Origin of the sequence: Mesorhizobium sp. B2-1-1, from assembly GCF_006442975.2 — a bacterium.
GTDB lineage: Bacteria > Pseudomonadota > Alphaproteobacteria > Rhizobiales > Rhizobiaceae > Mesorhizobium.
In genome coordinates, this window is record NZ_CP083955.1 from 393,600 (window position 1) to 450,297 (window position 56,698).

52 protein-coding genes and 6 pseudogenes (1 of these 58 running past the window's edge) are annotated in these 56,698 nt (G+C 61.3%); 22 read left to right on the forward strand and 36 right to left on the reverse strand.

Going from position 1 to position 56,698, the window contains the following annotated elements; translation table 11 throughout:
- Window positions 1–452 precede the first annotated feature (452 nt).
- Both FJ972_RS29770 and xth read left to right on the forward strand, forming a co-directional pair.
- Window positions 453–635 (forward strand): DUF3606 domain-containing protein, encoded by a 183-nt coding sequence (locus tag FJ972_RS29770; RefSeq protein ID WP_140523303.1) that lies wholly within the window; start codon window positions 453–455, stop codon window positions 633–635.
- A gap of 10 nt (window positions 636–645) precedes the next feature.
- Entirely contained in the window at window positions 646–1,422 is a 777-nt protein-coding gene (xth, locus tag FJ972_RS29775; RefSeq protein ID WP_140523301.1) for an exodeoxyribonuclease III, read from the forward strand.
- A gap of 215 nt (window positions 1,423–1,637) precedes the next feature.
- Here xth and FJ972_RS29780 read toward each other — a convergent pair whose 3' ends face one another.
- Window positions 1,638–2,513 (reverse strand): hypothetical protein, encoded by an 876-nt coding sequence (locus tag FJ972_RS29780; protein ID WP_224656195.1) that lies wholly within the window; start codon window positions 2,511–2,513, stop codon window positions 1,638–1,640.
- 430 nt (window positions 2,514–2,943) lie between these two features.
- Here FJ972_RS29780 and FJ972_RS29785 point away from each other — a divergent pair.
- Window positions 2,944–3,510: pseudogene (locus tag FJ972_RS29785) on the forward strand (transposase); the annotation flags it as partial.
- Between the two features lie 496 nt (window positions 3,511–4,006).
- On the opposite strand, the gene FJ972_RS29790 reads toward FJ972_RS29785, so the two are convergent.
- The 15 genes from FJ972_RS29790 to FJ972_RS29860 form a co-directional block, all read right to left on the reverse strand.
- Window positions 4,007–4,171, reverse strand: coding sequence for a hypothetical protein (locus FJ972_RS29790; protein ID WP_181165429.1), 165 nt, complete (start codon window positions 4,169–4,171; stop codon window positions 4,007–4,009).
- A 63-nt stretch (window positions 4,172–4,234) separates the two neighbouring features.
- Window positions 4,235–5,275 carry a CobW family GTP-binding protein gene (locus FJ972_RS29795; RefSeq protein ID WP_140523298.1) on the reverse strand — a complete coding sequence of 347 codons (1,041 nt, stop codon included), beginning with the start codon at window positions 5,273–5,275 and terminating at the stop codon, window positions 4,235–4,237.
- Window positions 5,268–5,600, reverse strand: coding sequence for a hypothetical protein (locus FJ972_RS29800; RefSeq protein WP_140523295.1), 333 nt, complete (start codon window positions 5,598–5,600; stop codon window positions 5,268–5,270). Before FJ972_RS29800 ends, FJ972_RS29795 begins: the two co-directional genes overlap by 8 nt.
- 183 nt (window positions 5,601–5,783) lie before the next feature.
- Window positions 5,784–6,998: a sugar ABC transporter substrate-binding protein gene (locus tag FJ972_RS29805; protein ID WP_140523293.1), complete on the reverse strand. Its 1,215-nt coding sequence runs from the start codon at window positions 6,996–6,998 to the stop codon at window positions 5,784–5,786.
- A gap of 30 nt (window positions 6,999–7,028) precedes the next feature.
- Window positions 7,029–8,039, reverse strand: coding sequence for an ABC transporter permease (locus FJ972_RS29810; protein WP_140523290.1), 1,011 nt, complete (start codon window positions 8,037–8,039; stop codon window positions 7,029–7,031).
- On the reverse strand, window positions 8,039–9,013 hold the full coding sequence (locus FJ972_RS29815) for an ABC transporter permease (RefSeq protein WP_140523288.1): 975 nt from the start codon (window positions 9,011–9,013) through the stop codon (window positions 8,039–8,041). Before FJ972_RS29815 ends, FJ972_RS29810 begins: the two co-directional genes overlap by 1 nt.
- 2 nt (window positions 9,014–9,015) lie before the next feature.
- On the reverse strand, window positions 9,016–10,551 hold the full coding sequence (locus tag FJ972_RS29820; protein ID WP_140523285.1) for a sugar ABC transporter ATP-binding protein: 1,536 nt from the start codon (window positions 10,549–10,551) through the stop codon (window positions 9,016–9,018).
- A gap of 318 nt (window positions 10,552–10,869) precedes the next feature.
- Complete coding sequence (locus FJ972_RS29825) at window positions 10,870–11,769, reverse strand: polysaccharide deacetylase family protein (RefSeq protein WP_140523283.1); 900 nt, start codon at window positions 11,767–11,769, stop codon at window positions 10,870–10,872.
- Between the two features lie 41 nt (window positions 11,770–11,810).
- Window positions 11,811–12,575 (reverse strand): FadR/GntR family transcriptional regulator, encoded by a 765-nt coding sequence (locus tag FJ972_RS29830; protein ID WP_224656196.1) that lies wholly within the window; start codon window positions 12,573–12,575, stop codon window positions 11,811–11,813.
- Between the two features lie 84 nt (window positions 12,576–12,659).
- Complete coding sequence (locus FJ972_RS29835) at window positions 12,660–13,409, reverse strand: SDR family NAD(P)-dependent oxidoreductase (RefSeq protein WP_140523280.1); 750 nt, start codon at window positions 13,407–13,409, stop codon at window positions 12,660–12,662.
- Window positions 13,410–13,438: 29 nt separating this feature from the next.
- The gene (locus tag FJ972_RS29840) at window positions 13,439–14,494 is read right to left on the reverse strand and encodes an ABC transporter ATP-binding protein (protein WP_140523278.1); all 1,056 of its coding nucleotides are present in this window, start codon (window positions 14,492–14,494) and stop codon (window positions 13,439–13,441) included.
- A complete protein-coding gene (locus tag FJ972_RS29845) occupies window positions 14,491–15,426 on the reverse strand; it encodes an ABC transporter ATP-binding protein (RefSeq protein ID WP_181165428.1) in 936 nt (311 codons plus the stop codon). Before FJ972_RS29845 ends, FJ972_RS29840 begins: the two co-directional genes overlap by 4 nt.
- 97 nt (window positions 15,427–15,523) lie before the next feature.
- Complete coding sequence (locus FJ972_RS29850) at window positions 15,524–16,534, reverse strand: ABC transporter permease (protein WP_210239621.1); 1,011 nt, start codon at window positions 16,532–16,534, stop codon at window positions 15,524–15,526.
- A complete protein-coding gene (locus FJ972_RS29855; RefSeq protein ID WP_140523273.1) occupies window positions 16,534–17,457 on the reverse strand; it encodes an ABC transporter permease in 924 nt (307 codons plus the stop codon). The genes FJ972_RS29850 and FJ972_RS29855 overlap by 1 nt, the downstream gene beginning before the upstream one ends.
- 63 nt (window positions 17,458–17,520) lie before the next feature.
- Entirely contained in the window at window positions 17,521–19,182 is a 1,662-nt protein-coding gene (locus FJ972_RS29860) for an ABC transporter substrate-binding protein (RefSeq protein WP_140560030.1), read from the reverse strand.
- Between the two features lie 213 nt (window positions 19,183–19,395).
- Between FJ972_RS29860 and FJ972_RS29865 the strand changes: the two genes are divergently transcribed.
- The 6 genes from FJ972_RS29865 to FJ972_RS29890 all read left to right on the forward strand — a co-directional run bounded on the left by FJ972_RS29865 (window position 19,396) and on the right by FJ972_RS29890 (window position 24,932).
- The gene (locus FJ972_RS29865; RefSeq protein WP_140523267.1) at window positions 19,396–20,373 is read left to right on the forward strand and encodes an asparaginase; all 978 of its coding nucleotides are present in this window, start codon (window positions 19,396–19,398) and stop codon (window positions 20,371–20,373) included.
- A 79-nt stretch (window positions 20,374–20,452) separates the two neighbouring features.
- Complete coding sequence (locus tag FJ972_RS29870) at window positions 20,453–21,529, forward strand: tartrate dehydrogenase (protein ID WP_140523264.1); 1,077 nt, start codon at window positions 20,453–20,455, stop codon at window positions 21,527–21,529.
- Between the two features lie 8 nt (window positions 21,530–21,537).
- On the forward strand, window positions 21,538–22,707 hold the full coding sequence (locus tag FJ972_RS29875; protein ID WP_140523261.1) for a mandelate racemase/muconate lactonizing enzyme family protein: 1,170 nt from the start codon (window positions 21,538–21,540) through the stop codon (window positions 22,705–22,707).
- Window positions 22,704–23,009, forward strand: a complete 306-nt coding sequence (locus FJ972_RS29880) for a hypothetical protein (RefSeq protein WP_140527984.1) — start codon at window positions 22,704–22,706, stop codon at window positions 23,007–23,009. Before FJ972_RS29875 ends, FJ972_RS29880 begins: the two co-directional genes overlap by 4 nt.
- A 52-nt stretch (window positions 23,010–23,061) precedes the next feature.
- The gene (locus FJ972_RS29885; protein ID WP_140523255.1) at window positions 23,062–23,820 is read left to right on the forward strand and encodes an SDR family NAD(P)-dependent oxidoreductase; all 759 of its coding nucleotides are present in this window, start codon (window positions 23,062–23,064) and stop codon (window positions 23,818–23,820) included.
- A 197-nt stretch (window positions 23,821–24,017) separates the two neighbouring features.
- Window positions 24,018–24,932, forward strand: coding sequence for a polysaccharide deacetylase family protein (locus FJ972_RS29890; protein ID WP_140523252.1), 915 nt, complete (start codon window positions 24,018–24,020; stop codon window positions 24,930–24,932).
- An 86-nt stretch (window positions 24,933–25,018) separates the two neighbouring features.
- Here FJ972_RS29890 and FJ972_RS30320 read toward each other — a convergent pair.
- From FJ972_RS30320 to FJ972_RS29915, 6 genes and pseudogenes are all read right to left on the reverse strand, one after another.
- Window positions 25,019–25,283, reverse strand: a pseudogene (locus FJ972_RS30320) (hypothetical protein); the annotation flags it as partial.
- Window positions 25,284–25,376: 93 nt separating this feature from the next.
- A complete protein-coding gene (locus FJ972_RS29895; protein WP_140523249.1) occupies window positions 25,377–26,519 on the reverse strand; it encodes a GSU2403 family nucleotidyltransferase fold protein in 1,143 nt (380 codons plus the stop codon).
- Between the two features lie 205 nt (window positions 26,520–26,724).
- Window positions 26,725–26,976: pseudogene (locus FJ972_RS29900) on the reverse strand (DDE-type integrase/transposase/recombinase); the annotation flags it as partial.
- Window positions 26,945–27,529, reverse strand: coding sequence for a DUF1403 family protein (locus tag FJ972_RS29905; protein WP_140523247.1), 585 nt, complete (start codon window positions 27,527–27,529; stop codon window positions 26,945–26,947). The gene FJ972_RS29905 and the pseudogene FJ972_RS29900, both read right to left, overlap by 32 nt.
- Window positions 27,433–28,719 carry an NAD(P)/FAD-dependent oxidoreductase gene (locus tag FJ972_RS29910; protein ID WP_140523245.1) on the reverse strand — a complete coding sequence of 429 codons (1,287 nt, stop codon included), beginning with the start codon at window positions 28,717–28,719 and terminating at the stop codon, window positions 27,433–27,435. Before FJ972_RS29910 ends, FJ972_RS29905 begins: the two co-directional genes overlap by 97 nt.
- A gap of 99 nt (window positions 28,720–28,818) precedes the next feature.
- Window positions 28,819–29,739, reverse strand: coding sequence for a LysR substrate-binding domain-containing protein (locus FJ972_RS29915; protein ID WP_181165427.1), 921 nt, complete (start codon window positions 29,737–29,739; stop codon window positions 28,819–28,821).
- Window positions 29,740–29,894: 155 nt separating this feature from the next.
- On the opposite strand from FJ972_RS29915, the gene FJ972_RS29920 reads away from it, so the two are divergent.
- The 9 genes from FJ972_RS29920 (at window position 29,895) to FJ972_RS29960 (ending at window position 40,734) form a co-directional block, all read left to right on the forward strand.
- Window positions 29,895–30,746 (forward strand): transporter substrate-binding domain-containing protein, encoded by an 852-nt coding sequence (locus FJ972_RS29920; protein WP_140523240.1) that lies wholly within the window; start codon window positions 29,895–29,897, stop codon window positions 30,744–30,746.
- 202 nt (window positions 30,747–30,948) lie between these two features.
- Entirely contained in the window at window positions 30,949–32,487 is a 1,539-nt protein-coding gene (locus FJ972_RS29925) for an FAD-dependent oxidoreductase (protein WP_140523237.1), read from the forward strand.
- Window positions 32,488–32,679: 192 nt separating this feature from the next.
- The gene (locus FJ972_RS29930) at window positions 32,680–33,630 is read left to right on the forward strand and encodes a LysR substrate-binding domain-containing protein (RefSeq protein ID WP_224656359.1); all 951 of its coding nucleotides are present in this window, start codon (window positions 32,680–32,682) and stop codon (window positions 33,628–33,630) included.
- A gap of 69 nt (window positions 33,631–33,699) precedes the next feature.
- Complete coding sequence (locus tag FJ972_RS29935; protein ID WP_140523234.1) at window positions 33,700–35,286, forward strand: FAD-dependent oxidoreductase; 1,587 nt, start codon at window positions 33,700–33,702, stop codon at window positions 35,284–35,286.
- Complete coding sequence (locus FJ972_RS29940; RefSeq protein WP_140523232.1) at window positions 35,283–36,143, forward strand: transporter substrate-binding domain-containing protein; 861 nt, start codon at window positions 35,283–35,285, stop codon at window positions 36,141–36,143. The genes FJ972_RS29935 and FJ972_RS29940 overlap by 4 nt, the downstream gene beginning before the upstream one ends.
- 48 nt (window positions 36,144–36,191) lie before the next feature.
- Entirely contained in the window at window positions 36,192–36,938 is a 747-nt protein-coding gene (locus tag FJ972_RS29945; RefSeq protein WP_140499588.1) for an amino acid ABC transporter permease, read from the forward strand.
- Window positions 36,935–37,774: an ABC transporter permease subunit gene (locus FJ972_RS29950; RefSeq protein WP_140523229.1), complete on the forward strand. Its 840-nt coding sequence runs from the start codon at window positions 36,935–36,937 to the stop codon at window positions 37,772–37,774. The genes FJ972_RS29945 and FJ972_RS29950 overlap by 4 nt, the downstream gene beginning before the upstream one ends.
- Window positions 37,758–38,549: an amino acid ABC transporter ATP-binding protein gene (locus FJ972_RS29955; protein ID WP_281405127.1), complete on the forward strand. Its 792-nt coding sequence runs from the start codon at window positions 37,758–37,760 to the stop codon at window positions 38,547–38,549. The genes FJ972_RS29950 and FJ972_RS29955 overlap by 17 nt, the downstream gene beginning before the upstream one ends.
- A gap of 142 nt (window positions 38,550–38,691) precedes the next feature.
- Complete coding sequence (locus tag FJ972_RS29960) at window positions 38,692–40,734, forward strand: NADH:flavin oxidoreductase (RefSeq protein ID WP_140523226.1); 2,043 nt, start codon at window positions 38,692–38,694, stop codon at window positions 40,732–40,734.
- 20 nt (window positions 40,735–40,754) lie between these two features.
- Here the strand turns inward: FJ972_RS29960 and FJ972_RS29965 are convergent, their stop codons facing one another.
- Window positions 40,755–42,050 (reverse strand): NAD(P)/FAD-dependent oxidoreductase, encoded by a 1,296-nt coding sequence (locus FJ972_RS29965; RefSeq protein ID WP_140523224.1) that lies wholly within the window; start codon window positions 42,048–42,050, stop codon window positions 40,755–40,757.
- Between the two features lie 31 nt (window positions 42,051–42,081).
- Complete coding sequence (locus FJ972_RS29970; RefSeq protein WP_140523221.1) at window positions 42,082–42,780, reverse strand: HAD-IA family hydrolase; 699 nt, start codon at window positions 42,778–42,780, stop codon at window positions 42,082–42,084.
- Between the two features lie 122 nt (window positions 42,781–42,902).
- Between FJ972_RS29970 and FJ972_RS29975 the strand changes: the two genes are divergently transcribed.
- On the forward strand, window positions 42,903–43,910 hold the full coding sequence (locus FJ972_RS29975; protein ID WP_140523218.1) for a LysR family transcriptional regulator: 1,008 nt from the start codon (window positions 42,903–42,905) through the stop codon (window positions 43,908–43,910).
- A gap of 85 nt (window positions 43,911–43,995) precedes the next feature.
- Here the strand turns inward: FJ972_RS29975 and FJ972_RS29980 are convergent, their stop codons facing one another.
- On the reverse strand, window positions 43,996–44,241 hold the full coding sequence (locus FJ972_RS29980) for an FCD domain-containing protein (RefSeq protein ID WP_140523216.1): 246 nt from the start codon (window positions 44,239–44,241) through the stop codon (window positions 43,996–43,998).
- Between FJ972_RS29980 and FJ972_RS29985 the strand changes: the two are divergent.
- Window positions 44,186–44,605 (forward strand): annotated as a pseudogene (locus FJ972_RS29985) (transposase); the annotation flags it as partial. The gene FJ972_RS29980 and the pseudogene FJ972_RS29985 overlap by 56 nt on opposite strands.
- Before the next feature lie 895 nt (window positions 44,606–45,500).
- On the opposite strand, the gene FJ972_RS29990 reads toward FJ972_RS29985, so the two are convergent.
- A complete protein-coding gene (locus FJ972_RS29990; RefSeq protein ID WP_140523213.1) occupies window positions 45,501–46,274 on the reverse strand; it encodes a hypothetical protein in 774 nt (257 codons plus the stop codon).
- 424 nt (window positions 46,275–46,698) lie between these two features.
- A complete protein-coding gene (locus FJ972_RS30000; protein ID WP_140499605.1) occupies window positions 46,699–47,592 on the reverse strand; it encodes a S8 family peptidase in 894 nt (297 codons plus the stop codon).
- Between the two features lie 199 nt (window positions 47,593–47,791).
- On the opposite strand from FJ972_RS30000, the pseudogene FJ972_RS30425 reads away from it, so the two are divergent.
- A pseudogene (locus FJ972_RS30425) lies at window positions 47,792–47,953 on the forward strand (helix-turn-helix domain-containing protein); the annotation flags it as partial.
- Window positions 47,954–47,982: 29 nt separating this feature from the next.
- On the opposite strand, the gene FJ972_RS30225 reads toward FJ972_RS30425, so the two are convergent.
- The 3 genes from FJ972_RS30225 to FJ972_RS30015 are packed head-to-tail and all read right to left on the reverse strand — an operon-like array spanning window position 47,983 to window position 50,119.
- Window positions 47,983–48,651: an AAA family ATPase gene (locus tag FJ972_RS30225; RefSeq protein WP_413466344.1), complete on the reverse strand. Its 669-nt coding sequence runs from the start codon at window positions 48,649–48,651 to the stop codon at window positions 47,983–47,985.
- Window positions 48,570–48,863 (reverse strand): AAA family ATPase, encoded by a 294-nt coding sequence (locus FJ972_RS30230; protein WP_246674848.1) that lies wholly within the window; start codon window positions 48,861–48,863, stop codon window positions 48,570–48,572. Before FJ972_RS30230 ends, FJ972_RS30225 begins: the two co-directional genes overlap by 82 nt.
- Complete coding sequence (locus tag FJ972_RS30015; protein WP_140523209.1) at window positions 48,860–50,119, reverse strand: metallophosphoesterase family protein; 1,260 nt, start codon at window positions 50,117–50,119, stop codon at window positions 48,860–48,862. Before FJ972_RS30015 ends, FJ972_RS30230 begins: the two co-directional genes overlap by 4 nt.
- Before the next feature lie 407 nt (window positions 50,120–50,526).
- Between FJ972_RS30015 and FJ972_RS30020 the strand changes: the two genes are divergently transcribed.
- The gene (locus tag FJ972_RS30020; RefSeq protein WP_140523464.1) at window positions 50,527–51,450 is read left to right on the forward strand and encodes a nucleotidyltransferase and HEPN domain-containing protein; all 924 of its coding nucleotides are present in this window, start codon (window positions 50,527–50,529) and stop codon (window positions 51,448–51,450) included.
- Window positions 51,451–51,507: 57 nt separating this feature from the next.
- Here the strand turns inward: FJ972_RS30020 and FJ972_RS30025 are convergent, their stop codons facing one another.
- The 6 genes and pseudogenes from FJ972_RS30025 to FJ972_RS30050 form a co-directional block, all read right to left on the reverse strand.
- Window positions 51,508–52,143, reverse strand: a complete 636-nt coding sequence (locus FJ972_RS30025) for an AAA family ATPase (RefSeq protein ID WP_140523207.1) — start codon at window positions 52,141–52,143, stop codon at window positions 51,508–51,510.
- Between the two features lie 29 nt (window positions 52,144–52,172).
- A pseudogene (locus tag FJ972_RS30030) lies at window positions 52,173–52,390 on the reverse strand (3-keto-5-aminohexanoate cleavage protein); the annotation flags it as partial.
- The gene (locus FJ972_RS30035; protein WP_140523204.1) at window positions 52,387–53,331 is read right to left on the reverse strand and encodes a 3-hydroxyacyl-CoA dehydrogenase; all 945 of its coding nucleotides are present in this window, start codon (window positions 53,329–53,331) and stop codon (window positions 52,387–52,389) included. The pseudogene FJ972_RS30030 and the gene FJ972_RS30035, both read right to left, overlap by 4 nt.
- Window positions 53,332–53,344: 13 nt before the next feature.
- A complete protein-coding gene (locus FJ972_RS30040; protein WP_140523201.1) occupies window positions 53,345–54,151 on the reverse strand; it encodes an SDR family oxidoreductase in 807 nt (268 codons plus the stop codon).
- A 453-nt stretch (window positions 54,152–54,604) separates the two neighbouring features.
- Entirely contained in the window at window positions 54,605–56,014 is a 1,410-nt protein-coding gene (locus FJ972_RS30045; RefSeq protein ID WP_140499610.1) for an amidohydrolase, read from the reverse strand.
- Window positions 56,015–56,032: 18 nt separating this feature from the next.
- On the reverse strand, window positions 56,033–56,698 hold the end of the coding sequence (locus tag FJ972_RS30050; RefSeq protein ID WP_140523199.1) for an aldehyde dehydrogenase. Its footprint extends 771 nt past the window's final position; only the last 666 of its 1,437 coding nucleotides appear in the window; the start codon falls outside the window, past its right edge; its stop codon occupies window positions 56,033–56,035.

Here is a 56,698-nt window from a genome sequence, read left to right on the forward strand (position 1 = left end):
GTGATCACTTCAATCTGATGCTTCGTCATAGGGCTACTCCTAGTGCTGGCACTAGAACTTGCAGCCCTTCAGCCTATGTCAGCAAGGCTGCTTCACCGGATGGGTACCGGATTTCCAAAGAGGACATTCGTGCTTCTCGCGGTCGCTCGCCTCGCCATGTGTATATCGAGGAGAGATCGCCGCGATCTCCTATTCATTTCACCTGCACTTCGTCATTCCCGTATGGACCGGTATGTCGTCGATCAGCGCGCAGCGCTGGAACGGACGAAACTGAGGCAGGGGGTAATGTCCGGGTAGAGGGCGGCCTCTACGGCCGGCATGCGGAACCCGAACACATAGTTCGATCCAATAGCCGGCCCTGACTTTCAGTTCCACACTACGCGCCGATGAATTGAACCGGAAGAGTCCGGCCGCGTTGTTGGGAAATCGAAACGTAATCCTTGGAGGAAGAAATGGCCGCTACTCAAACAACTCGCGGGCGCAGCCAGGACCGCGCAAAGGTCGCTGGCGGGCAGAATCATGAGGTGAAATACGAGGCGGGCAAGAGTGGGGCAAGCAAAGCCGACGTCAAATCGGCCGTGAAATCGGTCGGCAACAGTCGCAAGAAGGTCAAGGACAAACTCGGAAAGAAATGAGCCACGACAAATGGTTCGGATTGCCACCTTCAATGTGAACGGTGTCAATGGACGGCTGCCCGTGCTCCTCAAGTGGCTCTCGGCCACCAACTACGACATCGTCTGCCTCCAGGAACTAAAAACGTCCGACGAGAAATTTCCGATCGAGGCCATCCGCGAGGCGGGGTACGGCGCCATCTGGCATGGCCAGAAATCCTACAACGGAGTGGCCATTGTAACTCGAGGGATGGACCCGGTTGAACGCCGGCGCGGCTTGCCTGGCGATCCTGATGACACTCACAGCCGCTACATCGAAGCCCAGGTGGACCGGCTCGTTGTCGGCTGTCTCTACGTGCCCAATGGGAATCCAGCGCCTGGTCCCAAGTTCGACTACAAGCTGCGCTGGTTCGACCGCTTGATCAGCCACGGCCAGGACTTGCTCAAAGCGGGAGCGCCGACAGTGCTGTGTGGAGACTACAACGTCGTTCCAACTCCGATTGACGCCGTGGTGCCGCGACGATGGCTCGGCGATGCGGTTTTCTTCCCCGAGAGCCGGCAAGCCTATGCCGAGATGCTTGAGGATGGCTGGATCGATGCGGTCCGGCGCATCCGCCCGGAGAAGGGGGTCTATACTTATTGGAATCACTCCTATGGCGGCGGCTACGACAAGAGTTCTGGCCTGCGAATGGACCATCTGCTCGTCAGTCCATCGTTGTCGCCCAGGCTTCGCGATGCCGGCGTGGATGTTGGGACGCGAGGGTGGGAAAAGCCCAGCGATCATGCGCCGGCTTGGATAGAGCTCGACTAGTCGATTTTGACGGGGCCAAGTTCAGATGTCAGCAGGTTCACGCCTTTGTCCGAAACTTGTCGCATATTTCGGACATGTCCTTGGTTGAGCCTGACAGCAATTTCCGTACGCGCGTGCTTGCACGGATCGAGTCCAAACCCGACGAGGTATGGACCCGCCGACTTTGCAGACTTCGGTGGAGGCATCGAGAAGAGCCTCAACGGTGGCAAACAGGGTCACACTCGACCTCGCCGTCTTTCCAACCCACGCGCCGCCTTTCGTGCGACCCTGAGGTCATCGAGAGTTGGCTGCCACCAAAGCGCGTCACCAATCTCCGTCTTGGTTCGCGAGGGCCAGGTCTTGATGAGCTCATCGAAGGCGGCGGGACGCCACCGACCCCAGACATAGTCATGGTGGTCTGGAAAGTCGGCGTACTGGGTACCAAGAATGTCGCCATCGACGGGCTCGCCATCGCACCCGATGAAGACGATGACACCGTAGCCCCGTGTCATTACCGGCCGGCCAAGCGGCGGAAGATCGTTTGGATCCAGCGGATAGCGCCTGCGGCGGCGTTCCGTGGCATGGGCGCGAGACGCCAGTTCTTGCGGAGACCCCTGCCTCTGCGCCGCGCGCTGTTTTCGCGCTTCGGGCTCGTTGCGAAGAGCGGCAGCCTCAATTTCCGCCCAGCGTCGATGCAGTTGTTCATAGGAGCGATATGGCACTTTCCAAGCGTGCCTGTCGGGATCCCAGGACGCAAACGGCACGTCGCGCATCACCTTCACCACCGAGCGAGAATATGGTGTTTGCACCTCCAGCCGATCCTGGTGCACGAACAGGTACTTGGAAACGATAGGATCGAAGGCGTAGGCGTCGCGTCCTCTGCTGTCAGCATGCACGCTCGATCCGGCGAGTTCTTGCTCCATCCAACGATTGACGCGCCGAGCTGCGGTCTTTCCCGGGACAAACCAGGCCTTGAGTTGATCGCTCCAGCGGGCCCGGGGAAAACTCTTCCGGAAGCGTTCGACGGTGGTCCGATCAAAGGGGAAGGACGCCGGCACGCCCGTTGAGACATTGTCATTCGAACCTGATCCATCCGTTCTCTTCATGATCATGGAGCCTTCACCGCATCTCTGACAGGAGAACGCTTTACGAAGGCGCAAGTGCCCTTCGCGCCGATGTCGGCAAGAACTCCCAGATTGCAGGAGGCGAACGTACCTTTGCTTACTTCGCTAGGGCCTGGGCGATAGCGCGATCGGCGATCCAGCGCGCAATGCAACAGGATCTGCGCTTTTCGTCCGGAAGCCCGAGAGGCCGATCAAGCTGGATTTGCACCAGCTTTCTTAATTCGAGACCGAAATCGAAATTCAACAGTGCCAATTATGTGGACCTTCTCGAGCACAGACACCTGACCGTTTCCATTCATCGCCCAAGGCCAGTTTATCGCTGGAAAGCCAAAGTGCGGGAATTCAGGAGAAATGGCCGCTGGATGCGTTTTTTCTGAAGGGGGTTGTCGAGGGGAGATACCCATGGCTGCACCAGTCTGTCGGCGCTGCCAAATTTGCAGATCGCATCCAGGACCTTTCCAACGACATTCCGGAGCTATGTGACATTATGGAGGCGTTGCTTGCCGCCCGACAGAAACTTCGCGAGCAGTTCACGGTGCTGCATGAAAGGTTGTTGTCGATCGTGAAGGATGACACGGTTCTGCAGGCGGTTGATGACCGTGCCTGGTATCGGCCCTGTCGTTGCGCTGGCTTTCAATGCCACGGTCGACGTTCCTGCACGCTTCAAGAACTCGAAAGCCGTAGGTCCGGCTCTCGGGTTGACGCCGCGGTTGCATCAATCAGGCGAGGACAATCGCGTCGGACGTGTTTCCCTGTGCGGTGACGCCATGATGCGGACGCTGCTTTATGAAGCCGCGCAAGTCTTGCTGACGGTGGTGAAAAAGTGGTCATGGCTGAAAACTTGGGGATGAACATCGCCAAACGTCGAGGCCGGCAAAGGGCGACCGTTGCCCTTGCTCGCAGAATGGCTGTCATCATGCACAGAATATGGTCCGACGGCGGTGAGTTCCGCTGGGCGCGAGAGGAAGCGACGGGGGTGATATAGCCGGGTCCACCAAACGAAAGGGAGAAGATCCGATAACGGGATCCGCCAAGGGCGGATACATGTCCTTCGCGGGACGGAGGATGAAGAGAGGACGTGCCGGGACTCGTTTCCACCGCGGCAACGTGGTGAGAACGCTGTTTAGATTGTCCCCTTCATTCCAACTGATCCCATGCTGGGAGGGCCAAAGCGCCGATCCCGAAGAGAAGCAGGGCCTCGCGAAAGACATCAAATGCCCATGGTAGAGGAAGCTTGAAAGCGATTGACTTCAACACACCGAATAGAGAAGTCCCGGCATTTGCTGGAGCGGATTGAGAGTGAAGCGCTCGGGCTGGGAAGCTCATGCCTTGCAGATGAACTCGTAGGGGGTGAGACTTTGAGGGTTTCGAGTCTGCGACCGAAATTGTAGGCCGCGACCAAATCGGCAAGATGCCGACGCAGTTGGGCGTGATCGTGGTTCTGGGATGCCGCACCGAGCCGCAGCGTGTATGAGAGGCGCTCAACATCGCGTCGGCCGCGCCGCGCTTGGCGGTTTGTGTCTTCTGAGCGGGGAGCGGCTTTCGCTTGGGACGAAGGCAGCGTGATGCTGATCATCGCCGCCGCGCTTCGGTCGCCGATGACGCATGATCATCAGCAGCACCAGCATCGCCACGATGATCATCATGATCGGCATGCCAATGACCATCGCCGCGGTCGGTTGGTCCGTGTGGGGTACATTGGCGCTCGGCTACGCGCCGCCGATCACCATGACTTTGGGCTGGCTGGCCAATGCGAATGCAGCGAATGAGCGCTGCACCCGTTCTAAATCGAGGCCGTCGGCAATGATGACCAGCCGCGATGTGCGGTCTTGGCTCGGCCACGCCTCCATATGTACAGGAGGATGAACGAGATGCTGCACACCGTGGACCGCGACCGGGCGGTCTTCACCTGCGATGTTCAGGATGCCCTTCACCCGAAGGACACGCTCTCCATGTCTGTTGAGCAGCATGGTGAGCCATAAGCCGAACGCGGTCCAATCGACTTGCTCGTCCCAGACCAGGACGCAGGATGCGATCGCCGCTTGATGCGCCTGTCCGTCGGCAGTCGCCAACACGGCAGCCTCCTCGCAGAAGAAGCCTGACTGCGATTGCAGCTGGCTTGCACGGGCTACAGTCTCCTGCTCGAACAGATCTCGTGCGCAGAACCCGGAGCGGACATTCAGTATCGGGGCATCCGGATTGATGCGCTCCAGCCGATCTGCAAGTCGCCCGATTTTGGCGTCGTCAGCGAGATCGGTCTTGGTCATGACCAGCCTGTCGGCAATGGCCACCTGACGATTGGATTCGATATATCGGTCGAGGTTGGCAATCCCGTTCATGACGTCGACGGTGGTCACCACATTTCCCACGATGAAATGGTGCTTCAGCATCGGATCGGATTTTAGCGTCGAAAGAATCGGAAATGGGTCAGCCAGCCCCGTACTTTCGACCACTACCTGCCGGAACGGGGATATCTGGCCTCGCTCCCGCTTCGAATATAGATCGCGGATCGCGTCGGCCAGTTCACCGCGCACGGTGCAGCACACGCAGCCGGACTGAAGCAGTACCATGGTTTCGTCAATTCGTTCCACCAAGTGGTGGTCGAGCCCAACCTGGCCGAATTCATTGATGAGCACGGCCGCGTCCGATAGATCAGGGTCATCAAGCAACCGTTTCAGAAGCGTCGTTTTGCCCGAGCCGAGAAAACCTGTCAGCAGGTGGACCGGGGTGAAAGGCGGTAGTTCAGCCATCGCGACCGGCTTCGAAGCTTGCGATGACATCGGCCTCCAACGGATCGCAAGTCCTGCCCGAAAGACGCTCCGCAGCCTGCCATAGGTGTCCGAGATCGTTGATGATCTCGGTCTTGCCCGTTCGCGTTGAAATGACAAAGGCCGTCCCCTGCCAGTCCGCCAGCCGCATGCCGAAGGAGGCCAGGATGAGATTAGCTATCCTGACGCGATTGGCGCGCTCACGGCGCCGGTCAACGTTTTCGACGTTGCGCGTGTAAACGCCGGGCCGGGCCACGGCATCGGTCCAATGTTCGTTGCTGCCTAGAACGCCGCATAGCGAGCACATGATCTGCTCCTTGGATGACCGTCTTCGGAGACCGTTTGACCCCGACAGGGCCTTACAGTTCCTCTGTAGGTGGTTGCCCTGCCTGGCGATGCCAAGTCCCCCCTGCCTGGTCTACCGCAGGCTTCGACCAGAAGAAGAACGCGGTCTCGGAAATGCCGAGGCCGCGTTCTTCTGTCGAGGAACTCAAGGGGCCGGGATCGGCTTAACCTTGTTTGGCTCCAGCCAGCCCTTGGTCGGCTCACATTTTCCGCAGTTGATGCCGGGCAAATTGTCGGCGTAGGTCACGTCGGGCAGATCCTTGATGGTTGCGCCCGGCGTGGGCGTACCATCTTGCACCGACTTCAAGCTGAGTTCGGGCAGCAGATCGCCGTTCAGCGAGGTGTCGATGAAGAGCGGTGGCACCTTGTCGGCAGGGAAAGTGTTGCAGCCGTCAACGAAGGTCTCACCCTGGCAGAGCTTCACATCCTGCGGCTCAACCCATGGCAGCGGATATTCGATGTTGTTAGCGGTTAGCTTCTTCTTGCCGGTCACGACTTCCATCATGAGCTTGAAGGCGTAGCCGCCAACGGCCGGACCCGCGCTCGAGGAGACGCCTTTCAGGCCCTTGGCCTGCATTGCCGGATCCGCCATCGCGAGACGATAGCCGTTGTTGGACTGGCCGGCAATCACGACCAGCTTGTCGGGACGACTGTTGATGACGGCTTGCAAAGAGCCAAAGGTGCCGTCAACCGTCCAGATACCGTCGACGTTGGGGTGCGCGGCTAGGATCTTGGCAACCTCCTCCTGCGAGGTCGCGTCGTTCCAGTTGCCATAGAAATCGCCGACGATCTTGATGTCGGGATATTTCTTGAACACGCCATAGGCCTGTTCGTCATAGGTCTTGGTCACGGTCGTGCCGGCGACGCCGTGGTTGAAGATCAGCTCTCCCTTGCCGCCCATCTGGTTCACCATCCACTGCGCCGTATTGGCGCCGTAACGGGCGGTGATGTTGGAGACGTTGTGCGCGCAGGACTCCGTAACCGTACTGTCGTATGTGAACACCACGACGCCTTGATCGCAGGCTTGCTTGATGGTGCGGTTGAGCGCAGTCGGCGAGAGCGGATACAGAAGAATGGCGTTGGCGCCTGCCGCGATCATGCTCTGGAGGTCAGATATCTGCTTCTGCACGTCGGTGCCGGAGATAATGGTCTTGAACTCTACCTGGTTGTCGTAAGGCGGGGTCGAAGCCAGTGCCTTGATGCCGTTGGCGGCGCTCGCCTGCCAGGTGTTGCCGCTGTAGCTCATGTTCAGGAACACCTTGTAGGTATCCTGGGCATTCGCGCTGGATGTCCCCAGACCAAGCAACGTGGCGGCGATGGCCGCCCGGCCGTAAGTCAGTCTACGCGAAGCGTTCTTCATGTTCTTTCTCCCATTTGAAGCGACCGCCGACTAACGGCTTCGCAGATTGAGCCGCCCACGCTGGAGCAGCAAAGCGATGATGATGATCCCGCCCTGCACCAGGTCGCGGAATCCCTGCGAGAGGCTGAGCGTGGTGATGACGGTGGACAACGTGCTGAGGAAGAGCGCGCCGGCAAGAGTTCCGAGATAGATGCCGGAGCCACCGGTGACCCGTGCGCCGCCGATGACGACGGCGGCGATGGAGGGCATCAGCAGCGCATCGCCCATGTCAAGCGTCGCGCTCGAGGAATAGCCGGCCAAGAGGATGCCGGTCATTCCGGCACAAAGGCCGCTGATGGCATAGACTGCGATGGTGAGCGCGGCGATCGGCAGGCCCAGCACGTTGGCCGCGCCAGGGCTGCTGCCAATGGCGTAGAGCTTGCGGCCTTCCGCGCTCTTGTTCTGGAACAGCCAGGCGAACACCGCAAAGACGATTATGAAATAGACGGGGTAGGGTACCCCCAGCCAGCGGGAGCTCATGAACTGCTGGATCGCAGGAGCGACCGATTGTTGCGAATTGCCCGCGGTGAAACCCAGCGCCACCCCGAAGAATGTGATGCCGGACGCCAGCGTCACGATGAAGGGCGGGATCTTGGCAATCGCCACACCGATGCCGTTGATGAGACCGATGCCAAGACAGCACAAGAGGGTAAGCGGAATGGCGTACAGCAGCGCGTCGTTGCTGCCGCGCGTAAGTTCCGCGATCATCATGCCGCCGACACCGATGACCACGCCCAGTGACAAGTCGATGCCGCCCAGAAGGATCACCAGCCCCTGCCCGAACGAAGCGACCACCAGGAAGATGGCGGTAACCAGTATGGCGGTGAGCTGGTCGAACGAACCGAAATTGGGACTGGCGATCTTCGTGCCGATGACCAGCAGCGCCGTGGCGGCGAACACGGTGATCGGCGGCACAAGGTCCGATGAGACAAGTGCGCGGCGCGCGCTCTGCGCGCCGTGCTCGGACGTCTGTGCCGGGGTCGTAATGTCCTTGTCGGTCATCAGGCTTCCCTTCTCGCGGAACGGCGCGCCAAATAGACGGAGGCTTGGCCGAAAAGGATTGCCAAGATCATGATAAGTCCGTTGAAGATGTTGGTGTAAAAGTCAGCCACGCCGAGCGCGAACAGCATCTTTTGCAACACCGTCAAAATACCTGCACCGGCCAGCGTGCCGACCACCCCGCCGCGACCGCCGAACAGGGACGTGCCGCCGATCGCGACCGCCGCGAACATGAACAGCAAGAAGGAATCGCTGATGCGTGGATCGCCCGAACCGATCTCGGCGCTGAAAACGAAGCCGGCCATGGCATAGAACAGGCCGGCGGCCACGAAAGCGAATAGCCTGGTGGCGCGGATATTGAGCCCCGAGAGCCGCGCGGCCGTCTGATCCGTGCCGACCGCGTACATTGCTATGCCCATGCGCGAATGCTTGAGCAGAAACCAGAAGACGAGCACCAGCACCAACAGGATCGCCGGCACGGGAATGCGTAGAATGTCGCCGGTGATGCCATAAGCGATGGATTCCACCACCTCGCCGCCAGGTGCCGGAAGGATGAGGAGCGCGATGCCTTGGCATGCGATCAGAGAACCGAGCGTCACGGCGAGCGACTGCAGTCCAAAATAGGCGACCAGTATGCCGTTGAGACCACCGACCACGAGGCCGACCAACAGAACCAGGCCGAAGCTGCCAAGGGCGCCCGCATCGCCGCCACTCACCGTCGCCACCACCACATTCGCGATGGCGATCACACCGGGGCCCGAAAGGTCCAGCTCGCCGCATACCACGACGAGCGTCAGTCCCGTTGCGGCGAGGGCGAGTACGATGGCGTTGTTGAGGAGGTTACCGATGCCGAACAGCGAGAGTGCCGAAGGCTCGTGGGCGGCATAGACGGCGAACATGACGATAAGCAGGCCGATGGCGGCGACCGCTCCGTTGCCTAGAATTGTCAAGCGGCCGCGAGGCGTATCGGATGCCATCGTTACGCCCCTTGGGCGGCAGGCCGCCGCGACCCGTCGCGATAACCGGATGCCAGCGACAGCATACGGTCCTGTGAGAGATGGTCGCGGCCCAGCTCGCCGGCAATCGAATTGCGGTAGAGAACGAGGCAGCGATCACAGAGCTGAACGAGTTCGTCCAGTTCAGTCGAATAGAACAGGATCGAGCCGCCATCGCGCACGAACGCGCGCATCATGGCGTATATGTTGCGCTTGGCGCCGACATCGACACCGCGCGTGGGATCGAACAACAGCAGGCACCGCGCGCCCGTTATCAGCGCCCGCGCCAGCACCGCCTTCTGCTGGTTGCCGCCCGAAAGCGCGCCGACGTTGAGGGGCAGGAGCTGCTTCGAAAGGTTCACTGCCGGGGTTACCTGCTCCACCAGCCGCAGCTCGGAAGATCTGTTTACGAGCTTGAATGGGCTCACCTTGTCTATCACCGGCAGCGAGATATTCGCCTGCGTGGTGAGATCGTGAAACAGTCCTTCGGACTTTCGTTCCTCCGGCACCAGCACCATGCCGAGCCTACGCGCCGCGCGAGGCGAGCCGACCGAAGTCGCCTTGCCTGCGATCGAGATCGTGCCCTCTCGCAGCGTCGACAAGCCCACCAGCGACTTGAAGAGACTGGACTGCCCGTGACCCTCCAGACCCGCCACACCAAGAATCTCGCCGGGAGCCAGCGAGAAGCTGATATCATTGACGCCAGGGCCGATCAGGTGACCGACCTCCAGCGCCGGCGTGGCGCCGACGCGAACCGCCGACGGCGCCTTCTCCGCGGATTCAACCACGGAGCGACCGGCCATACTGCTGAATATCGCTTCGTCGCTCATGGATTCAACATCGCTTTCCAGCACCTTGCGGCCGTTACGCAGGATAACGCAGCGCTGGCACAAGCGGCGGATCTCGTCGAGCTTGTGGCTTATGTAGAGCACTGACGTGCCGCCACGAACAGCGGCATCGACCAGCTTGAAAAGCCATTCACGGTCGGAGAGCGCGGCGGTCGCTTCGTCGAGCACCAGCACGGCCGGGCGGTGCCGCAGCGCACGCACGATCTCGACCTTCTGGCGCATGCCGAGCGGCAGATCCTCGACCAGCCGCCGGGGCGCGATATCCGCCACGTCATGGGCTTGAAGAATCTCAGCCGCCTCACGCTCGATGTTGCGCGCCGACACCAGACCAAGGCGGTTGAGTGCCGGGCGCGGCAGGAACAGGTTCGCGGCCACTGACAATGTCGGAATCAGGCTGAGTTCCTGGAAGGCGGTTGCTATGCCGGCCAAGCGGGCGTCCACAATGCCCTGCGGCTTGAAAGGAGCGCCGCGCAATTCGATGGAGCCGGTATCAGGTGTGACGACGCCACTCAGTATCTTCACGAGTGTCGACTTGCCGGCGCCATTTTCGCCGAGCAGACCGCACACTTCGCCGGAGCGCATTTCAAACGAAATATCCTCAAGCGCAATCGTGGCACCGTAGCGCTTGGACACGGATCGGAAATCAAGGACGTTGTGCGTTCTATCCTTCATTCCACCTCTTCCCAGTCTTCCCTATTTGGTCAGACCAAGATTGGAGCTAGCACGCCTTACCCGCCATGACAATTAAGAAAACTTGCAAGAAAGCTTGAATTTTCAGCACATTTGGTCTGACCGGAAATGGGTGGTCGAAAAGCAATGCGAAGGGCACCAAATCCACCATCAATTCTGCTGTTTCCAGCAGAATTGACGGGAGCTGCCATCGGCGAGATGACACAGAAAGTATAATCAATCCGATCTATCGGGTCTGACCACTCAAGCGAACCGGGCCGGAGACCGCGCGGCGATCCCGGCATAGTACGCCGAAGCCGCTCAGGATTTGGGACGTGCCTTGCCGCTGCGCGGGAAGCGCTTGCCGAAATCGGCCGCGATCTCTTCCATCTTGACGAACTTCACGCCCTCGAAGCCCTTCATATAGTCATGGAGCCGTTCGTGCATCTTCAGCACATGCGGCTTGCCCGACACGTCGGGATGGATCGTCAGCGGGAACACGGCATAGTCGTAGTTCTCGTAGACCCAGTCGAACTGGTCGCGCCACATCTGCTCGATATCGCGCGGGTTGACGAAGCCGTGACTGTTGGGCGAGGCCTTGATGAACATCATCGGCGGCAGGTCATCGAGATACCAGGATGCCGGTATCTCGATGAGATCGGTCTCCTCGCCTTGCGAATACGGCTTCATCCAGCTGGATGGATGCTTGGAATAATCGATCTTCGTCCACTGGTCGCCGACCGTCACATAGTAGGGGTGATGGTCGTTATGCATCAGCGAGTGGTCGTAGAGCAGCCCCTTCTGCTTCAAAAGCTCATTTGTTTTCGAGCCGAACTCCCACCAGGGAGCGACATAGCCGCGAGGCGCCTTGCCGCAAAGCTTGGTGATCAGGTCGACGCACTTGTTGAAGATGGCCTCTTCCTGCTCGGGCGACATGGCGATCGGGTTCTCGTGGCTGTAGCCATGCATGCCGATCTCGTGGCCAGCGTCCGCCACTTCCTTCATTTCGTCCCAAAAGCTCTCGATGGAATGACCGGGGATGAACCATGTCGTCTTGATCCCCCACTTTTCGAACATCCGAAGCAGCCGGAGGCTGCCGACCTTGCCTGCGAAGGCGCCGCGAGAGATGTCGCAAGGGCTGTCCTCACCGCCGTAGGAACCCAACCAGCCGGCGACAGCGTCAACGTCCACTCCGTAGGATACAAACATTTCTTTCGGCATCTCTCTTCCTTTCGTTGTTCATGTCCCCGGCCGAAGGGCGTCTAGGGTAGTTGCGAGGGTGGAAGACCGGCCCGGCTTCCCGCCATGCTGATATGTTTGCGCATGTAGTAGTTGGCGCCATCGGGATCGCCCATGGCAATCGCCTCCAGGATGCGATCATGCTCCTGCACCGCGAACAGCAGATTGCCCCGCCGCTCGGTGGGCAGGCGCTGGCTCTCCAGCAGCACGCTCGCGAATGTCTGGTGCATGTCCACCAGCAGCTTGTTGCGCGAGATGCGCATGATGAGGTTGTGGAAATCGAAGTCCGTCTGCGCGTAGGAATTGAGGTCCTTTTCGCGCGCCGCGTTGCGAAAGGCGATCGTGCATTCCTTCAGGTCGGCGATCTCCTGATCGGTATGGGTCAGCGCCGCGAGCTCGGCGGCGTAGGATTCGACGATGTAGCGGAACTGATAGACCTCGCTCAGCGAATAACGCGCCGCGAAGCGCCAGGACGGAGTTGCCGGTGCGCCGGAAGGGTCGGCACAAACGAAGCCCCGCCCTCCCTCGCGCGCAACGATCTCGCCGATGGTGGCGAGGATCGACAGAGCCTCGCGCAGCGTGGCGCGGCTCACATTGAGGTCGCGGGCCAGGTCGCGCTGCGGCGGCAATGTATCGCCTGGTCGCAACCTGCCGTCGCGGATCATCGACTGCAAGGCGGCCACCGTTGCCTGGGCCACACCGCCGCTGGCTTCCCGGCGCTCGCGCCGCAGGTCGGGCGGCTGTAAGGCCGCCGTCTTTCCATCATCACTAAGATTGCGTTTCATCATGGCTAGGCCCCAGCGTCAGCAGGAATTGTCGCCACATAGCTAGAACAAGATACATTTGGATGGAACCATTCAGCCCGCGGTTGATCAGAGCATGACATCGCCGCCGTTCGGATTCATGGTCGCGCCGATGTAGTAAGCGCCCTCCTCCGACGCCAGCAGCACGGCGGTGGGAGCGATTTCGTCGACATGGCCGGCGCGGCCGATCGGCAGTTCGCCGAGCTTGCGCTTCTTCCATTCCTCCGGCAGCGCCTTGAATAGCTCCGTTTCGATCGGGCCGGGACAGATGGCATTCACGGTGATGCCGTCGCGCGCCACCTCATAGGCGAGCGAGCGGGTGAAGCCGATGACACCGGCCTTGGCGGCCGCATAGTGCGCCATTTCCGGCGCGCCCTTGTGACCGAGCTGCGAGGCGATATTGATGATGCGGCCGAACTTGCGGGAAATCATCGGCTTCAGCACCGCGCGCGTGCAAAGAAAGACGCTGCGCAGGTTGACGGCCATCATCTGGTCCCACATGCCGGTGCTCATTTCGGCGACGACGGACGTCGTGTCGATGCCGGCATTGTTGACCAGTATGTCGATATGGCCGAGCGCCGCCTCCACCTTCTTGACGGCTGCCTCGACCTGCGCCTCGTCGCTGACGTCGGCCGCGACGGCGAAGGTCCTTGCACCGAAATCAGCAAGGGCGGAGATGCGCGCCTCGGCGGCCTCGAGTTTCAGGTCGAGAACGGCCACGTCGGCGCCCTCGCGCGCGAAGGCCGTGGCAATCGCGCCACCGATGCCGCGTGCGCCTCCCGTGACCAGTGCTTTCTTTCCAGCGAGACGTCCTGACATGCTTGGTTTCCCATTTCCTGGTTGATTGACTATCGTAGCGAAGACGCGAGACCACCGGGCGCCGGCCGGCCGAGGATGCGTTCGGCTTCCTTCATGAACACGTTGAAGGTGTCGGAGGCCGGCACCGAAGCGGCGACGTCCTTGTGGCGAAAGCAATGGACCGTGTGCCGTTCGCCGACCGTCTCAGCCGGCGGCATCTCACGGCGGCAGCGATCGATGACGAACGGGCAGCGCGATGCCAGGAAGCAGCCCTGGGGCAGATTGATCGGGCTCGGGATCTCGCCTTTGAGGCTGACGCTGCTTTCGATCTTGAGATGCGGATGCGGCAGCATGACCGACGACAGCAAACCACTGGAATAGGGATGTTGCGGGCGATTGAAGACCGTTTCGGCGCTGCCCTGCTCAACGATCATGCCGAGATACATCACCGCGACGCGGTGGCTGATGAAGCGCACCGTGGAGAGGTCGTGGGAGATGAACAGATAGGCGGTGTTGCGTTCGCTCTGGATGCGCCGCAGCAAATCGATGATCTCGGCGCGGGCGGTCGGGTCGAGCGCCGAGGTCGGTTCGTCGAGGACGACGAGTTCGGGCTCCGTGACCATGGCGCGCGCTATGCCGACACGCTGCTGTTGCCCGGAAGGCAGCTCGGAAGGATAGGCGTCGAGCAAGTCGGTATCCAGCCGCACCAGGCGCAAGGCGTCGGCCGTGCGGCGGCGCCTCGTTTCGCGGTCGAGCTTTAGCGGCAGGAGCGGCTCGCAGATCGTGTCGCCGATCTTCATGCGCGGGTCGAGCGACTCGTTCGGTTCCTGGAATACAAGCTGAATCTTGCCAGCCAGCTTGCTCTTGTGTTGATGGCGCTGCGCCAGGTCGGTGCCGCGGAAGCGAATGTTTCCGGCGGTCGGCTCGATCAGGCCGACGATGCAGCGGCCGACCGTGGTCTTGCCTGAGCCACTCTCGCCCACGAGCCCCAGTGTCTCACCCGGCTCGATGGTCAGGCTGACGCCGTTGATCGCCTGTACCACCTGCTTGGAGCCGGCAATGGGGAAGCGCTTGTAGAGGTTGTCGATGGTCAGGACGGCGTTCATGCGTGCCTCACGGGGAAATGGCAGCGGACGAAGTGGCCCGGACCGATCTCGGCGAAAGGTGGCCGCTGTGCGCGGCAAACCGGCTGAGAGATGGGACAGCGGTTGGCATACTGGCAGCCGGTGGGCGGTTCGCGCCGCCGGCCAGTGTCCGGCACGCTCCAGCTGTCGCGCAGCCTGGGGCTATGGGAGAAGGCTGCAAGCAGCATCAATGTGTAGGGATGCGCGGGCGCGAGGAAGAGAGCCTCGCGCGGCGCGATTTCGACGATTTCGCCCGAGAACAGCACAGCGATGCGATTGCAGAAATGCGCGGTGATGCCGACGTCGCGGGTGATGAACAGCATGGCGCTGCCATGCTCCGAGGCAAGCTTGGTCAGCAGGGCCAGGATCTGCGCCTGCACCGTGACGTCGAGTCCGCTGGTGGCGTCATCCGAGATGATAAAGGCCGGGCTGCAGATCAGCGCCATGGCGATGACGACGCGCTGCGCCATGCCGCCGGACAGTTCGTGAGGATAGGCATCCATGCGCCGTTCCGGGTCCGGTATCTGCACGTCGTGCAGGATCTTCAACGCCATGCGCCGCGCCTCCTTGCCGCCGACGCCGAGATGGATCCTCGCCATCGCGGCGATCTGGTCGCCGACCTTGAGCAGCGGATTGAGCTCAGCGCGGGGATTCGGCACCACGACCGAGAGACGGCGGCCGCGAAGACGGCGGAGTTCGGATTCGGACAGGCTGAGGATCTGGCGGCCCTCGAAGTGGACTTCGCCGCCGGCGATGCGGCCCGGCGATGGCGGCAGCCCGAGGATGGAGCGGGCGAGCGTCGTCTTGCCCGCGCCACTCTCACCGACCAGGCCAACGATCTCGCCAGGCTGTACTGCAAGGTCGATGCCCTTCAGCACCGCCTTCGGTTCGGCGCTTCCGGACGGGAACGTCACGCGCAAGTTCCTGATGTCGATCAACGGCGGCTTGTCGCCGCCGGACGCGTTGCGCGTTTTGCTTATGATTTCTGCTGCGCCCAATGACATTCTCACATTAATTGCTGATCCGCGGGTCGAGCAGGAAATAGATGAGGTCGACCGCGATGTAGACGATGAGGGAGAAGATGGCGGAGAAGAGCACAAAGCCCAGAACCGGATAGATGTCCGAATTCAGCACACCTTGCACCGCGTATTGCCCCGCCCCTCCCCACGAGAACACGATCTCGACGAGCACCGCACCGCCGATCAGGAAGCCGTAGAGCACGCTGATAATGGTGACGATCGATGGCAACGCATTGCGCAGCGCATGGCGCACGACAAGGTTCTGCGGCACCCCGCACAAAACTTCAAAGCGGCTGAAATCGGAGTCCAGCATCTTCTCCATCGTCGCCTGCGTCATCTTGAGGATGGGACCGGCATTCAGGAGCCCGAGCGTCATCACCGGCAGGACCAGATGCGCGCAGGCAGACCAGAAGGCCTGCAGGTCGCCGGCGAGAAGCGCGTCGATGGTGAGGGCTCCGGTGACCGGCGCCGGCGGTATGACGATCATGTCGATACGGCCGAGAGGCGCAGGCGCCCAGCCGAGCACGGTATAGAAGATGAAGATCAGCACGAGGGCGAACCAGAAGTCCGGTAGCGCACCGGCACTCAAGCCATAGAGATCGGACAGGCGCGCGATCCAGCCGTTTGGCTTGCGCGCCGCATAGACGCCCAGCGTTACCCCAACGATGATAGCCAGGAGCAGCGAAAGCGTGACGAGTTCGAGGGTCGCCGGGAAGCGCTGAAGCAGATCCTCGAGCACCGGCCGCGTTGTCTGCCAGGAGGTTCCCAGGTCGCCATGCAAGAGATTGCGCACATAGATCAGGAACTGCATGTAGAGAGGCTGGTCGAGCCCGAGCTGCTGGCGCAGTGAGGCGATGGCCGAAGGCGTCGCCGTGGGCCCGAGCATCAGCACAGCGGGGTCACCCGGAATGCTCTTCACCAGCAGGAAGCTCACGAGCACAATGCCCAGCAACTGCGGGATCACGAAAATCAGGCGCTTGGCGAGATAGGCCAGGATGCGCATCAGGCGCCCTCCGCCGGCCGGTCGACCCGGCGGCGATGCTCGCGTGCATCGCTCAGCAGCTGCCGGCGCTTGGACGGATCGGCCAGGACCTCGATGGACGCGCCGACCAACGAGAAGCCGAATACGGTGATCGCGAGCATCGCGCCGGGGAACATGGACGGCCACCACTGGCCGGTCACCACGTTTTGAAAGCCCATGGCGATCATGCTGCCCCATTCAGGTGTCGGCGCGCGCACGCCGGCACCAACGAAGGACAGCGCCGAGGTCAGCAGGATGCCCCAGCCGACATTGACCGATAGCTGCGCCAGCACCGGCGCCATCGCATTGGGAATGATGTGGCGCCGAATGGTCTGCATGTCCGACAGGCCATTGACCTGCGAAGCCTCGACATAGCGCATGGAGCGGATGCTGAGCACCTGCGAGCGCATGAGACGCAAGTAGATCGGCGCATTGACGAAGGCTATGGCCAGAACCACCGTCTGGATGCTCTGACCGAGGCTGGCAACCAGGGCGATGGCGAAGACGAAAATGGGAAATGCCTGCAGCACGTCGGCCGCGCGCATGACGGCGAAGGATAGCCACACGCGAATGCCGCGCCCGCTGCTGTAGAAACCAACAACAGCACCGATCGAGCCGCCAATCAGCGCCGACAGGAGCGTGCCCAGTATCGCGATCGTCAGGTCGATGCGGGGCGCGTAGATGGAACGACTGAAAATATCCATGCCGACATTGTCGGTGCCAAAGAGATGGGTGGCATCCGGCGGCTGCAGGAAGCTGGCCGAATCCGCCTCGGTCGGCGAATAGGGTGCAATGGCCGGCGCGAAGATCGCCAGCAGGGTGATCGCGATGACGATCAGATAGCCGATCGCAAATCTCGGCCGGATGACCGCCAGCCTCAGGAGAAGGCTAAGCTTCGAAGACATCTAAGATCTTTCCGATACACTAACTTGTCCCCGGAGGCGGCAGCCTCCAGGGACAAGACCTCATCAGCCGCGGCTGAAATCCTGGAACCGAAGATTATTGGACGTGTAGTAAGTGTAACCCTTGAGGTTCGCCTTACGCGCCAGCGTGTATTTCGGATAAGCAATGAAGCCCCAGGGCGCTTCGTCCATCAACGTCTTCTGCACCTCCGAGTATTTCTGCTTACGCACATTGTCATCAAGCGTGGCAAGACCGTCCTTGATCATCTGATCGACGCTCTTGTTGTCATAATTGGAATAGTTCACGTAGCTTTCGGAGTTGAAGTAGAGGTAGGTCGAGTAGCCCGGATCCGGCGTCCACGGCGAATCCAGATAGAAGATCATCGGCTTGGCGCGCTTGGTGACGTTCTCGTAAAACACGCCGGCCGGCAGCTTCTCCAACGTCAGCTCCACGCCGATCTGCTTTAGCGCGGTCTGGATCAGCAATGCGATCGGCTCCTGCGTCGGGTCGCCGGCGTTGTAGGACAAGGTGGTCGCCAGGTTCTTGGCGCCTGCCTTGTCAAGAAGCTCCTTGGCCTTGGCAAGATCATAGCCGTACGCGAAGAAGCTTTCATCCGCCATCGGGTAGATATAGGGCATCGGCGCCTTCTGCTCGTCGGCATAGCCGTAGTAGATGGTGCGGATGATCTCGTCGCGCGGGATAGCGAGGTTGATGGCACGGCGCACGTCGACATTATCGAATGGAGCGATCTTGGAGTTGAGCTCCAGCCAGATCATGTAGGACGAATTGACGGCATCCACCGCCACGTTCTGCTGCTTCTTCAGCGCCTCCAGTTCGCGCGGCTGCAGGAACTGTGCGATGTCGACCGCGCCGCCCTGCAGCAGCGAGAAACGACTGGCCGACTGCGGCACTTCGCGCATGATGACGCGCTTCATGAAGGGCTTTTCATCCCAGTAGTCTTCGCGCGCCTCGAACACGGCTTGTTGACCGCGCACGAGCTGGGCAAGGCGATATGGGCCAAAGCCAGCACTATCGTTCTTGAGGAAATTGACCGCCCACGGGTCGTCGGAGCCACCGGCTTCGGCGCATTTGGTGGCGTCGTAGATCGGGTTGGCGAGGTTACACTGCTGCTTGAGAAGCAATGGATTTGGCTGTTCGAGATTGAAGGAGACCGCATAGTCGCCTTCCACCTTGATCTGGTCAGGCGTCTTGAGACCGAGCACCGCGGTCTGGAACAGGCCTTGCCCCTTGAGGTTGAACTTGCGGTCCCAAGTCCATTTTACGTCCTTGGACGTGAACTTGTTGCCCCAGTTGGAGACGACACCCTCGCGTAGCTTGAAGGTCGCCTTGCGGCCATCGGGGGCCACTTCCCAGCTTTCCGCCAACCGGCCGCGCAAGGCGAGGTTGTTCGGCTTGTCGGTATGGACGCCGGTATCCTCCCGCAGCACGCCGGGTGCATTGGGATCATCCATCTTCTCATAGCCAAGCATGTACTCGTAGAGCGCACCGAGGGAATCGATGGAGCCCAGGCTGACGTCGAACTCGATGTCGAGGCCCTGGGGCGTCGCGGGCGCCGCGATCACCAGCGTACTGTTTGCGTCCTGCGCGAAGGCTTCCCCCAAGCGGCCGGTCGATGCAGCAAGTGCGGCACCGCCGAAGGCGGCAGTCGTTTTCAGGAACTGACGGCGCGTGGGCGCCAACCGAATTCTGGTAAAATCATCAACCATCTCTCGTTCCCCATTGGTTGCGCGAATACGCTTCGTTATCTTTCCGCTTTTGGACAGACCAAAGAGCGTAACTGACATTAATGGACAAATTGGCCTGACCGTCAATCACAAAAAATGCGAAAAATTCGTGCATTTCATGCACAAAAAAATAGCTTCTTGATTTCTTGGTCTGACCAAATTATTCAACGTCGGGTACGGCAGCGAGGAACCGAAATGCGAAAAATCTGTCTGATGACAACAGGAGGGACGATCGCATCCAAGCTGGAAGCCGAGAGCGGACATGTCACCGCAAGCGTCACAGGATCGGAGTTGCGCGCCATGCTGCACGATCCGCTCGATGGCATTGACATCGCCATCGACGAGTTCTGCAACGTCGGCAGCTATGCCATCGACCTCCCGCTCGGCTTTGCACTGGCCCAGCGGATTTCACACCACCTTCAAGGTGACTTCGATGGGGTCGTGGTGACCCACGGGACCGATACGATGGAGGAAAGCGCCTTTTTGGCTGATCTCCTTGTCGCGACTAACAAGCCGATAGTGTTCACCGGCGCACAGCACGCGGCCGATGAGGCGAACCCCGACGGCCCACGCAACCTCACGGATGCCATCCGGCTAGCCGCGTCCGAAACTGCGCGGGGCCTGGGCGCGATGATCTGCTTCGAGCAGGAATTCCATGCTGCGCGTGACGTGAGCAAGTCGCACAGTTCACGCACCGATACCTTCATCTCCTACGAGCACGGCAAGCTCGGGGAAGTGGACGGCGACCGCATCGTATTGCACCGCAAGCCGGTCCTGCGCCGCACCTACGACGCAAAAGGCATTGTCGCTGATGTCGATCTTATCAAGCTGGTCATGGGGATCGGTGACCGCTACATCCGCTTCGCCGCCCAGGATGGTGCCAAGGCCATCATTCTGGAGGGTTTCGGGCGGGGTAACGCGACGCCCGCCGTCACTGCCGCCGCGACGTCGCTTGTCGCCAATGGTACTCCCGTCATCATGACCAGTCGTTGCCAGCGCGGCCGGGTCAAGCCGATTTATGGCAATGGCGGCGGCAAGACACTCTCCGACGGGGGCGTGATCTTTGCCGGCGACTTGAGCGGCCAGAAAGCACGAGTGCTCGTGGCCGTCCTGCTCGGCATGGGCATCGAGGGCGAACGCCTGCGCCAGGAGATCGAATATTTCGGCGGCTGATGCCCGCTCTTCCACCGCCTGATTTCCGTAAGGCGGCCGTCCATCGCCGCCGTCCCATTCCTGCAGCCGAGGAACCATGATGTCAGCAAAGAAGCACAGGATCGCGGTCATTCCCGGTGACGGGATCGGCAAGGAGGTCGTCCCCGAGGGACTTCGTGTACTGGAAGTGGCGGCAAGGCGCTTCGGCATCGACCTACAGCTCGACCATTTCGACTTTGCGTCGTGCGATTACCATGCCAGGCATGGCCGCATGATGCCGGAGGACTGGAAGTCCCGGATCGGAAACCATGATGCCATCTTCTTCGGCGCGGTGGGCTGGCCGGCCATGGTTCCCGACCATATCTCGCTTTGGGGATCGCTGCTGCAGTTTCGCCGCGAGTTCGACCAATACGTCAACCTGCGCCCCGTCCGGTTGATGCCGGGCGTGCCCTCGCCGCTCGCCAACCGCAAGCCCGGCGATATTGATTTCTACGTCGTGCGCGAGAACACCGAGGGCGAATATTCATCTATCGGCGGCCGGATGTATCCGGGCACGGAGCGCGAGATCGTCATCCAGGAAACCGTGATGTCGCGCGTCGGCGTCGATCGCATCCTGCGTTATGCGTTCGATCTGGCGCAGAAGCGTCCGCGCAAGCACCTCACATCGGCCACCAAATCCAACGGCATCTCGATCACCATGCCGTATTGGGACGAGCGCGTCGAGGCGATGGCCGCCCAATACCCGGATGTCTCTTGGGACAAGTACCACATCGATATTCTGGCAGCCCATTTCGTGCTCAATCCGAACCGTTTCGACGTTGTGGTGGCATCGAACCTGTTCGGCGACATTCTCTCGGATCTCGGACCCGCCTGCACCGGCACGATCGGCATCGCCCCGTCGGCCAACATCAACCCGGAACGCCGCTTTCCGTCGCTATTCGAGCCGGTACACGGCTCGGCTCCGGACATCGCCGGGAAAGGCATCGCCAATCCGATCGGACAGATCTGGACGGCCGCCATGATGCTCGACCATCTTGGTCACGAGGAGGCTGGCCGCGCGATCGTGGAAGCCATCGAAGCCACGCTGAAGAGCGAAGCCACCCGCACCGGTGATCTCGGGGGCAAGGCCGATACCGTCACCTGCGGCAAGGCGGTGGCGGAGGCACTCGAAGGATAGGACCAAGCATGCGCATCGTCGACATCAGGGAAAAGACCGTCTCGATCGCCTCCCCCATCGCCAACGCCTATATCGACTTTTCGAAGATGACTTGCTCGGCCGTCGCCGTGATCACCGACGTGGTGCGTGATGGCAAGCCGGTGGTTGGCTACGGCTTCAACTCGAATGGCCGCTACGGGCAGGGCGCGCTGATGCGCGACCGTTTCCTCGCGCGCGTCCTCGAGGCCGATCCCGAAACACTGATCGACCATGAGAACGACAACCTTGACCCGTTCGCCATCTGGAAGACGCTGATGACCAACGAGAAGCCCGGAGGCCACGGCGAACGGTCCGTGGCGGTGGGCACCATCGACATGGCCGTCTGGGATGCCGTCGCCAAGGTCGCCGGCGTCCCGCTGTGGCGCCTGCTGGCGGACCGTTACCGGGCGGGCGTGGCGGACGAGAAAGTTTGGGTCTACGCGGCAGGCGGCTACTATTATCCCGGCAAGGATCACTCGAAGCTTCAGGCGGAGATGCGGGGCTATCTCGACCGCGGCTACAAGGTCGTGAAGATGAAGATCGGCGCGGCGCCCCTGGATGAGGATCTGCGCCGCATCGAGGCCGTGCTGGAGGTGGTCGGTGGGGGCCAGTATCTGGCTGTCGATGCCAACGGACGCTTCGACCTGAAGACCGCCGTCGCCTATGCCAAGGCGATGCAGCCATACGGCCTGTTCTGGTACGAGGAGGCCGGCGATCCGCTGGACTATGCGTTGCAGACGGAACTGGCGAACCACTACGGTGGGCCGATGGCGACAGGCGAGAACCTGTTCTCGCACCAGGATGCGCGCAACCTCTTGCGCTACGGCGGCATGCGGCCCGACCGCGACTATCTTCAGTTCGACTGTGCCCTCTCCTATGGCCTGGTGGAATACCTGCGCACGCTGGAGGTGATGAAGGCGCTTGGCTGGTCGTCACGACGCGTGGTGCCGCATGGTGGACACCAGATGTCGCTCAACATTGCCGCAGGGCTGCATCTGGGCGGCAACGAATCCTATCCCGACGTTTTCCAGCCCTTTGGCGGCTTCGCCGACGACATCGCGGTCGAAGATGGCTATGTCGGGCTACCCGATGTTCCCGGTGTCGGCTTCGAGAAGAAAGCCGAACTGTTCAAGCTGTTCCGACAATTGCACCAGCCGTGAGCGAGACGCCGGCCGTGCCGAACGACAGTTTTCAGCCTGTCAGGACGTTGCACCCGCCTATGGCGTTGCAGACTGCTTCGGTGACTTCGCGCGTCGTCGCCGCAAGATTGGGTGCGGCGACGCCGACAACCGCAACCTCCTTCGAACTCAGTGTGATATCGGCCCTCATAATGGCCATGCGGAGCAATGGCCTGATCATTCTCGGCATCTCGTGCGAGAAGCAGAAGATCATCACCGGCCTAATTCTCATCCTTGCGGTGTTTCTTTCGCTGGAACACGGCAAGATCGGCGTCATCGAGTGATGCGCCTCATGTCCACAATCGCATCGAACCACGCAGTGTCCGGGAGATCGTCATGACCAAGCCTACCGTAATCATCAGCGGCGCCGGCATCGGCATTGGCCGCGCCACGGCCCTCGCTTTCGCCAGGGTTGGCTACAGAATCTGCGTGACCGACATTCTCGAGACCGAAGGCAAGCAGGTGGCCGAAGAGATCAAGGCGGGCGGCGGGGATGCTTATTTCCGCAAACTCGATGTGACCAGATCGGATCAGGTCGACGACGTCGTGGGGGAAATCGACAAGCAGTATGGCGGCGTGGACGTCGTGGTGGCCAATGCGGGTATCGCCCACAAGGTGCCGCTGGCGCAGATGAGCGATGCCAAGTGGGACATCACAGTCGACATTGACCTAAAAGGCGTGTTCCGGATGGCACGCGCTGCCACGCCGCGCATGCGAGAGCGTCGCAAAGGCGCCATCGTGGCGGTATCGTCGATTTCAGGCATGAGCTATGGCTGGGCCGAGCATGTCCATTATTCCGCCGCCAAAGCCGGCGTTCTGGGTTTGGTGCGAGGCTTGGCCGCCGAGTTGGGCGGCGACGGGATCCGGGTCAACGGCGTCGCGCCCGGTTTCATCCGCACGGCACAATCCCTCTCCGAGGAGCACTCGATGGGTGAAGCGCGGCTGGTGGCTCAGGCTCCTTCCATTCCATTGCGTCGCATCGGCGAACCCGACGAGGTGGCGGATGTAATCCTGTTTCTGGCTTCCGACGCAGCGCGATACGTGACGGGCCAGACTTTGCTGGTAGACGGCGGGCTGACGATCAAACAAGGCTAAACATCATCATGCGTCTGCTTGCTTGTGCAACTGGTCGTCCTTTGTGCCAAGCCAAGGCGCCCCACGTTGCATCCGCTTGGCGGCGGCGTGGTGGAGGTCTATACGTATCGGCCCACTGGTGGTGCGACTGGGTTGACGGCGAGTCACCCTATGAAGCTGATCAATCCAAGTGCGTTCCAAGCCCTTAGGACCGTCGCATGCCGCTGAGCCCTCGCGAACGAATAGACTACCAGGCCATCGTCGATAGACAGCCGCTGAAATTGCCTGACGGCGTCAGGATGCCGGTGTGGCTGATCGTCAATGTCGAACATTGGGACGCGAGGCGGCCGATGCCGCGCACCGTCTTGCCGCCGCCGATGGGCATGCCGATGCTACCCGATATTCCGAATTGGTCGTGGCACGAATACGGCATGCGGGTCGGCTTCTGGCGCATCCACGAGAGCCTGACATCCCGAACAATTGTTCCGACGTTGGCCATCAATGGATCAGTGTGCGAGGTCTATCCCAGGATCGCGCATGCCGCGCACGACGCCGGATGGGAACTGATGGGTCACGGTTGGCTCCAAGGGCCGATGCACAACCTCGAAGACCAGCGCGTTGCAATTCGGCGCACAATCGGCGCGCTGTCCAAGATTTCCGGTAAGCCGCCGGTGGGATGGGAAAGCCCAGGGCTTACGGAGACCTCGGACACGGCCGACATCCTCGCTGAAGAAGGAATTCGGTACGTCGCCGATTGGGTAATGGACGACCTGCCTTGCGAACTGAAGACGACGGCCGGCCGGCTGGTGACACTCCCCTATACGGTGGAGATTAACGATGTCGCAATAATGGCTGTGGCGCAGCACTCGTCGGCGGAACTGCTCGAGCGCGGCAAGCGCCAGTTCGACCGGCTGTATCGGGAGAGCGCGACCTCGCCCCGGATCATGTCCATCAGCGTCCATCCTTATCTTAGCGGTGTTCCGCATCGGATTGGCTATCTGGAGGAATTGCTGGATTATATCTCCTCTCATCGCGACGTGGCATTCTGGACGGGCGAGCAGATCTATAATTGGTACACTTTTGCGCGGCTCCCCGCAGGGTCGGTAGAGCTGTCTGGCACGGCTATGGGTTGAAAAAAGCAAACGCTCGTCTCCACCGAAGCGCAGCATTCTCGTCGATCGGGCTGTTCGGAATGCTATTGCGGAACTGGCGGGCCCGTGGCAGCTTGGGCGAGGCGTATCCGCGCTTTGGTGAGCGCGAATTTCCGTCCGCCTTTGCGGCCGCGTGCTCTGGCGGTAGGAAGACCAGCTGGCGCATTCACGGGTCAGGTCGCGCTCCAACTCGCCAGCGTGGTGAAGACGCAAAACCACCATACGGCCGCTGCGGTCGTGGTGCGATCTACGCACTTTTCCGGCTGGTCAGGCAGGGTTCTTTACCGTATTGGCCAGGTAGGCAAGCGATCGCCCGAGGCAATCCAGCTTATAGTTCCTTAGTGCCTTGTTTTAGACGAACACGGCGAACAGACCTCAGCTACGGTATATTCCCTCGTACGCGATCCTGATCAACGAGGATATTCCTCAGTCCAAGCGACAGGGCGGCTTTCGGGTCGCACTTTTTTCTGGCGACGACTTCACGGCCGAGTTGAAGCCGTCCAACTCCTCGCCGATCTCGACAAGGGCCTTTCTGACTGTCTCCTCAACTTCCTGTCGTTTCTTCGGCGGCATCAGGCTCAGCCCCTTCAGCATCGCCTCGCGCCAGTGCTGCCCCCTGCCCCACGCTTCCGCGAGCGCTGTTGCAAGGTCGTCCTGGCGACGGGTGGCCTCCAGTGCCTCGATAAGGAGGCTGGCCTGATAGACGTCCTTTTCGCGCTTGGCGACGCCGTTTGCATCTGATTGCCTGCGAGAGGCGACGATGAGCTTGTGAACTGCATAGCGTTCCGGCGACGGCACGGTTACAGGCACCCCTGACCGATGCAGCATCACGGTCCGGATGGGCTCGTGGATGAGGAAATCAAGGAAACGCAAGGGCTGCGCCGAAGCTCTGCCCAGTGCTGGCATCGGAGTGGCATGGTCGGTGTAGTGATCGGATCCCCGGTTCGGCGTGAGGAATTCGACCTTGTATCTCGTTGCATTCTCGAATTGCGTCGCGTGTGCGGGATCCGATCTGTGCGGGATCTCCCTGAAGGTCGGGTCAATCTCTCTCAAGATTTCCAAGATCGGCGGCCGGCTGTCGTCGACTGACGAGGAGATCGAGTAGTGCTGCGCGAAATCGGCATCGCCGGTTTGCAATGAGGCACCGGGCAATCTCACGCCGAGATGTCCCGCATACGTCTGGAAGGCAACCGTACCGACGAGCACGCCTCTCAGGCGGAAGATTCCTGCTGCTCCCATTGCTCCAACGACATCGCCAGTGAACCGGTCCGGTGCAGTCAGCCCTGCTTGGCGAGTCAGCGTGGAGACGAGTTTCCGTCGCCCGCGGAGGTCTTCCTTGATCTCTTGGAAGGCTGCAACGCGTTTCGCGATCTCGGGATCATCGGACGGGCCGACATACTTCCGCGTCTTCTTGGGTTGGGTCTCCTCAAAATACCAATAATCCCGCCCCTTCACCGGAACCCGAACGAAATTTCCCGCCGTTGAGAAGTCGGTTTCGAACGATGCACCAAGGCAGCGCTGAACGAGTTCCGCATACATCGTGCGATAAACGAGATCGACCGTCTTCATGCGCCGGCTCCGTTATAAGAAAAATGAGTTTCTCTTATAACAGGATGAACTCAAGCGACGCAAGCGGTGGTTATAAGACAGTTGCAGAAATCTTATAACGCCGCCGCATCATCCAGGGTTCACGCAGACCCGTCATGCCACACATGGCGATCGATGCGCCCGGCTTTGGCCAATGCTACCGCCAACGATGCTGGAGCCGCGCCGATCAATCAGGCACCGCGTGACCGCCGCTGATCATGTGAACCATTTTGATGCCGTTTAGGATGATCGCGGCTGATCCCGGTGATTTGAAGCCGAGCATTGACCCGATGCGGCGCTTGATGCGCCGATGGTCCTGTTCGATCCGGTTACTCAGGTATTTACTCTTGCGGGTCCGGATCGGCTTCAGCCGACGCCGGGAACGATACTGCAAGCGATTTGAGTTGTCACAGGAAACGACAGCCTCCAGGGTGGGCTGGTGCTGCCAGCACCAGGTCGGCAAGCCACCAGGCCAAAAGCTCGGGGTCGGGCCGAATCGCGGCGACGCGGGCGGCGATTGCCGTTGCAGCGAACGGCACCGGCCGCTGCGATCCCGCCAGTTTTTCGATCTCCGTGCAAAGGTCGGCGAGCGCCGCGCGGTGGCAATGGAGCCCGAGCTGGTCGACGATCTTTTCGAGTCGGTCGGCGCTGCCAGCGGGCGGCTGCACGGACAGCTGCCGCCAGGCGCCAAGAACCGCGCCGGCGGGGCCGGGATCGGCGCCGGCCGGGCGCAGGTACCAGGGGTCGCGCAGGGCGTCCTCGGCGCGGCCGGCGAGCCGCATGCTGCCGGCCGCGCTTCCTATCGCGGTGAGCTCGGCTCCGGCCTGTCTGACAAGTCCGTCAAGCCCGGCTCCGCCGTTAAGTCTAAGGCGAGGCCGCGTGAACGAACACGATCTCAAAGCGCCTGTTGCGCTTTGTGAACGATGCCCTTTTCGAACCGGGAAAGAGCAAAGGCGGAAAGATTGATCGAGGGGCTGCCCTGTGTGACCCATTCGCCGAGTTGTTTGCCGATGGAAGGTCCAAGCGCAAAGCCGTGGCCGCTGAAGCCGGCCGCCACGAAGAGTTCGAGCTCTGGCTTGGGCCGATCGATGATTGGAATGACGTCGGGCGTGATATCCAGCCTGCCGGCCCAGGCGTTCTGCAGTTCGATCGTATTCAGATGCGGAAAGATCTGCCGGAAGCCAGCAAGGTTGGCCATCACCTTGCGCATATTGGGCTTCGGCTCCGGCAGCGCCTGCACGGCATTGCGGCGGCTGAAGCGCGCGGCTAATTGATGACGGAAATCGGCTCCGATGCTGAGGTGCAGTTGACGCCAGTTGTTGCGATAGGCGGGTATGAAATGGCGCATGCAGCGAAATGAGTCGACGGTGATTTCGTAATCGACTCCCATGCCGCGATAGCCGTTACCGATAATGAAATCGCCGCCCATAGAGGGGCGGAATGCAACGCGGGGACCCCACATCGCGATGCGGGTGAAGGGTGCTGCCTTCCGGGTGCGGCCGACGGAGGATTTGACGATCTGGATAGGCAGGTGCAGGCCGGCCGAAGCGGCCAGCACCGGTGCGCCGATGCCGTTTGCCAAAACGACGGTTTTTGCTTCGAAGATCCCGTTAGACGCCAGGAGCCTCGGTCTGTCCTGCCTGTCGAGGTCGAGCCGGAAAACCGGTGTATCTTCCAGGATAGTGACTCCGGCTTCGCGTGCCGCAGCCGCGATGGTCCGGGTCGAAAGAGCCGGATCGGCATGGGCGTCGTCGGCGGTGAAAAGTCCGCCGCGCCATTGCCCAGCCAATTCGGGGATTGTCTGACGAACGTCCGCGGCATCCAGCAGGCGCGTCGAAAGGCCGAAGCTGCGCGCAATATCGTGGCCGCTGCGGATCCGATCCTCATCGGCAGCGGTTTCCGCGGGGACCAGGATTCCGCTGCGGGTGAACTGCGTCGCCTGTGTGCCGTATCTCGAGGTCAAGTCCGCCCACAGTTCCAAGGCTTCGACCGCGAGCGGCAGCTCGGCTTCATGCCGTCCTTGCCGGCGGATGAAACCCCAGGCACGGCTGGATTGTTCGGAAGCGATCTTGCCGCGCTCGAAGATTGTTACCGACCTCCCTTTGCGGGCTAGGGAAAGAGCGGTCGAGCAGCCGACAATTCCTCCACCGACAATGGCCACGTCCGTTTGAAAGGTGCCCATCTATGTTCCTTGCCCGATCCTTCGCCGCGACAATAACAGGAGAAGGCAGCCGCGCGTGGCATAGGGCTATGCCGGATCGGCATAGATGCGCGCCCGGCTTCAATTGCGGTGGAAGATATCGTCGATCTGACGCAGGACATCGCGGCGCGATGCCTTGAGGCTGGAAATGAATTCGCGCGCGACGCGCGAGGGGGAACGGTGTGTCGGATAAAGCATGCCGAGACGCAGGCTGACCGCGGGCTCGAAGGGAATGGAGCGCACTCCCGGATGCTCGCGAAAATCGAACGCCGTGAAGGGGTCGATCAATCCGATTCCCAGCCCCTTGGCCACCATGTTGGCGATGGTGCTAAAAAGCTGGGCTTCAAGGACAATGCGGCGCTTAACGCCGTAGCGGTCGAAAATCTGGTCGGCGAGTTGCCTCCCCAGATGATTGTGGGTGATGGAGATATAGCGTTCGTCGCGTAAATCTTCCGGCGTCAGCCGTGCCTTCTGCGCCAGCCGATGATGGCTTGGAACCGCCATCAGATAATGCGCGGAGCAGAATTCCTCGATTTCGATGCCGGAGCGGTCGAAGGGATATTCGGCGATGCCGACATCCACAAGCTGGCTGGCGACGAGTTCTTCTATGCGCGGCGACATCTGGATACGCAGCGAAATGCGGCTCTCCGGCCGGCTTGCCGTGAAGCGGGCGATCGCCGAAGGCATGAAGTCCATTGCCAGCATCGGCAGCGACGCCGCCGAGACCATCCCGGAATTGGCGACCTGCATTTCGCGGGCGATCTCGCGGATTTTGTCGATCGACACGAAGGCACGAAGAACCTCCTCATGCAGCAGGAGGGCTTCCGGCGTGGGATTGAGGTGCCCGCCGGACCGGTCGAACAGGGTCACTGACAAAGATGTTTCCAATTGACCCAGAAGCCGGCTTACGGCCGGCTGGGAAACGCCGAGAAGCTCCGCGGCCCCGATGGTGGTCTTTGCAGTCATCGTTGCCTTGAAGGCTTCGAGTTGCCTGATGTTCAAGCCGCCTCTCCTTTGCAGCCTATAACGGAACTGCATAGCGTCCATAATTCCCCTTATTTGACAATGGGATCGGCGCGAAGTCCGATTGATGAGGCGGTGACCAATCGCCGGACCGCGACATTTGTCGCCAATAATTGCAATGGGAGGATTGGGCAATGGATTTATGGGTGAAGTTCACGTCGATCGCCGTCGTGGCTGGCGCGGTCCTTGCGGGAGTTGCCGCAAAGGCGGACGCGGCCAATGATCGCTTCAAGGAAGTCCTTGAACGCGGCACGCTGCGGGTCGGAGTGCAGGGTGCCTATCCGCCCTGGTCCTATCGTGACCCCGATGGCAGGCTCGTCGGGATCGAGCCTGATCTCGCTGCGGATGTCGCCGAAAAGCTGGGCGTCAAGCTGGAACTGGTTCAGATCGAATCCGCCAACCGCATGCAACTCCTGCAGCAGGGAAGGATCGACCTCATCCTCGGGGCGATGTCCGACCTGCCGGAGCGACGCAAGGTCGTCGGGATGGTGCAGCCAGCCTATTGGGTATCGGGCGCCAATGTCATGGCCAAGGCCGGACTGATCAAGAGTTGGGAGGATCTCAGCGGCAAGCCGCTTTGCGCCAAGCAAGGCCTTTTCTACAATACCGTGATCGCTCAGGCCTATGACGCCAAGATCATTTCCTTTTCCGGCAATACGGAAACCAAACAGGCCCTGCGCAGCGGCAAATGCGCAGCGTGGCTGTCGGACGATACGGCGATCCAGCAGTCGTTGAGAACCGAAGGCTGGGATGGTTACGAAATGCCCCTGAAATCCCGTTATCACAGCTATTGGGCGGCAGGCGTTCCACTGGAGGAGCGCGACGGCATCTGGGGAAAATTCATGACCGGCATGAGCCATGGCTGGCATGCCTCCGGCAAGCTCATCGAACTTGCCGAGAAATGGAAAGTGGTCGCGGATCCGTGGTTCGAAGCCGAACACGAAAAGCTGCTTGAGGCTGACAACACGAAAATGGACAGCCAGTAGTCTCAACGCGACAGGCGCGCCGCCAGGCCGGTTGGCGGTCGACAGACAGCCTTTGTCGAGCCGCCGGCCGGAGACGGAAAAGCTCCATTTTGAGACCGGTGGACGCGGTCCTCCGGTCGATTTTTTTCAACTCTTGGTTCGATCGGCCCGGCGCGGGCGCCTGCGCCAAGCGGATCCATAGTTGCAAACAAGCAGGGATATCATGCGCCTTTCACTCGATGAACTTTCCGGATCAGTCTTCGACGTCGCCATCGTTGGTGCCGGCATCAACGGCGCCGAAACAGCGCGTTGCCTCAGTGCTGCCGGCTATTCGGTGCTGCTCGTCGACAAGAGTGATTTCGCCGCCGGCGCCAGCGGACGGTCTTCGCGGCTCCTTCATTGTGGTCTGCGTTATCTCGCGCCCGGAAAATCCGTCTGGGAATTCGTGCGCCAGCCGCAGCGCTTCCTGACCGCGTGCCGGATGGCCCGGGCGGCGATGCAGTCACGGGCGCAATTCGTCCGCGACACGCCCGACCGTATACGCTCCATGAGGTTCTGCTTTCCCGTCTACCGTGGAGGCCCTTATAGCGGGTGGCAGATCGATGCGGCGTTCCGCATCCTGAAATCCCTGGGCGGCCGCGAGGTGCCGCTGAATTACCGCCGGTTATCGGGCGCAGAAGTCGCGCAGATGCCGCTTCTCCAGCATCTGCGCGACAAGCAGGCGCTCCAGTCGGTCGCCATGTTCGACGAATACCAGTTCGACTGGCCCGAACGGGTGGTGGTGGATGCGGTGCTGGAAGCGCAGCGTCTGGGTGCGTCGGTACGCAACTATACCGAAGTCACCCATGCGGCGCAGCAGGGCGATCTGTGGCAGCTGGAGCTCGGCGATACGCTGGATGCTGCCGCCCGGCCCGTTCACGTCGTCGCGCGCAGTGTTTTCAACATGGGCGGGATATGGATCGACCGCATTAATGCGCGCGTCGAGGCTGGGCGGATCGGTCGTCGCATCACCGGCACCAAGGGCGTGCATATCGTGGTCCGCCTGCCGCCCGAATGCAGCCGTTTCGGCATCGCAACGCTCAACCGGCTGAATGAGGGGCTGTACTGTATCCCGTGGCGTGGCCTGCATTATTTCGGACCGACCGAAACGTTGTATGACGGCGATCCCGACGACATCCATCCGACCGAGGAGGATTTCGAGTTCCTGCTCGGCGAAGCCAATCATCTCCTGCCGACGCTCGATATCAGGCGGTCCGACATTCTCTATGGCTGGGCGGGCGTGCGGCCGCTCACTTACGATCCGGCGCAGCCCATGGGCGCACGTTCGCGGCAACTGCATGACTTCGGTCCTGAAGGAGCGCCCAACCTGTTCGCCATGACGGCAGGGCCGATCATGAGCCATCGCTCGGCAGGGCAGCTCGCATTGACGGCACTGGGCAAGGGACTGGCACCGTCACGGCCGAGCCAGCAGCCGGATTTCGCTTCCAGGAGCGTTCCGCGCGAAACCGGGAACAGCTCACGCGAGGACAAGCTTTCGATCATGCAACGGGGCGTGGAGAGCGAGCATGCCGAGACCATCGACGATCTGCTGGTACGCCGCAGCGGCCTCGTCTGGAACGACGACCCGCTTGGCGAAGACGTGGACCTGGCAGCCGAGGTGCTTGCCAAGGCGCGCTCATGGTCGGCGCAGAGGAAGCGGCAGGAGGCTGCTTCCGCCCGGGAGGCTATCGCCCATCGGCTGCACATTGATCCGCCCGCTTGACCCAATATCGGGCCCACCTGCCACCAGAGGCAGTGTTTCATGCCCTCTTTGCAGGACAGTCCGCGCCTTGAAGCCGTCAAAGATAATGACAGCCTGCTGATGGATAGATGCTACACAGCCGGTACGCGATCGCGGGAATCGCGATTACGGGACGAATGGCTTTGCAGGGAGTCCGGGGAAGACCGGTGCGCCATGACAAGTACGTTGAACCTTCTGCACTACTCGGCATTTCGCGCCGTCATGCTCACCGGCACCGTCAGCGGCGCGGCCGAATTGCTGGGGCGCAGCCAGCCGGCCGTCAGCCGGCTTCTCGACAAGCTGGAATACGAGCTTGGCGTTTCGCTTTTCGAGCGCCGCAGGGGCCTGATCACGCCGACCACCGTGGCACACCTGTTACTCGACGAGATCGAGCGAGCCTATGTCTCGCTGGACGCGTTGAGCAGCTTCGCAGCACGGTTGGCAAGCGGGGAAGGCGGCGAGATCAGCCTTGCGGTCATGCCGGCGCTGGGCATCAATTTCGTGCCGCATCTGCTGGCCGATTTCAGGAAGAACTGGCCGAAGACCAAGGTCACGCTGAACGTGCGCATGTCCGTCAAGATCGAGGAATGGGCGGCCGCGCAGCAGATTGATTTCGGACTGGCGGAAACACCGTTCAAGCGCTCCGGGTTCCGGACCGAAGTCTTCAGTGACGCGCCCTATATCGCGGCTGTTCCGCGCGATCATCCGCTCGCCGGGCGCAGCCGGCTCGGCCCGGCCGACCTGCGCCAGGGGCCATTCATTTCCTGGACTTCCTTCGTCTCGGCACGGCATCTCCTCGATCAGGCGCTGCTGTCCAGTAGCGTCAAGGTGGATGCCGCCTATGAGACGACCTTTTCGGTGTCGGCCTATGAAATGGTCAAGCACGGGATCGGTATTGCGATCATCGATCCCTACACCGCGGTCGAGCAGTTGGACGACCGGGTCAGGCTGATCCCCTTCGCGCCGAAGATCCCGTTTAACGTTGCCCTGCTGCGCCCGGAGTCGCGCGGGCCCAACCCCGCCGCCGATGCCCTGCTGGAGCTGATGGCGCAAAAGCGCGATCGGATCCTGAGACAATTGCCGGACCAGGACGATATGCACACTACGCATATCAATCGCCGATAATTCTATTTTGAACATTTCGGTATCAGCGCTTTATTGGCGTGATCGACCGTCCAGGAAAACAGGCCGCCAATGTCGCCTAGAATTATCGAGATGCAGGGCCGGGACTACGATGTCGTCGTGGTCGGCGCCGGCATCAACGGTTCGAGCGCGGCGCGAGAACTGGCCGCAGCGGGTTACAGCGTCCTCCTGGTCGACAGGAGCGATTTCGCCGCCGGCGCCTCCAGCCGATCCTCGCGCATCCTGCATTGCGGCCTTCGATATTTCGAAACGCCCAACCCGATCCGCACCTTTGCGTTTCATCCGCAGCGCTTCGCCGCGGCCTTGCGCATGGCGCGGGCGGGGATGGAAGCGCGAACCGAACTTGTCGGGCGGAGCCCGCAACGGTGCAAGCCCTTCACCATGTGCTTTCCGATTTATCCGGAGAGCCCCGTCCGCGGCTGGCATTTGGATCTCGGTTTCCGCATCCTGCGCCGTCTCGGGCCACCGGAACCGGCGCTCGCCTATCGTCGGCTGAAGAGTGATTTCGAAACCCACCTGCCATTCGCAAACGACCTGCGGGACCCCGAAAGTCTGCGGTCGATTGCCACCTACCGTGAATACATCATGGACTGGCCGGACAGGCTGTGCGTGGATGCCGCCCTCGACGCCGAGCGAAACGGCGCCGAAATACGCCTGTTCTGCGAAGCTTCCGTTATACGTAGGAAGCCGGAAGGCTGGCTCGTCGAACTGCGCGACGGTAAGGGGGAAGCGGCCGAGGTTCGCGCGTCCGTCGTGCTGAACATGGCCGGCACCTGGGTGGACGCGGTGAACGCCAATCCCGTCGCCGGCAAGCCAGCGCCCTGCCTTGTTCGCGGCACCAAGGGCGCTCATATCGCGGTCAGGCTGCCGGATTCCTATCGCGGCTACGGCATCGCCACGATCAACCGCAGCGGTATGCCGTTCTATTGTCTGCCTTCGCATGACGACTGCTTTTATTTCGGGCCGACGGAGACGCCTTTCGACGGCGACGCCGCCGGTGCCGCAGCCACCAACGAAGACATCGATTTCCTGCTTGCGGAAGCCAGTCACATGCTTCCCGGCCTGCGGCTCGGCCGCCGCCACGTCGAATTCACCTGGGCCGGCGTGCGGCCGCTCACCTTCGATGCAGCCGAGCCGATGGGGCGGCGCACGCGTCAGATCCACGATCTCGCATCTGCCGGCAGGCCGGGTATCTTCGCGATGACGGCAGGGCCGGTCATGAGCCATCTGAGCGCAGGGCGCGAGATGCTGCGGATCGTCGAGAAGCAACTGAAGCCGACGCGCAAGTCCGTGGCGAGGCGGATCCCGGAGACAGGCGACAGCGGTGCGGAGTTCGCAATTTCGAGGCCGCTTTCGCAAGGCAGGCGCGCCGCTTTCCGCACAGCGGTTTCGGTCGAGCATGCCCGCGACCTGAAAGGTATTCTCTATACGAGGACAGGCCTCGCCTGGCGCCGCCATCTCGACCGCGCCGAGGTTGAGGAGGCTGCCGATGCCATTGCCGATCTGGTCGGCTGGGCGCCGGAGCGGACCGTCAGTGAAATCGACGGGTTCATCCGATACCAGAAGACGGCGTTCCGCGCCGCATCGGACCTTCCAATTCAGCCGACAACACACAAAATGGGAGATGTAGAAGCATGAAAATCGGATCAGCACTGAAAACCATCGCCGCCCTTGCAGTCACGCTGGCCGCAAGTGCGATCCTTCCCGCCAGCAGCGCGCAGGCGGCCGAATCGCATCTGCAGCAGATTCTGGAACGAGGCGCCGTGCGTGTCGGCGTTCTCGGCGCGTTCAAGCCCTGGTCCTTCCCATCGCCGGATGGTTCGATGCAAGGCATCGAGGTGGACCTCGCCCAGTCGGTAGCCGATGCGCTCGGCGTCAAGCTTGAGCCGGTCGTGGTCACGTCCGCCAACCGCATGCAGTTCCTGCAGCAGGGCAAGATCGACGTCATCATCGGCGGCATGTACGACACCACTGAGCGGCGCAAGGCGGTCGGCATCATCGAGCCGGCCTATTGGACGTCCGGTCCGACCCTGCTGGCCAAGGAGGGTGTCATCAAGGACTGGAAGGACATCGCCGACAAGCCGGTCTGCGCCAAGCAGGGCGTCTACTACAACAAGCTGGTGGAGACGGAATATCACGCCAAGGTCGTCGCCTTCACCGGAAACACGGAGGGTAAGGAAGCCTTGCGCTCCGGCAAGTGCATCGCCTGGGTCTATGACGATGCGAGCATTATGGCCGACCTCGCTTCGGGCGAGTGGAAGGGTTATGAGATGCCTGTTTCCGTTCTCTTCGACAATCCCTGGGCGGCCGCGGTGCCCGTGGCGGAAGTGGACAAGGCCTTGGGCGTGTTCATGGCAGGCATGGCCTATCGCTGGCAAGCGTCCGGAAAGCTGGTCGAGCTTGAAAAGAAATGGAAGGTGAAGCCGTCGCAGTGGATCGCCGAGCAGCACAAGAAGGCTGAGTGGGACACGAGCTACCTGAAGGGCGGCAACTGAGCCGATGCTCTGCGAAACGCTGATCGATGACCGGCTGCCGGAGCTAAAATGTTCCAGTTGATCGCGCCCTTCTTCCAGGATCTCTACGACCGCACGGGCCTCAATTTCATCGTCTTCTACGACAGCTATGAATATGGGCGCTTCCTGTCCGGCATCAGCATATCGCTACAGCTGATCTTCTGGTCGATCGTCGTGTCGCTGGTGATCGGCGTCTTGGGGGCCTGGGCGCAAAGCGCCCGGTCTCCCGTCCTGCGGGTGCTGATGGATGCCTATATCCAGGCATTCCGCAACACGCCGCCGATGATCCAGCTCCTGTTCTTCTATTTCGCTCTCGGCGCCTTCACGCCGCAGGTCGATGTTGGCGGCTATTACCAGCCGCTGATCTCGTCCTTCGCCTGGGCGATCATCTCGCTCGGCATTTTCGGCGGCGCCTTCAATGTCGAGATCTTCCGCGCCGGCTTGGAGGCGGTGCCGGGATCGACGAAGGAAGCAGCCGAGAGCCTGTGCATGAGCAAGTGGCAGATATACCTGTATGTCACCCTACCGCTGGCCTTCCGCATCAGCCTGCCGGCCCTCACCAACAATCTCGTCAGTCTCGCCAAGACGACATCGCTCGCCTACGTCATTTCCGTCCCGGAGATGACCTATACGCTGAACCAGGTGTGGTCGGACAATGTGAACGTGCCGGAGATGATGTTGCTCCTGTTCCTGTTCTATGTGCTCGTCGTCTCGCTCCTGGCCGCCGGGCTCCATTTCATCGAGCACAGGCTGACCCTGCCGGGATACGGCCAATGAGCGGCGCGGCTTTCCGTATCGAAAGGGGCCGCTTCGCAGAAGAAAGCTTCTGCTCGCGCATCCATTGGCGGCACGGGCTGTGGCTGGTGCTCGCCTTCTTCGGCTCGCTTGCCTTCGCCTATGCCCAATCGGACCCCCAGCAGCAGGCCCCGTCGGCCATCGCCACGCTGATCCTGTGGCTGCCTTTCATTCTCAAGGGTTTCGCTCTCAATCTCCTGATGAGCTTCATCGCCATGGCGGTCGCAACCCTTCTGGGGATCGGGCTGGGATTGCTGCGGGTCAGCCGCTCGAAGCTGTTGCGAACGCCCGCATGGTTCGTGACGCATCTGTTCCGCAATTCGCCGTGGCTGGTGATCCTGTTCACGGTCATGCTGCTGGTGCCGTTCGAGATGCGCCTGCCCGGCGCCGGAACGGTGGCGATACCGGACTGGATCAAGGCCACCTTCGCCTTTTCGCTACCGGTGATGGCCAATATCAGCGAGGTGCTGCGCGGCGCCATCAACTCCATCCCGAAGGGTCAGTGGGAATCGGCGGAGAGCCTTGCCTTCACGCGTGGCCAGACCTTGCGCTGGATCATCCTGCCGCAATGCGTCAGGCGCGCCATTCCGCCATGGATGAACTGGTACGCATTGCTGGCGCTGGCGACGCCGATGGCCTCGATCCTCGGTGTGCACGAGGCGGTCGGCAATGCCCAGGCCGCCATGGAAGCGGCGGGCGCGCGGCCGGAATTCCTCATTCCGTTCTATCTTTTTCTTTTGTGCCTGTTCTTCGCCTACATCTATCCGATCGCAATCTGGACGCGGAAGCTCGAGCGAAAATATGTCGTTGCAAGTTAAATCGAATACCGACGAAGCAAAGCTGAAATCAGGCTGGTCGCCGGACATGCCGATCATATCGCTGCGCGACGTGCACAAGTCCTTCGGCGCCCTGGAGGTGCTGAAGGGGATCAGCTTCGATGTCCGCAAAGGCGAGGTGATCTGCGTCATCGGCCCGTCCGGCTCGGGTAAATCGACGCTGATCCGCTGCATCAACGGGCTCAGTCCTGTCCAGAAGGGCTCGATCAAGGTCGAAGGGCAGGAGGTGAACGACACCAAGCTCGATCTTCTCGCGCTGCGCAAGAAAGTCGGCATCGTGTTCCAGCAATATAATCTCTTCCCGCACAAGACGGCCCTGCAGAACGTCATGATGGCGCCGGTCCTGGTGCTGAAGGAGCCGAAGAGGGAAGTCGAGGAGCGCGCCCGCGCGCTGATCGCCAAAGTCCGCCTGCAGGGCAAGGAAAACGCCTATCCGGGAGAACTGTCGGGTGGCCAGCAGCAGCGCGTCGCCATTGCGCGCAGCCTGGCCATGCGCCCCGACATCATGCTGTTCGACGAAGTCACGGCGGCGCTAGATCCCGAGACGGTGAAGGAGGTGCTGCTCACGATCAGGGAACTGGCGGCAGAGGGCATGACCTGCATCCTCGTCACCCATGAGATGGGATTCGCCCGCGAGGTGGCGGACCACATCTATTTCACCGACCGGGGCGTGATCGTGGAGCACGGCCCACCGGACGAGTTTTTCACCAAGGCGAAGGATCCCAGGACGAGGCAGTTCCTGAGTCAGGTTCTTTAGGGCCGCAGGCCCTCGGACTAGGAGTTTAGGCCCAAGACCCTTGGGCCTCGGAAATTGAACCAACAGGCCGGCAACGGCGACGCGCGGACCGATCCGTCTGCGCGAGCGATCGTGCTCGGCCGGAATTCGGCAGGAGAATGAAATGAACGGGCCGGTCAAGACCATTACCAGGGATCCGCTGCTGCAGCCGCTGACCATCAAGAAGCTGACATTGCGCAACCGTATCATAAGCACCAGTCATGCCTGTGGCCTGGAAGTCGGCGGCATGCCCGAGGAAGCTTATCAGCGCTATCACGAGGAGAAGGCGCGCGGCGGATTGGCGCTATCGATGTTCGGCGGCTCGTCCAACGTCGACCTGGATTCCCCCAACATCTTCCGGCAGCTCAATGTCGGCACCGACGCGATCATCCCGCACTTCCAGCGCTTCAGCGCGCGCATGCATGATCTCGGTGCGGCGCTGATGTGCCAAATCACCCATCTGGGCCGCCGCGGCGATCCTTATGCCGGCGACCGGCTTTCTACGATCGGACCCTCGCCAGTGCGCGAGACGCTCCACCGCAGCATCCCCAAGGAGATGGACGAGCACGACATAGACCGTGTCGTGAAGGCTTACGCCCAGGCTGCCCTGCGCTGCAAGGAAGGCGGTCTGGACGGGATCGAGACCCTGGCGGCCGGGCACCTGATCGGCCAATTCCTGTCGCCGTTGACCAATCGCCGCACGGATCGTTTCGGCGGCGCGCTTGAGAACCGCCTGCGTTTCGGCCTGATGGTCCACGAAGCGATCCGCAAGGCCGTGGGGGATGATTTCCTCGTCGGCATACGTTTTGTCGTCGACGAAGGCCCCGATGGCGGCCTGAACTTCGAGGAATGCGTCAAGGCGGCCCTGATGCTCAAGGCGGGGGGAGGCGTTGACTTCTTCAATGCCATTTACGGCACGATGGATACGACACGCGCGCTTGCGGAGGAGAACATGCCCGGCATGGGCTCGCCGCTGGCTCCATGGATCGAACCGGTCGGCGCCTTCCGCCACGAGGTCGGGTTGCCCGTCTTTCACGCCGCGCGCATTGCCGATGTCGCTTCGGCTCGCTTCGCGGTGGCGGAAGGCAGGCTGGACATGGCGGGCATGACGCGCGCCCAGATCGCCGACCCCCATCTGGTGGAGAAGCTCGCCGGCGGCCGCGAGGCCGAGATACGCCCTTGCGTTGGCGCCACGCATTGCCAGTCGCCGTATCGCCCCTCCTGCCTGCACAATGCCGCGACGGGCCGCGAACTGACGCTGCGCCACATCATCCAGAAGACTGACGGACCTGCCCGCAAGGTAGTCGTCGTCGGCGGCGGACCGGCCGGCCTGGAGGCGGCGCGTATCAGCGCCGAGCGCGGCCATGCCGTTTCGCTCTACGAGGCGGCTGGCGATCTCGGCGGGCAGATCCGGATCGGCGCGACCGGCTCCTGGCGTCGCGACCTCATGGGCATTGTGGAGTGGCGCGAAGCCGAACTGCAGCGTCTCGGCGTTGCCGTCCATACCAACGCCTATATGGAAAGCGCCGATATCGCCGCGCTTGAACCGGATGTCGTCATCCTCGCCACGGGCGGCCTGCCGCAGATCGACCTGCAGGAGGGCGCGGAACTCTGTCTCAACACATGGGACGTCCTGACCGGACAGGTGCCGCTGCATGGCGAAGTGCTGATTTACGACGGAACCGGACGGCATCCAGGCCCGCTTTCCGCCGAACAAGCCAGAGATGCAGGTGCGGAGGTCGCCTATGTCTCGATCGACGCGCAGCTTTCGGAGGAACTGACCTATGCCGAGCGGCTGCGCTGGAAGAAGCGCTTCCTGCAGCTTGGCGTGAGGCCAGTCTTCGAGAGCCGACTCTTCGCGGTTCAGCGCAAGGACAACCGGCTGGAAGCCAGCTTTGTCAATGAAATCTCGCGGGAGGTGACGAGTATCCTTGTCGACCAGGTCATCGTCGAGCAGGGCAGCATTCCCATGGACGAAACCTATTTTGCGCTGCGCAGCCACTCGGCGAATGATGGCGTCACCGATCTCGACGCCATGGTTAAGGCGGCGCCGCAACCGCGCCTGCGGGAAAGCGGCTTCGAACTGCACCGTATCGGCGACGCGGTTTCGAGCCGCAACATCCATGCCGCGGTGCTGGACGCCTTGCGCATATGCAGCGCGCTGTGACGGTGCGCGCGCCGGCGGTGTCAGCGGCCGATGCGGTCGAGAAACTGATACCAGCCCGCCACTGTGCGCACCGCCGGCTCGCGCAGGAAATAGAAGGGGATGGATTGCGGCTCGTTGCGTTGCATCAGGCTGAGTTCCGGCCTGTCTCCCAGCATCAGGTCGACGGCGCGGCGGCCCATGAGGCCCGACATGGCGATGCCGGCCCCGTTGTAGCCGAGCGCGAAACCGGTCCGCTCGTCGAGCATGCCGATCTGCGGCAGGCTATCCATGGTCATGGCCACGAGCCCCGACCATCGGTGGGTGATCGCGGTGCCGGCAAGCTGGGGGAGCATCTCCTTCAGCGCCCTTTCGAGCGCCTGGAAGGCGGAGGCGGAATCTTCGCGCCCGAAGGCCCCGCGCCCGCCGAACAGCATCCGGTCGCCGGCGGGTCGAAACCAGCGCATCATGCGCCGCGTCTCGCTGTAGCTGCGGCAGTGCCGCATCAGCGTGGCCCTGAGGTCGGCGCCAAGCGGCTCGGTCGCGATCATGGCGCTGCGGAAGGGGATCACCGTTCCGCGCACCGGCGCAGTGGCGGCGGTAATGTCGGAATAGCCGTTGGTGGCGATCAAGACATGCCTGGCTGCGACCTGGCCCCGCGCCGTCGTCAAAACGGTGCGGTCGCCGTCCTTCCGGCGTGCCACCACGACCGAATTCTCGAAGATCTCGCCGCCCCCGCTGCGCACTGCGCCGGCAAGCCCCCGCGCATAGTTCAGCGGATGAACGATGCCGGCATGGGTGGAAAGCACGCCGCCGACGAAATCGGCCGAACCGGTTTCCTCGCGCACCGCGCTGGCGTTGAGTATGGTCAGGCTGGCATCGCCGAACATACCCCGCGCCGTCTCCGCTTCGGCCACGAGCCTTTTCTGGGCAAGTTCGTTGTGGGCGCAACGCAAATTGCCGGTCTGGATGAAGCCGGCGTCGGCAATACCCAGTTCTTGGATATTCCGTTCGACGCGATCCATCGCATCATGGCCGATGCGGTGCATGCGCCGCGCCGCTTCAAGCCCATGGTGCGCCGCGATGTCGCTTAGCGAGGCGCGAAACTTGGTGGAAACGACCCCGCCATTGCGGCCGGAAGCGCCCCAGCCGATTTCGACCGCTTCCAGAACGACGGGATGCAGGCCGCGCTCGATGGCGCGCAAGGCGGCATTGAGGCCGGTATATCCGCCGCCGATGATGGCGATATCGGCCTGGACCGCGTTTCCAAGCGCGACCGGCGGCGGCGCCGGCGAGGCCGTTTCCAGCCACAGCGATCGTGGATGTGCCAGGTCCTGCATCGGCATCGTCCTCCCTTGGGCGCCGGCGGAGCTATTCCCGCTCGACGGCGTCGGCGAGGTCGCGCAGTGTGGCGAAATGGAAATCCGGCTTCGTCACTTCGCCCGGATGCGGTGTGCCGCCATAGCCTTCCAGGTGCATCCGCCGCTCGATCCAGCAGACCTTGTAACCGAGCGAGCGGGCAACGCCGATATCATGATACTGGCTCTGTGCAACGTGCAGCATGTCCTCCTGGCGATAGCCGAAGGCGGATTGCCGCCCGAGATTATGCGAGAAGAAGCGTGGGTCAGGCTTGGCGCATCTGGCGTCGTCCATCGTGACGGCGTCGTGGAAAGGGGTCCCCAGCGTGTGCGAGTAGGCGCTGAAGGCAACGCGGTCGGCGTTCGTCATGGCGACCAGGCGGAAATGCCGGCGCAGCCGCTTGAGTGCCTCGGCGGAATCCTCGAATGCCGGCCAGCGCAGCACGGCAATCTGGAAAGCGTCGGCCGAGCGCTGGTCCGCAGGCAGGCCGAGCTTATGGGCCACATGGAGGTAGACGTCCGCCATCACCTGGCTGGAGCGGCCGGGATGATCGACGCGCCCTTCAAGATAGGGGGCGAAGAGATCGTCGTCGCTCAGCCCCTCGGCAGCCTTTCCCCCGATCGAGCGGAACGCGTCGAGAATGCCTTTCTCGAAATCGATGAGCGTCCCCACGACGTCGAATGTCAAAATTTTGAATTGCTTGAAGGACATCAGACCTGCCTCTCTTCCTCGCTGAAACCGGCTTCCGACCGGCGGAAGCTTGCGTTCAATGAACAGAAGAGGATGCGTCGCCGCAATTCCACAAATGCTGATCGGGGAGCTTACATTTTGTAATGTCCCGCCTTCGACACCTGCTTCCTTCGCTCAATGCGCTCGTGACCTTCGAGGCGGCCGTACGCTGCGGGACCTTTGCTCGTGCCGCACAGGAACTTTGCGTCACCGGCCCGGCTGTCAGTCGCACGATCGGGCGGCTGGAGGCCCATCTGGGCGTCGCGCTTTTCCACCGGACCGCTTCCGGCGCCGTCCTGACGGAGCAGGGCAGCGTGCTTTTTTCGGGAATTTCGGGCAGCTTCGACGAAATCGAGCGAACAGTCCTGCGGGTGCAGCAGTCAAGGCAGTCGGGAATGCGGACAGTGGTTCTTTCGGTGTCGTCTGCCTTCGCCACGCACTGGTTCATGCCCAGGCTAGCGCTGTTCCAGTCGAGATTCCCGAAAGTCGATATCCGCTTTCAGCTGATCAGCGGACCGCTTGGCGGAGCCGTGGACGGTGTCGATATTGCGATGCGCTTCGATCATGGCAGCAACGCCCGGCACGTCGCGCGCAAGCTGATGCCGGAATTGCTGGTGCCGATCCGCGCTCCTCACCTGCCGGAAAAACAGGCGCCCACCGGCACGTTCATGCCGGCGCTCGACAGGATCATCAATCTCAGCACGGCAGAACCGGACTGGTCGGGCCTGTTTTCGGAGAACACGGCAAATGGCACGGCGGGCGGGCTGCAGTTTTCGGACTATACAGTCGTGGTCCAGGCCGCCCTGCTCGGGCAGGGCGTCGCTCTCGGCTGGCTCAACGTCGTGTCGCATCACCTGGCGCGCGGTGTCCTGGTGCCGGTAGGCCCGGTCATGAAGACCGGCCGGACCTGCGAACTGGTCATCGCCCGCAAGCAGGAGACTCCTGTAGTTTCCGAGATCTGCGATTGGATAGATACCGAATTCACCACCGATATGAAGCGCGTCGACGCGCAGTATCCTGGCCTTGAACTTGGTGCCGATCCATCGCGCCAGGAAAATGGCCGTAATCCGATCAGGAGTTCATCCCATCCAGCGTCTTGCGGCGGATTCTGATAAGGGTGTTTCTCCATTGCTCCAACGGCTGCGGCGGCATCGCGCTTTTCAAGGCCGTCGAGTATTCGGGTGTGATCGCGGACGCTCAGTGACACGGCGCCCTTCGCCAAAAGCCCCGGCGGCGGAATTCCAGGCCGAACGAATACATCTTGTGCAGAAAATCGGCCAGAAGCGGATTGCCGCCGGCCCGACAGATGGCGTGGTGGAATTCGGCGTCGGAAATCTGCAACCGGACGGGATCATGCGTCATCTGGCGCTGCGCCTCGAGCGTCTCAGCTCCCGATCCCCCGACGACCGGTCGTTTGTTCGACAAGAGCCCGATCCAGCTCATCGGCGAACTTCGCCAGCCGAACGGCGCCGCATCGCGAAAGCCGCAGCGTATCGATTACGAAGTATCGCCGCAACGGCACCGCCAATCTCTTCGTTTGCCTCGATGCCCATCGGTCATGGGGGAACGTCAAGGTGACCGAGCGGCGAACCTCCGATGACTTCGCGCTCTGCATGCACTCGTCGATCTCCACTTCCCAAAGGCCGAGTACATCAGATCGTGCTGGTCAATCTGTCGACACACGCCCGCCGTCCTCTATGCGGCCTTCCCGTCATCGGAAGCGCGCCGCCTGCTCAGGCGCATCGAATTCCACTATGCGCCCAAGCACGCCAGTTGGCTCAACATGGTCGACATCGAGATCGGCATGGAGAAGCGGTTCTCAACCGGTTTGGCTGGCCGAGAGGAGGAAGTGACTATCAAAATACCTCAAAAGAAAATGTCGATGCGGATTGCCACTAGGGTGGGGTCCGCGGACGCCAACTTTGCCCACGGGCACCGGCACTCAGGTGGCGGCAAAGGAAGCATACCCAAGAACTCGAGATCCGGAGCAGATCCAAAGGCAGTTGAGGGCACACGCGACCTCGATTCCACCGACGGAGTCCCTTGGGCACGACGCCAAACAACGGTCCACACAGCTCCCCGGTCGACTTCCTCCCCAATTCAGCGCTTGGGGATTCACCGGTTTGCGCAAACGTCCTTCATGACTCGGCGTAATTGGCCCTGCTTGAATCGGAAATCGCATGAGTCGGTAGCGCCCGGTTCTTTCTTGTAAGAGAGCGGCTTCTGCAGCAAATCCAGGAATATTCATTTTGATCGCCTCCTTTGTTGGTTTTATCGATCATAGCATTTGACCAGACTAACTCCCGATTTGTCGACACAAACTTCAGTCCGCCAACATGCAGGAACGCTTTAACCAAGGAGCGCCCGCATGAACGGGCGATCCGGATCTTGCGAACGAACCTTCTGAATTGCGCTTAGCAGAAGCCAGACGCATAACATGCGGTCAAACATGCCGGTATATCGCCAGCAGTAAGTATTGAACAAGCAGTAGTACATGCAAGGCATGACCAAAACCCAAAGAGCACACCACCTCCCCCAATCATGCCTCCGCCGCCGCCGCGCAATTGAGCCATCACTCCTTCTCCAATATTGTTGTAGGGTTGGTTTATTGCAGATTGGTAGTGACCTCTCGTCTTGCATAGCGATGTTTCTGCAGTAAATCCAGGCATATTCATTTTGTATCTCCTTACACTTAGCTAGATTTAACGGTCATAGTACGGCAACATCTTCGCGACGAGGAACGGAAATTCTTCGGTTACGTCGCAGCGCGTAGAGAACTTCTCTGTAAAATCGCTGTTGCGGTTGGTATAAGAGAAGATCACGTCAACGATGTTGCGGGTGGCGCTCAAGGGCGAGGGGCGCACTTCCACCCCGGTCAACGAAAAGTCCCGCCCAAATTCCTCAGCGGCCTTGCCATAGATAGCGGGATAGCGCATGGCCAGGTAGTTCAAGGCGCGGTGCTCGTCGGTCGCGCCGGCATTGTCCGTCAGCTGCATGATCCTGCCGAACAGTTCCTCGGCCGCCGGTCCGAACTGCTGGGCAGTGGTTTTCTCCGGCTTCGGGATGGCTTTGATAAGGGCGTCGCGGTCGAAGGAGTAGATTTGATCGAATGCGACGATGGGTACCATCAGGCCATTACACATTTGCGGCGGCGCGATGGGACCGCGCATACCGATGACAACATCGATGTCATTAGGGCTAGGGGCGGGACGAGTGGCTTCCACCAGCAGATCAATGTCCGCCGGATCGCGTGGCTGCAGTAGGTAAGTTTCCAGCCCCTGGATGGTCAGGACCCAGCATAGTTGGCGCACTAGGTAGCGGTGCTCGCGCTTGGATAGCACGGCGTAGAAGGTCTGTTGATCGGTCTTCCCGGCGGTCTCCGTGCGTCCTGTCGCCTGGGCAAATTCCTTTTCCGCGGCGAGGTTCGGGAAACGCGCTTCGACCCGACCAATGGCGTAAACATAAGAGAGGGACATGGAGTTCGCGCCTCCTGCGCAGGTTGGGCAGGGCGTCTCCCTCGAGAGTGGAGAGGTCGACGACGATCGGAGGTTTTCCTCCCCAGCGGGACCGTAGGCGGCCGTGAACACAGCGGCATCGCATCTTGCCTCATCATGACCTGTCGACCGTTCTGTCGATTCTTGTTCCATAGTAATCCTCATTCATCACATCACAGATCAATGGATCTGGGTTAATGGGCACGGCCGGTGAAGACAAACCGGCGGTTTAGCGCGGCCGCCCGGCGTTCACAGCCTCCGCAGGATTGTATCCCCAGATAGGAGGTAGCTCGTCCAACCGCATCGCCTAACCCGATTTCCTCGTCGGTGATAAATCCAGGCAGGCGTACCCGGTAAGGCGGATGTTCGCTCTGGTTTGGCGAGTCGTTGCCTTCATTTGCCTTTGTCACGCTGTTCGCCTCCTCCCATTTGTCACCAATAGTACTTGGTAGGCCGCCGCGGCATCCAGTAAAGGTGGAACGACGGAAGCACGTCGCGAGGTGGAGGCTTGGGTCAGGGCGAGCTTGATTTGTACCGCGGTCGCAGAAGGAAATTCCGACCATAGAAGTGCAATCGCACCGGTCACAAAGGGCACCGCAACACTTGTTCCACCGAGCGCAAGCGACTGGCCCTCGCTGCCGAGACTGGTAATGCTGTCGCCGGGCGCGCGAAAACCCCGCCTGCCGATGGAACTACCCAGGTTCGATTCGTCGATCGGCCTACCTCGAAAATCACAGGCCACCACCGGGATGACCCACGGGTGGCGGGTGATGGCGGAACTTCCAAGCGTGCCTTGGTTGCCCGCAGCTGCAACGATTATGACGCCGCGGCTGACGGCGAGATTGAGCGCCTCTTCCAACGCCTGCTCGTCTTTAACCGAAGGTTGCGCAAGGGCGAGGCTTAAATTGATTACTCGCGCGCCTGAGCCAATGCATTCGACAATCGCCGTGGCAAGCTCCCGGGGTGTTGCACTGGGCATATGTTCGCGCCCGGCGGTCGTCTCGGTGAAAATAGGGCGTATGAGTAGGGTACAATCGGGGCAAATGGCGGGCGCAGCGGAACTCCGCCGGGCCGATAAGATGCCGGCCACAAACGTTCCATGTAGGCACGCCGCGCTGTTAGCTTGGGTGCATGTGCCACCGCTGCTTCCGAGGATCTCGTGGAGGTGTTCGCCTGTCAGATCGGGATGTTGGGTAACGACAGGTCCATCGATGAGCCCGATCTTCACTTCCGGGCTACCGCTGCCGCGTTCCATCAACGCGGTGAGGCTGACTAAGGCTAAAGAAGCAGAGGGCGCCATCTGCGTTGGACGATCGTCGCGATCGACCTCCCAGCATCTTTTTTATCCTACACGCCGCAAGGAATAACGCAACCCCATCCGGTTGCAATGTCGTAAGCAGATGAGTTGTCCGGATTAGGTAGCACGTGAGTTGTCCGGTTTTATCGCCAGCGGATGGAGGCTGGGGATGAAGCGGACGGCATGGCTACAGGACCGGAGAATGCAAAAGTTTCGGGACGTTTTGAGCCGCTGGAATGGCGGCGATCTTTCGATGATGGAGGCAGGCGAGTTGCTTGGCATGTCGGAGCGGCAATTCCGACGCTACCGCGATCGGTACGAAAAGGCTGGGGAAGCTGGCTTGCTCGATCGGCGTCTGGGCAAGAATTCGACTCGTCGGGTCATGATGCTGCATCAGGACGGCAGACGCGTTCTCAGGCTGGCGTCGATCTCGATCATGTCGGCGACGCTGCCCGTCCAGGTCCGTGACGGTGAAGCGATCTCTGGCAACTCGGCCAGCTGGGCTTGCTTGCGTCGGATATCGGCAAGGATCGGGATCGCGCGAAGATAATTCGCGATCGTATCGAGCCTGGCCGACAGCACCGACCGCTCGGCGATGCTGCGGTCGTAGTTTTCTGTCGCGTCCAGGCGCTCTGTCTCAAGGGTTTCGAAGGTCGACGCCAAGGTGTCGATCGCCTCCCTCCTCGACTTCAGTTCCGCAAGCCGCTTCTTGAACAGAGCAAGCTCGGTTCCGTGTGCCTGCTTGCGATAGAGCCTGTCCGCCTCGGCCTCGAGCAGGCTCAATGTATCGCTTGCATGCCCGAGGCCGGCGCTGGCCGTGAACAGCAGCTTGCCGAGGTCACCGCGCGATTCCAGGATTGATTTTCCACCTGCTTCCAGCGTTTCGTCGTCCAACGAGAACATGGTCTCGTAGGCGTCGCGCGACAGGCCGGCGAGATGGGATGATATCGCCATTTCGCTGACTGGTTGGCCAGTCGCGTTCAGCAACGAGTTGGTGCGCTGTTTGGTGCGTGTGAAAATCTGCTCCGCGCCGCCAAGTTCGAGCACCCCGCCGATGCGCATTGCGCTGTACTCGTGCACGAAATTGTAGCGGCTGCGCTCCTCGATGCCGAACAGCAGATCTCGAGATAGCCGGAAAGCACCGTCGACTTGCCGGCCTCATTCAGGCCGAAGACGACATGCAGGTCGGGACCGGATTCCGGTTTCGGCCCGAAGTCGATCGTCCTGTCGGTGAACTTGCCATAACGGATGAGATCAAGTCGCCGCAGCCTCATTGTGACCCACCGGCCTTGAGGCGGGCGGTAACAAGGTCGGCGCCGCTGGCAACCACCCTCTCCAGGAACAACTCCTGCTCAGTCTCGTCCTTGCCGGCGAAATCGCGCCCGTCAGGCGGAAAATCCGCGATCATCTTTTGGACCAACGCCCTCGCCTCGGCACGGAAGGCTTCCGAGCCGGCATCGGCGCGCATGGACTCTGCGAGCTCGAAAATCGGATCGGCGACGCCCTCGGATGTTTCGGCTGCGGGTGGCGAGACGTTAAGTTCGAGCTTCTCCACCCAGGTTTCGCCTACCTGGTCCGCGACCTGCTCAGCTTCCGCGAGCAGCAGATCCCGGTCGCGGATCAGTGCCCACGATAGAGGTGACGCCCCGGTCAGGCCGAGGCGAACCACAGCATGACGGGATCTAACGGAGGCGCGCACATCTTCGAGCGCGGATCGGACACGCTCGACGATCTCGGACCATTCCACCGTTTCGGTCACGTCGACGTTCACCCGCTCGAATTGCGCGATACTGGTGAGCCTTTCCTCGATCTCGATGGTGCGGTCGTCTTGTATCGTCACCAGGGTGACGGATTTCTCGCCGGCCTCGTTGATGTCCCTGCCCTGTGGAATTCCTGGCATCACCACGGTGCTTGCCCCGGGATGGACTTGGCGGACATGGATGTGCCCAAGCGCCCAGTAGTCGAAACCGTGGCCGTGCAGGTCAGCGACATTGCAGGGGGCATAGACGTCGTGACCCGGCGATCCGGCCAGGCTGGTATGCATGATACCGACATTGACCGCGCCCTCGCGCGGCGCTGAGTACTTCGGGAGTAGACTGTCCGGCGCCTTGGGGCTGGCAAAGCTCAAGCCGTGGAACATGACGTCAAGCCCGCCGGCTGTCTGCAGCACGGTCTGGGGACGGCCGCCGAAGATCGTGACCGTGTCAGGGAACACCAGCTGTTTCGATATCCGCGACAGGGCGTCATGATTGCCACGGATCTTGAAAACCCTGATGCCGGCCTGATGAAGCCGTGTCATCTGTGACGCCAGGAAGCGGGCCGTTTTCATCGAAGTCTGATCGCCATCATAGAGATCGCCGCCAATGACCAGGGCATCGACACGTTCCGTGAGGCAGAGGTCAGCGATCGAGACAAACGCCTGACGGCTGGCGTCTCCGACGAGTTCGGCAAGGTCGGGGTTTCGCATCGCCAGCGAACGCAGCGGCGAGTCGAGGTGGATGTCGGCGGTGTCGACGAATCGAAATGGCATTGGAAATCTCCGGTTTGAACATACCGGTGTTCGACCGCGGCTCGACAGGGAAAATCTTAAGAAAATCCGGCGGCCGATACCGCCGCCCCCCTTCCGCATGAGTTCGCCGACATCTTCCGAGCTAGAAGTCTGTTCGCTTATTCGAGGACCGAGCGCGACGCTGCGGGACAGACCCTCCACAGATAAAAGCGCTGGGAAATGGTGGGGCAATGTATTGACGATACCCCCAACATTGCAGTGATACGTGATGAGCTTAAATCCCTCTGCAATGTTTAGGATGCTGACTTAACAACTCTTCCATTTGATGTCGCACGGTGTGCGTTGCTCAATTCGGCCGAACGAGGCAGTGTGTGGATTCGGGGCCTCGTCTCGGCTATGCACACACGATGGACGACAGATCCTTGTTTATGAAATCCAGCATCGACCACCTCCCGCCACCAAAGCAGCGCGAGCTGAGAAAGACGGTTGAGCTGCTCCTCGAGGAGTTTGAGGATGCCCTCAAGGGAGGGATGACCGACTTCAAAAAGCGCGGGCGCATTCTCAAGATCATACTTTTCGGGTCCTATGCACGTGGTGGCTGGGTCGACGAGCCGCATACCAGGAAGGGCTACCGTTCGGATTTCGACCTGCTTGTGGTGGTGAACAATCGCAAACTGACCGATTTTGCCGGCTATTGGCAGACGGCAGCAGACCGGTTGATGCGCGAAATCAGCACGCCAGTCAGCTTCATTGTACATTCCCGCCGGGAGGTGAACACTGCCCTCAGGGAGGGTCAGTACTTCTTTGTCGACATCCGTCGCGAGGGAATTGTCCTCTACGAGCTCGACGAAGAATCGCTGGCGCATCCGGCACCTACGAAGCCGGCCGATGCATTCCAATTAGCAGCCGAACACCTCGAAGACAGGCTGCCGCACGCCCGAGTATTTGCAAAGACAGCTGGATTTCTTCTCAGCGAATCCAATTTCAAGGAAGCGGCCTTTCTCCTTCACCAATCAATCGAGCAGGCCTACGCGGTGTTGTTGTTGGTTCTAACAAATTACAGCCCTGCCTCTCACAACGTCAAATTCCTTCGCAGCCTCGCTGAAGATCAAGCACAGGAACTTGCCGAAGTTTGGCCCCGCGACCAGCAGCGTTTCGTAGCTTGGTTCAACGTCATCAACGAGGCTTATGTGAAAGCGCGCTATTCGAGGCACTTCGAGATCACTCGCGAAGCGCTCCAGTGGCTTGCCAAGCGGGTCTCCGAGTTGATCGATCGTATCGAAATGATCTGCCGATCACGGCTTGAAAAATTGAGGAGCGAGGCAAATACGGCTGATCAGCAAGCGGGCTAACTTCGCGATTGCACCAATTCCGGTGTGATGTTCGGAATTATCTGTCGTCGTCCGAATTTAAGTGGGGCTGCCCACGTCGTGTGCGAAGTCGTTTCGGCACTCGTATAGAACCTTGAGCACATCGCTGCCGCACGACATGCCGCGAAGCGTGGTCTCTATCCGGGGAAGACGAATGCTGCCGAAGCCGCTGGTACCCGCAGCGCAATTCTGGAGGAGATGGCACAGCGCGCGAAGGGAGGTGTTTTGCCCGTAGGTGGCGATTGCCACGTAGGCGTCGGCTCCTTCAACGTTGTGTTCGGCGTCAATCCTCAAGCAGTCCTCCCGCGTCGGCTGCCCGATCTCGAAACGCATGCCGATACGGCTTTCGATCTGATCCATAGCATGGGTATCACGCCTCGTGCCCGCTAACCGATGAGTGTTGCCGGCGAGCAGTAAAGCGAAGCCGCATCGCTCCTGAAGATGCAGCAGCTCCCGCAAAACAGTGGGTGTGAAGTTCTGATATTCGTCCACCAGCAACGGGCGCGTCGGGCCGTATCGGGCGCCCAAAAAATTCATGCAATCCTTCGCAAGATCGTATGTGTGCTTGCTGTCCCTTTGGACGCCGTAGGCGTCGTGCAGCATCAGGAACATCGGCCTGATAGCCTTGGTATGCTGCGCAACCTCACAATAGGCAGCTCCGCTTTGGGCGGCTATCCAGTTGAGCGCTACAGTCTTTCCGAGTCCTCGGGTGTCTGGTCGGGCTTGCCGGTTTCCGGGTCTCGCGCGTGCAAATGCAGGATCGCGGCACCGGCCTCGGCCGCGGCGATCGCCTCCGACGCGATCTGGTCCGGTGTGATCGGCAGGTAGGGCGACATGGTCGGGGTGTGGATCGCCCCGGTCACCGCACAGGTGATGATGACCTGGTCGCCGTCGCGCCGGGCTTGCGGCTGGTTTCTTTCATTGTCCGAACTCCTGATCCGATTTTTTCTTGTGTGCCGCCAGCGCCATCAGCCGGCGATCCCGCCAGACCTGCCGGTCACCCAGTTTTTTCCTTGGCAGGCGCTTGCTGCGCTCGGCCTCGACGGTTGCCATGACCTCGCCCGCCCAGTCGACCCGGCGCAGCATCTGCGGGAAGATGTTGGAGTAGATGCCCTGGTAGCGATCGACATAATCGCGCACGCCGCCGGGCGCATTGAGGTCGATGGTCTCGAACGGCCCCATGAATGACCAGCGCAAAGCCAACCCGTCGCGGATGCCGATGTCGACATCCTCGACGCTGGCATAGCCGTCGACGAGCCGGAAGGCTTCCTCAAGCAAGGCGCCCTGCAACCGGTTCATGATGAAACCGTCGAGCTCGCGCTTCATCACCAGCGGCGCATGACCGGCATCGATAAGGAAGGCGCGGGTTCTTTCCAGCGTCTCAGCGGACGTCCATGGCGCTGGCACCACCTCGGCCGCCGGAATGAGGTAGGGCGGATTGATCGGATGCACGACCAGGCAGCGGTGCCGCCCCTGCAGATGGTCGGTGAACTTCGACGGCAACAGCGCCGAGGTGGAACTGGCGATCACCGTTTGCGGGCCGGCCAGACTGTCGATCAGGGAGAACACTTCCCGCTTCACATCGAGGTTTTCAGGCGTGTTCTCCTGGACATGGATTGCTCCAGCCAGCGCCTCCTCCAGTTCGACCGCGATGGCGATGCGGCCAAGCACGGTGTCGACGGACTGCCCACGCAGCAGGTCGTTCGAAGAAAGATCGCCAAGCACGCCTTCTATGTAGTCGCGCGCGCCGCCCGTCGCGGCGGGCGACTGGTCCCACATCCGCACGTCATGGCCGGCGCGAGCGAAGCTGATCGCCCAGGCCCGCCCAATGAAACCGCTGCCGACAATCGCAACCTTTGCCATGGATCGGCCCTCCTCAGAGCGTTTCGACGTTGCCGTCGACGCCGAGCGACTGCCCGGAAATGTTGATGCCGGCGTCCGACAGCAGGAAGGCGACCATCGACGCGACATCATAAGGGCTGGTCATGCGACGCAGCGAAATGTTTTGGAGATAACGATCGGTCATCTCCTCGTGGCTGATACCGACCTGCTTGGCGCGCGCCGAGATAACACCTTCGATGCGGGGTCCCTCGATGATGCCGGGCAGGATGGCGTTGACCCTGATGCCGTGCAGCCCAAGCTCCTTGGCGAGGCTTTGCGTGAAACCGATGACACCGCACTTGGCCGCCGAATAGGGCGTGCGGAACGCATAGCCGTGGCGGCCAGCCGCCGACGACATCGACACGATCGAGCCCCCGCCCGCCGCCTTGATCAGCGGCACGGCGCGCCGGGCGCACAGGAACTGGCCGGTCAGGCAGATGTCGATGCAGCGCCGCCAGTCGTCCGGATCGATCTCGTCGACACCGCCTGTCGGCCCGGCAATGCCGGCATTGTTGATCAGCGCATCGAGCCCGCCGAGTTCTTTCTCGACCGCCTCGAACAGCCGGTCGACGTTATCGTCGCGCGAGACGTCGGCCTTCACTGCCGCGATCAGGTCGATCTTGTCGGGCGCAGCGGCGAGCGCTTCGTCGGAAACGTCGCAGACAACGACGCGGGCGCCGAGCCGCGACAGCGTGTCGGCTATGGCAAAACCGATGCCCCCCGCACCCGCTGTCACCAGAACGCGCTGGCCTTTCAGCCCAGCCAGAAATTCGTTTGCGGAGTATGGCGCGCTCGAACTCATGATCGTCCCTCTGACAAGCTCGGCCGGAAATGATACACCCGGCGAAAAGTGACGACCGTCAGCACTTGGGCGGACGAGTTGCTTGAGCGTAAACCGGAACGGCAGGTCACAGTCGCTCTCGCCAACAAGGTAGGACGGATCGATAGCGCGTGAGGAAAGCTACCGCGCGCCGCACCCTTGAGGATGACCGACAGTCGCACGAAAAGACGTCCCCTTTCGGCAGGAGAGAACGACATCAGTGATGGAGATCCGGGCAACCCGAGGATCGGGAGAAGTGATTCAAAGCCCATCGCAGTGCAACAGCTTGATGAGGGCCGATCAACCGTCACTATCACGGGATCGTTCACACATCTTCCAGGAGAAATCCCATCTTCGGGCAAAGTATGTCGCTTCGCTCCAGCGGTTCCTTTGATTAGGACGACAAAGATGAGCACGATGCCCGGCATCATACATCTAGCCGTCCAACGGGGGCGCGAGGTGGGGCGGCAGGATCTGTACTGCGGGATCGCGCGCCAACCTTGCTGCATGTTCCTCCTTAGCTGAAGCTAGCAGATCGGGGTGGCTAAAGAGGTCCGCCGCCGTCGCCGCCAGCGCTTTGGCAACATGGATCATGCCCTTGTGTGCATGTGGCGATTTGCCCTGCGCCGTTACTTGCCATGTGTGCAAAGGCGTGCCGATGGCATAGGTCGCGCCATATGCCTGCACGGTCGGTACGGCCCAGCTCACATCGCCGACATCAGTCGATCCAAGCATCTGCTTGCCACCGGAAGCGGCGCCGACGATACCGTCGCTGAGAGCGCTGTCACTCTCCTGAAGCCGGAACATCGCATAGGCTGATTGGATGTGCTCCCTTGTCAGCGTGGCCTGGATCTGCCCCGCGAACGCTTGGTCAGCCGCATCGAATTCCGGCGGCCCCAGCATCTCGAAATTCTGCGCCATCGCTCCCTCCATAACGCGATTGCCAAGCAGGCTGTTCATCGCACAGACAAAGCGCGACTCCACTTGTGTCTCGCTCATCAGCGCTGCACCCTCCGCGATGCGCTTGACCCGCTCGACTAGCATCAACACCTCGGAGGCTCGCGGCGACCGAACCATGTAGCGCACAATTGCGGCCGCCTGCACGATGTTCGGCGCCGGACCGCCCGCATTGAGATAGGCGTAATGAACCCGGCAATCGGAGGGGATGTGTTCGCGCAGATAGTTGACGCCGACGCTCATCAGCTCAACGGCGTCGAGCGCGCTGCGGCCGAGATGCGGCGAGCCCGCAGCATGGGCGGACCGTCCAGTGTAAGAAAAATCAAGGATCGCGTAAGCGAGCGAGGCCGGCTCCATTACGCCCGCGAACGAGAAGGGGTGCCAGGAAAGCGCCGCGTCGACGTCAGCGAAAACCCCGTCGCGAACCATAAACGCCTTGCCCGATCCGCCCTCCTCGGCCGGGCAGCCATAATAGCGTACACGCCCGGGCAGGCTGTTCGCGGCCAGCCAATCCTTCGTCGCCGTAGCGGCGAGCAGTGCGCCGGCCCCGAGCAGATTGTGTCCGCAGCCATGTCCCGGTCCATTGCCGGAAAGACGCCGGTGTTCCGCTACGCCGGCTTCCTGGCTTAACTCCGGCAATGCATCGAACTCGCCGAGGAAGGCGATGACCGGGCCGCCTTCGCCTGCCTCGCCCATGATGGCCGTCGGCATGCCGGCAAGGCCGGTAGCAACTCGGAAGCCCTGATCGTTAAGCGCCTTCAGATGCTCGGCCGACGACCGATGTTCCTGATAGTTCAGTTCGGGCGTTTCCCAAACCCTGTCGCTCAGTTCGATGAAGCGCCCGGCCTGACCGTCGACATGCATCCATATTCCATGGCCGTTGCTCATTATCGCTCCGGAACTCCCTCAGACTGCGACAGTCTTGTGCTCGATGTAGTGATTGATGGCTTCCGGGCCGAACTCGCGTCCCACGCCGCTTCGCTTGAAGCCGCCAAAGGGGGAGAGCAGGTCCGAGGCCGCGTTGTTGATCGTCAGCCCGCCGCTGCGGATGCGGCGGGCGATCGCCAGACCCTGGTCAGTATCGTTCGTCCAAACCGAACCGGAGAGACCGTACTCCGACTCGTTGGCGAGCCGCACTGCCTCATCCACCCCGTCATAGGGGATGACGCAGACGACTGGGCCGAAGATCTCCTCCTGGGCGATGCGTGAGTTGTTGTCGACATTGGCAAAAACCGTCGGCTTCACGAAGGCGCCGTGATTGATGCCTTCCGGCATTCCAAGGCCGCCCGTCGCAAGTTCCGCGCCGCTTTCCAGCCCAGACTGGATGTAGTCACTGACCCGCTGGCGCTGGCGCTCGGCAGCAACCGGACCGAGGAAAGTTTGCGGGTCGGCCGGATTCCCGATCTTCATACCCGTAACATTGTCCACCAGCGCCGAGGTGAAGGCATCGTGGCGCCGGCGCGATATGAGTATCCGAGTCTGCGCAACGCAGACCTGGCCGTTGTTCGGAAACGAGCGGTAACGCAGCGCCTCGACCGTTTCGCCGATATCCGCGTCGTCTAAGACGAGCGC

Coding starts and splice junctions, on each gene's coding strand:
- FJ972_RS29770 (WP_140523303.1), top strand. CDS start 453: ATGGCCGCTACTCAAACAACTCGCGGGCGCAGCCAGGACCGCGCAAAG.
- xth (WP_140523301.1), top strand. CDS start 646: ATGGTTCGGATTGCCACCTTCAATGTGAACGGTGTCAATGGACGGCTG.
- FJ972_RS29780 (WP_224656195.1), bottom strand. CDS start 2,513: ATGATCATGAAGAGAACGGATGGATCAGGTTCGAATGACAATGTCTCA.
- FJ972_RS29790 (WP_181165429.1), bottom strand. CDS start 4,171: ATGATGATCATCGTGGCGATGCTGGTGCTGCTGATGATCATGCGTCAT.
- FJ972_RS29795 (WP_140523298.1), bottom strand. CDS start 5,275: ATGGCTGAACTACCGCCTTTCACCCCGGTCCACCTGCTGACAGGTTTT.
- FJ972_RS29800 (WP_140523295.1), bottom strand. CDS start 5,600: ATGTGCTCGCTATGCGGCGTTCTAGGCAGCAACGAACATTGGACCGAT.
- FJ972_RS29805 (WP_140523293.1), bottom strand. CDS start 6,998: ATGAAGAACGCTTCGCGTAGACTGACTTACGGCCGGGCGGCCATCGCC.
- FJ972_RS29810 (WP_140523290.1), bottom strand. CDS start 8,039: ATGACCGACAAGGACATTACGACCCCGGCACAGACGTCCGAGCACGGC.
- FJ972_RS29815 (WP_140523288.1), bottom strand. CDS start 9,013: ATGGCATCCGATACGCCTCGCGGCCGCTTGACAATTCTAGGCAACGGA.
- FJ972_RS29820 (WP_140523285.1), bottom strand. CDS start 10,551: ATGAAGGATAGAACGCACAACGTCCTTGATTTCCGATCCGTGTCCAAG.
- FJ972_RS29825 (WP_140523283.1), bottom strand. CDS start 11,769: ATGCCGAAAGAAATGTTTGTATCCTACGGAGTGGACGTTGACGCTGTC.
- FJ972_RS29830 (WP_224656196.1), bottom strand. CDS start 12,575: ATGATGAAACGCAATCTTAGTGATGATGGAAAGACGGCGGCCTTACAG.
- FJ972_RS29835 (WP_140523280.1), bottom strand. CDS start 13,409: ATGTCAGGACGTCTCGCTGGAAAGAAAGCACTGGTCACGGGAGGCGCA.
- FJ972_RS29840 (WP_140523278.1), bottom strand. CDS start 14,494: ATGAACGCCGTCCTGACCATCGACAACCTCTACAAGCGCTTCCCCATT.
- FJ972_RS29850 (WP_210239621.1), bottom strand. CDS start 16,534: ATGCGCATCCTGGCCTATCTCGCCAAGCGCCTGATTTTCGTGATCCCG.
- FJ972_RS29855 (WP_140523273.1), bottom strand. CDS start 17,457: ATGTCTTCGAAGCTTAGCCTTCTCCTGAGGCTGGCGGTCATCCGGCCG.
- FJ972_RS29860 (WP_140560030.1), bottom strand. CDS start 19,182: ATGGTTGATGATTTTACCAGAATTCGGTTGGCGCCCACGCGCCGTCAG.
- FJ972_RS29865 (WP_140523267.1), top strand. CDS start 19,396: ATGCGAAAAATCTGTCTGATGACAACAGGAGGGACGATCGCATCCAAG.
- FJ972_RS29870 (WP_140523264.1), top strand. CDS start 20,453: ATGTCAGCAAAGAAGCACAGGATCGCGGTCATTCCCGGTGACGGGATC.
- FJ972_RS29875 (WP_140523261.1), top strand. CDS start 21,538: ATGCGCATCGTCGACATCAGGGAAAAGACCGTCTCGATCGCCTCCCCC.
- FJ972_RS29885 (WP_140523255.1), top strand. CDS start 23,062: ATGACCAAGCCTACCGTAATCATCAGCGGCGCCGGCATCGGCATTGGC.
- FJ972_RS29890 (WP_140523252.1), top strand. CDS start 24,018: ATGCCGCTGAGCCCTCGCGAACGAATAGACTACCAGGCCATCGTCGAT.
- FJ972_RS29895 (WP_140523249.1), bottom strand. CDS start 26,519: ATGAAGACGGTCGATCTCGTTTATCGCACGATGTATGCGGAACTCGTT.
- FJ972_RS29905 (WP_140523247.1), bottom strand. CDS start 27,529: ATGGGTCACACAGGGCAGCCCCTCGATCAATCTTTCCGCCTTTGCTCT.
- FJ972_RS29910 (WP_140523245.1), bottom strand. CDS start 28,719: ATGGGCACCTTTCAAACGGACGTGGCCATTGTCGGTGGAGGAATTGTC.
- FJ972_RS29920 (WP_140523240.1), top strand. CDS start 29,895: ATGGATTTATGGGTGAAGTTCACGTCGATCGCCGTCGTGGCTGGCGCG.
- FJ972_RS29925 (WP_140523237.1), top strand. CDS start 30,949: ATGCGCCTTTCACTCGATGAACTTTCCGGATCAGTCTTCGACGTCGCC.
- FJ972_RS29930 (WP_224656359.1), top strand. CDS start 32,680: ATGACAAGTACGTTGAACCTTCTGCACTACTCGGCATTTCGCGCCGTC.
- FJ972_RS29935 (WP_140523234.1), top strand. CDS start 33,700: ATGTCGCCTAGAATTATCGAGATGCAGGGCCGGGACTACGATGTCGTC.
- FJ972_RS29940 (WP_140523232.1), top strand. CDS start 35,283: ATGAAAATCGGATCAGCACTGAAAACCATCGCCGCCCTTGCAGTCACG.
- FJ972_RS29945 (WP_140499588.1), top strand. CDS start 36,192: ATGTTCCAGTTGATCGCGCCCTTCTTCCAGGATCTCTACGACCGCACG.
- FJ972_RS29950 (WP_140523229.1), top strand. CDS start 36,935: ATGAGCGGCGCGGCTTTCCGTATCGAAAGGGGCCGCTTCGCAGAAGAA.
- FJ972_RS29955 (WP_281405127.1), top strand. CDS start 37,758: ATGTCGTTGCAAGTTAAATCGAATACCGACGAAGCAAAGCTGAAATCA.
- FJ972_RS29960 (WP_140523226.1), top strand. CDS start 38,692: ATGAACGGGCCGGTCAAGACCATTACCAGGGATCCGCTGCTGCAGCCG.
- FJ972_RS29965 (WP_140523224.1), bottom strand. CDS start 42,050: ATGCAGGACCTGGCACATCCACGATCGCTGTGGCTGGAAACGGCCTCG.
- FJ972_RS29970 (WP_140523221.1), bottom strand. CDS start 42,780: ATGTCCTTCAAGCAATTCAAAATTTTGACATTCGACGTCGTGGGGACG.
- FJ972_RS29975 (WP_140523218.1), top strand. CDS start 42,903: ATGTCCCGCCTTCGACACCTGCTTCCTTCGCTCAATGCGCTCGTGACC.
- FJ972_RS29980 (WP_140523216.1), bottom strand. CDS start 44,241: ATGAGCTGGATCGGGCTCTTGTCGAACAAACGACCGGTCGTCGGGGGA.
- FJ972_RS29990 (WP_140523213.1), bottom strand. CDS start 46,274: ATGTCCCTCTCTTATGTTTACGCCATTGGTCGGGTCGAAGCGCGTTTC.
- FJ972_RS30000 (WP_140499605.1), bottom strand. CDS start 47,592: ATGGCGCCCTCTGCTTCTTTAGCCTTAGTCAGCCTCACCGCGTTGATG.
- FJ972_RS30225 (WP_413466344.1), bottom strand. CDS start 48,651: ATGCGCATCGGCGGGGTGCTCGAACTTGGCGGCGCGGAGCAGATTTTC.
- FJ972_RS30230 (WP_246674848.1), bottom strand. CDS start 48,863: ATGAGGCTGCGGCGACTTGATCTCATCCGTTATGGCAAGTTCACCGAC.
- FJ972_RS30015 (WP_140523209.1), bottom strand. CDS start 50,119: ATGCCATTTCGATTCGTCGACACCGCCGACATCCACCTCGACTCGCCG.
- FJ972_RS30020 (WP_140523464.1), top strand. CDS start 50,527: ATGAAATCCAGCATCGACCACCTCCCGCCACCAAAGCAGCGCGAGCTG.
- FJ972_RS30035 (WP_140523204.1), bottom strand. CDS start 53,331: ATGGCAAAGGTTGCGATTGTCGGCAGCGGTTTCATTGGGCGGGCCTGG.
- FJ972_RS30040 (WP_140523201.1), bottom strand. CDS start 54,151: ATGAGTTCGAGCGCGCCATACTCCGCAAACGAATTTCTGGCTGGGCTG.
- FJ972_RS30045 (WP_140499610.1), bottom strand. CDS start 56,014: ATGAGCAACGGCCATGGAATATGGATGCATGTCGACGGTCAGGCCGGG.